Here is a 53,730-nt window from a genome sequence, read left to right on the forward strand (position 1 = left end):
CCCCACCCACAGGGTCGGCAGTCTGAAAATCACCCAGCCCCCGGAGCACCCCCCCCCGGAGCCGCCCCCGGCCCCCCACCCTCCCGAAAGCCCCCAACAACACCAACCACCCCCCTTTGCCCACCCCCACCCCGAGGCGCACGCTGGACCCAGGGAGGTGCCGCGCACAATGAGCACCCTTGAGGAACAGATCGACATCGCCGCCCCCGTCCTCGCCGCCTGGGAGCAACTGCACCGGGTGCACGAGTACCCCCGGTTCGTCGACGGCGTCAGCAGCGCCCAGCCGCACGGCCGGAACCTCGCGCACCTCGGGGTGGAGGTCGACGGCGAGCGGCACTCGGTCGATGCCGAGATCACCGACCGCGGCCGGGGCCGGGTGATGGCCTGGCGGACCCTGGGTCCGCTTCCGCTGCGCGGCGCCTTCGCGCTGCTGCCGCTCGATGCCCGGCACACCCGGTTGCAGATCCGGGTGGAGTACGACCCGGAGGCGGTGCGGCGCGAGTTCGGCGGGCCGCGCGGTTTCGCCCAGGCCGGGGCGATCGAGCGGGCGGTGCGCGAGGATCTGGACCATTTCCGGGAGCTGGTCGAGGCGCGGGTGAACGCCGTCGGGGCCGACCCGTAAGCATCGGATAAGCCCAGCTCAGCGCGGGCGGTGAGGCTCTTCACAGCGCACCGTCCGGCAGACCGTTTCGGTTTCAACCTGTGGCAGACTCGGGTGCCATGGACATCGGGCCGGTCACCAGGACGCTCCGCGCGGCGGTCTTCGCCGCGCTGGTCGTGCTGCTCGCCGGGCTCGGCCAGGTGCTGGTCACCGGCCGCACGCTCCCGGTCGGCCCGATGCTGCTGGCCTCGGCCGCCGTCTTCGCGGTGGCCTTCTCGCTGGCCGGCCGCGAGCGCGGCTTCCCGGCGATCGCGGCGGTGTTCCTGCCCCTGGAGCTGGGCGCCGGCGCGCTGTTCGACCTCGCGCAGAGCACGTGTCCCTCGCTGCCGCCCGGCGCCGGGCACGGCCTCCAGCCGCTGCTGTGCGGTGGCGGTTCGCTCGGCGGTTTCCTGCTCGGTCACGGCGTCTCCGCGCGGACCGGTGTGCTGCTGCTCCTGTTGCTGCACACGGTGATCGCGCTGGCCGGCGCCTACTGGCTGCGCCGTGCGGACGCCGCGCTGTGCTGCCTGGCCGGCGCCGTCCGGATGGTGGGCGAGTTCCTGCACCGCCATCTGCCGGCCGCCGCCCGCTGGCTGCGGCTGCTGGCCGCCCCGCTGCCGGCCCGTCCGCCGGCGCGGGTGCCGTTCCCCCGGGCCAGCCGCGCGCTGGTCCCCGCCGAGGACGTCGTCGTCCGCCCGGCCGTCCGGCGCGGTCCGCCGGTGTTCGCCCTGGCCGTCTGAGCCGCGGGCCTCCCCGCCCGCTCAGTCGGCTGTTCTCTCCCCCCGCGCAGGCCCCGACCGGCCGCGCCGCCCCGTACGCCCGAGAGCACAGGACGACACCCCATGAGCAACACCCGCAAGACCGCCAAGAAGGCCTCCGCCACGGACCGCATGCGCGTCGCCCGCGCCCAGGCCGAGCGCTCCGAGCGCATCCGCCGCCGGGTGGTGGTCGGCGGCGCCTCGGCCGCCGTCCTCGCCCTCGCGGCGGGTGTGGCCTTCGCCGTCGGCGGCTCCTCCGGCTCCGGTTCGAGCGCCGCGAACGGCCCGCTGGTCGTGCCGGCCAACGCGAGCGGCACCGACGGCACCGTGATCACCTACGGCAAGGCCGACGCCCCGCACACCCTGGACGTCTACGAGGACTTCCGCTGCCCGTTCTGCGAGCAGCTGGAGACCACCACCGGCACGGCGATCCAGCAGCTCGCGGACGACGGCACGTACAAGGTCCAGTACCACCTGGCGACGTTCCTGGACAACAACCTCGGCGGCAAGGGCTCGCGCACCGCGCTGGCCGCGGCCGGCGCCGCGCTGAACGAGGGCGTGGACAAGTTCAAGGCCTTCCACGACGTGCTGTACGCCAACCAGCCGGACGAGCGCAGCGACGCCTTCGGCGACGTCAACCACGTCCTGGACCTGGCCGGCCAGGTGCCCGGCCTGAAGACGGACGCCTTCGTGAAGGCCGTCCAGGACGGCACCTACGCGCCGTGGGCGGCCAAGGTCAACGAGGAGTTCAACAAGAGCGACGTCACCGGCACCCCGACCGTCAAGCTGGACGGCAGGAAGCTGGACGTCCTCTCCAACGGCAAGGCCGTCTCCCCCGAGCAGTTCACCGCGATGGTCAAGCAGGTGACCGGATGACGGCCGGCGCGCCCGCCGTGCGGCCCACGTACGGCGCGAGCCGCCCGTTCGCCTGGCTGCTGCTGATCGGCGGCGCCGTCGGCCTGTTCGCCTCGGCGGTCCTCACGCTGGACAAGATCCGGCTGCTGGAGGACCCGTCCTACGTCCCCAACTGCAACATCAACCCGATCATCAGTTGTGGTTCGATCATGCGCAGCGCGCAGGCGGAGGCCTTCGGCTTCCCCAACTCGCTGATCGGGCTGGTCGCCTTCGGGGTGGTCGTCGCGGTCGGTGCCGGGCTGCTCGCGGGGGCGGCGTTCCGGCGCTGGTTCTGGCTCGGCCTGCAGGCCGGGACGGTGTTCGGGGTCGGCTTCGTGACCTGGCTGATGTACCAGGCGCTGTACCGGATCGGTGCGCTCTGCCCGTACTGCATGGTGGTGTGGGCCGCGGTGATCCCGCTGTTCTGGTACACCACGCTGCACAACCTGCGCTCGGGCGTGATCCCGGTGGGCCCGCGGCTGCGGACGGCCGTCCGGGAGGCGGCCCGCTACCACTGGGTCGTCCCGGCCCTCTGGTACGCGGTGATCGCGCTGCTGATCCTCAACCGGTTCTGGTACTACTGGAGCACCCTGATCTGATCCCGTCCGCCGCCCCTTCCCCCGCGGCAGGGGCGGCGGACCGTCTCCCGGTGAGGCCGCCGATGCGCCGCAGGATCGTCCTCTTCGTCTCCCTGTCCGTGGACGGCTACTTCGAGGGCCCGGACCACGACCTCGGCTGGAACCTCGTCGACGACGAGGTGCACACCCACTTCAATCGCGAGCTCGCCCGAATGGGTGGTTTCGTCTCCGGCCGGGTGACGCACGAGCTGATGGCCTCCGTCTGGCCCACCGCCGACCAGGACCCGGCCGCCGACGGTCCGACGGCCGAGTTCGCGGGCATCTGGCGCGCGATGCCGAAGACCGTCTTCTCCCGCACCCTCGACCACGCCGACTGGAACACCACCGTCGTCCACGAGGTCACCCCGGAGTCGGTCGCCGCCCTCACCGCCGGCCCCGGCGGCGACCTCTGCCTCAGCGGCGCGAACCTGGCCGAGTCCTTCCTCGCCCTCGACCTGATCGACGAGTTCCGGCTCTACGTCCACCCCGTCGTGCTCGGCCGCGGCACGCTCTTCTTCCGCCCGACCGACCACCCCACCCCGCTCGCCCTGACCGAGACCCACCGCTTCACCAACGGCGTGACGCTGCTGCGCTACGAGCGCGTCGGCCCGTCTCCCCTGGACGGGTGACGGGCCGGCGCGACGGACGGGCGGGTCAGAAGACGTACGCCTCGACCTCGGCGAGCAGTTCGGCCCGGCGCCGCTCGCTGATGAAGGAGGCGCGGAAGGAGTTGGCGGCCAGCCGGCGCAGGGCCTCCTGGTCGAGGGCGAGGGCCTCGCGCACGGCGCGGAAGTTGTCCTCCACGTAGCCGCCGAAGTACGCCGGGTCGTCGGAGTTGACGGTGACCAGCAGCCCGGCCTCCAGCATCTCGTCCAGCGGGTGGTCGGCGAGGGTGTCGATGCAGCGCAGCCGGACGTTGGAGAGCGGGCAGAGGGTCAGCGGGATCTGCTCGCGCACCAGGCGGGCGACCAGCTCGCCGTCCTCCAGGCAGCGCAGCCCGTGGTCGATCCGCTCGACGCCGAGGACGTCCAGCGCCTCGGTGATGTACGCGGCCGGGCCCTCCTCGCCCGCGTGGGCGACCCTCCGCAGCCCGGCCTCGGCGGCCCGGCGGTACACCTCGCGGAACTTCACCGGCGGGTGGCCGACCTCGGCGGAGTCCAGGCCGATGCCGGTGATCCGGTCGAAGTACGGGCGGGCGGCCTCGAAGGTCTCCAGCGCGGACTCGGCGGACTCGTCCCGCAGGAAGCACATGATCAGCTGGGCGCTGATGCCGTACCGCTCCTCGCCGCGCTCCAGAGCCCGGGTCAGTCCGTCCACCACCGCGCCCAGCGGGACCCCGCGCGCGGTGTGCGCCTGCGGGTCGAAGAAGATCTCCGCGTGGCGGACGCCCTGCTCGGCGGCCCGGGCCAGGTAGGCGTCGGCCAGGTCGGCGAAGTCGTCCTCGGTGCGCAGCACGGCCATCAGCGCGTAGTAGAGGTCCAGGAAGGACTGGAGGTCGCTGAAGGAGTACGCCTCGCGCAGCGCCTCGGTGTCGGCGTACGGCAGCTCTACGCCGTTGCGGGCGGCGAGTTCGAAGGCGAGTTCGGGCTCCAGGGTGCCTTCGATGTGCAGGTGGAGTTCGGCCTTGGGAAGCGGCATGTGCGATCTGTCCGAGCGTCGGCGGGATGGTTTCTGAGGAACGCGGAAGGATTCATCCTACGATCCGTGCCCACCGGCCGGGTGCAGCCGCGACGGTCCCCGGGCACCCTGGAGGAGGGGACTTCCGCCGAGGAGGCACCGAGATGCGGCACGCCGACGACCCGCACATCCGGCCCGCGGGCATCTCCCCGCACGCCCTGGGCAACGACACGCTCCTGCACGAGCTGGAACAGCTCCACCGCACGCGCCACGAGACCTTCCTGTACGGCTCGGAGGAGGCGCTGAAGCGGCACACGCTGCGCACCGGGGAGTTGGAGGCCGAGTTCCTGCACCGCTTCCCCGGCCGGCAGGTCACCGCGGCCCGGACCAGGGCCGGGGCCAGGGCCCGGGAGGCGGCGGCCCGGGTGGAGTCGCTGCCGGAGTGAGCGGAGCGGATCGCCCGCCCGCCGGGACACGCCGGGCGCGCCGAGGCGTGCCCGGAGCCGGGCGGTCAGGGAGGGTGTGAGGGCAGACGCACCGGACCCCGACCCACCTGGGAGCCCCGCATGCCCATCGCCAGCGTCAACCCCGCGACCGGCGAGACCCTCCAGACCTTCGAACCGCTCGACGCGGCCGGCGTCGAGCGGCGGCTGGCCCGCGCCGAGGCCGCCTTCCACGGCTACCGCGGCACCACCTTCGCCGCCCGCGCCGAACTGATGCACCGCGCCGCCGACCTGCTGGACCGGGAGCAGGAGGCGGTCGCCCGCACCATGACCGAGGAGATGGGCAAGCCGCTCGCCGCCTCCCGCGCCGAGGCCGCCAAGTGCGCCAAGGCGATGCGCTGGTACGCGGACAACGCCGAGGCGCTGCTCGCCGACGAGCACCCGGCCCCGGCCGACGTCGCAGACTCCGGCGCCAGCCGCGCCTACGTCCGCTACCGCCCCCTCGGCCCGGTGCTGGCCGTGATGCCGTGGAACTTCCCGCTCTGGCAGGTCGTCCGGTTCGCCGCGCCGGCCCTGATGGCGGGCAACGTCGGCCTGCTCAAGCACGCGTCCAACGTGCCGCGCACCGCGCTGGCGATCGAGGAGCTGTTCCGGCGGGCCGGTTTCCCGGAGGGCTGCTTCCAGACGCTGCTGATCGGCTCGGGCGCGGTCGAGGGCGTGATCCGGGACCGCAGGGTCACCGCCGTCACCCTCACCGGCAGCGAGCCGGCCGGGCGGGCGGTCGCGGCTACCGCGGCGGACGAGGTCAAGAAGGCCGTCCTGGAACTGGGCGGCAGCGACCCGTTCGTGGTGCTGCCGAGCGCCGACCTGGACGCCGCGGTGCGCACCGCCGTCCGGGCCCGGGTGCAGAACAACGGCCAGTCCTGCATCGCCGCCAAGCGCTTCATCGTGCACACCGACGTGTACGAGCGCTTCACCGCCGCCTTCACCGAGGCGATGCGGGCGCTGAAGGTCGGCGACCCGATGGACGAGGACACCGACGTCGGCCCGCTGGCCAGCCGCCAGGGCCGGGACGACTTGGAGGAACTGGTCGAGGACGCCCGCACCCGCGGCGCCCGGGTGGAGTGCGGCGGCGGACGCCCGGAGGGCTGGGACACCGGCTGGTTCTTCGAGCCCACCGTGCTGACCGGCATCACCCCGGCGATGCGGATCCACCAGGAGGAGACCTTCGGCCCGGTCGCCACCGTCCACCGGGTGGCCGACCTGGACGAGGCGGTGGCGGCCGCCAACGACTCGCCGTTCGGGCTCAGCTCCAACGTCTGGACCACCGACGAGGCCGAGCGGGAGCGCTTCGTCCGGGACATCCAGGCCGGCGGGGTGTTCTTCAACGGCATGACGGCCTCCCACCCGGCGCTGCCGTTCGGCGGCGTCAAGCGCTCCGGGTTCGGGCGGGAGCTGTCCGGGCACGGGATCCGGGAGTTCTGCAACGTCACCACGGTGTGGATCGGCTGAGCCGGACCTCCCGGCCCCGTGCCCGTCCCGGCCGGGTCAGGACGCCATGCGGTGCCGGCCCGGCCCGGGGGTCATCCAGCGGGCGATCACGCCGCCCATCGCGATGAGCGTCAGGCCCCAGAAGATCGCCATCGGCACCAGCACCGGCAGCAGGCTCACCTGGACGGCCACCATGCAGAGGCCGATCGAGAGCGCGATCATGAACGTCACCACGGTGGGGCTGAGGCTGAGCAGCCAGTGCCAGACGCGGTGCCCGAAACCCCGGGCCCTGCGGGCTTCGGGACCCTCGGCGGCGTCGGCCTGGGCTTCGACTTCCTGGTAGGTCAGCAGGTCCATCGGGATCGCCTCCAAGGCTGGACGGCTGGATGGGAGGAACGCCTGACCCGGGAGGGTCAGGAGGCCTTGCGGGGGGCCGAGGACTTCCGGGTGGCGGTCCTCTTCGCCGCCGGGCTCCTCGTGGCGCCCGTCCCGGAGGTCTTCTCGGAGGCTTTCTCGGAGGTCTTCTCGACGGACTTCTCGGCGGACTTCGGGCCCGCCTTCGGGGCGGTCTTCCTCGCCGGGGCGCGCTTGCGCGGCGCGGGCTCCTCCCCGGCGCCGGCCTCCCCGGCTCCGGCGCCCTCGGCTCCGGCGCCCCGCCCGCCCTTGGCCTGCTTGAGGCTGCTGCGCAGCGCCTCCATCAGGTCGATCACGTTGTCCGGAGCCTCGCCCGGCTCCTCCTCGTGCGGGACCTCCACGCCCTCCAGCCGCGCGGTGATCACCTGCTGCAGCGCCTGCTGGTAGTCGTCGTGGAGCTGGGCCAGGTCGAAGTCCTCGGAGAGGGTGTCCATCAGCGACCGCGCCATCTTGAGCTCCTGCGGCCGGACGGTGACGTCCCCCTCGGGCGCGATGCCGGCCACCGGGCGGACCTCGTCGGGCCAGATGCAGGTCTGGAGCACCAGGGTGTTGTCGTGCACCCGCAGCACCGCGGGCGACTCCCGGGTGCGCAGCGCGATCTTGGTGACGGCGATCTGCCCGGACTCGGTGAGCGCGTCGCGCAGCAGCGCGTACGGCTTGGCGGCGGCCTTGTCGGCGACGCCCACGTAGTAGGCCTTGGAGAACATCAGCGGATCGATCTCGCCCTCGTCCACGAAGGCCAGCACGTCGATGATCTTCTTGCTGGGCAGCGGCAGGTCGGCGAGGTCCTCGTCGGAGAGCGTGACGGTCCGCCCGTCGGGGGACTCGTAGCCCTTGGCGATCTCCGCGTACGGGACCTCCTTCTCCTCCTGCTCGCAGTACCGCTTCATCCGCACCCGGCCGCCGTCCTTGGCGTGCACCTGGTGCAGCGGGACGTCGTGCTCCTGGGTCGCGGAGTACAGGTGGACGGGGATGCTGACCAGCCCGAAGCTGATCGTCCCCTTCCAGGTGGTCTGCATGGGGTCGCTCCTGACCGGCGCCGGGAACCGGCCGGCGCCGAGCACGCTCGGGATGCTCCTACGGCATGTCCCGAGAGTCCCACTCTGCCCGGATTCGCGCGGATCGTCCACACCGCGCCGACAATGGGCCGAGGAGGTCGATGCGGATGACCGTCCGGAGCCGGCGGGACCGGCAGGACCGGGACCAGGCGCCGCCGCCGGAGCGGTACGGCTACCTGGTGACGTACGCGGTGCGGGGCGAGCCCGGCACACGGCGCGCGGAGGTGACCGTCCTGCCCGGATACTCGCAGGAGGAGGACATCCCCCGGATCCTGGCCGCCCGGCTGACCGGGCGACCGGCGGACGGGGCCGCGATCACCGTCCTCGACGCGCGGCCGATCTGACCGCGCAGGTGCGGGCGATTTGAGCCCCAACAGAGCTTGGCAACCTTTTCGAATACTGACGATGCGTCAGATCTGAGGTTTCCATGCCACCTTTCCACCCACCCTGACCAGGCTTTTTACGTCCGGTAAGCGAACAGTTATCAAAGCATTGTTCCGATACTCGGGCGTAGAAGTTAGGTTGCGACGCAATGCGCGGGCAAGTCCCCCACCCTCCGGCGCGACGAGCCGAGGGTCACACCGCGCTGGAAAGGCACAGGGCACCTTGATGAGTGCGGACACCACCAAGCCCACGACGGCCACCAGGCTCCCCCACCAGCCGAGTCCGACCGGAGAGGGCGGCGACGGCCACCTGAAGGCCGGACTCAAGAACCGCCACCTGTCGATGATCGCCATCGGCGGCGTGATCGGCGCCGGCCTCTTCGTCGGCTCCGGCGCGGGCATCGCGACCACCGGCCCGGGCATCCTGCTCTCGTACGCGCTGGCCGGCGCTCTGGTCGTGCTCGTGATGCGGATGCTCGGCGAGATGGCCGCGGCCGACCCGCAGAGCGGCTCCTTCTCGGCGTACGCGGACCGCGCGCTCGGCCGCTGGGCCGGCTTCTCCATCGGCTGGCTGTACTGGTTCTTCTGGGTCGTGGTGCTCGCGGTCGAGGCGACCGCCGGCGCGAAGATCCTCAACAACTGGGTGCCCGGCGTGCCGCAGTGGGGCTGGGCGCTGATAGTGATGGCGGTGCTGACCGCCACCAACCTCTTCTCGGTCGCCTCCTACGGCGAGTTCGAGTTCTGGTTCGCCGGGATCAAGGTGGTCGCGATCGCCGCGTTCCTGGTGATCGGCACCCTCGCCGCCTTCGGTCTGCTGCCGGGCACCCACGCGGTCGGCGCCAGCAACCTCACCGGCCACGGCGGCTTCCTGCCGCACGGGGTGGGCGCGGTGTTCACCGGCATGCTCACCGTGGTCTTCGCCTTCATGGGCAGCGAGATCGTCACCCTGGCCGCCGGCGAGTCGGAGGACCCGGAGAAGGCGGTCAGCAAGGCCACCAACAGCGTCATCTGGCGCATCGGGATCTTCTACCTGGGCTCGATCCTGCTCGTGGTTACCCTGCTCCCCTGGGACTCCGCCGACGTCAAGTCCAGCCCGTACGTGGCGGTGCTGGACCACATCGGCATCCCGGGCGCCGGCCAGGTGATGGACGTGATCGTGCTGACGGCGGTGCTGTCCTGCCTCAACTCCGGGATGTACACCGCCTCCCGGATGGCCTTCTCGCTCGGCCAGCGCGGGGACGCGCCCAAGGCCTTCGCCACCGTGACCTCGCGCGGCGTGCCGCGGGTGGCCATCCTCTCCTCGGTGGTCTTCGGCTTCGTCGCGGTCTTCTTCAACTACACCTCGCCGGACACCGTGTTCGCCTTCCTGCTCAACTCCTCCGGCGCCGTGGCGCTCTTCGTCTGGCTGGTGATCTGCGCCACCCAGCTGCGGATGCGGAAGATCATCGAGCGCGAGATGCCCGAGCGGCACACCGTCCGGATGTGGCTGTACCCGTACCTGACCTGGACGGCCATGGGCATGATCGGGTTCGTCATGGCGTACATGTTCACCGACGCCGACGGGCGCAAGCAGATGTACCTGTCGCTGGTCGCCGCAGCCATCGTGCTGGCGGCCTCGGCCGTGGTGGGCCGACGGCGGCGGGCCGCGGTGGCGGCGGGCTCCTGACCCGTCCGCCCCGCGCGGGAACGCCGGGCCCGGGAGCCGTTGAGAAGGCTCCCGGGCCCGGCGCCGTTCCCGGCCCGCCACCCGCCCCTCTCGTTTGACCAAGGCACGTCAACGGGGATACCAGGGCATGACGCTCCCCCACGAGCGCTCCCCCGCCCCCTCCGGGAGACCCCGTGCCGCCCTTGCCCACTCCCGCACCGCCCCCACCGCCCCCGGCCCCGCCACCCCCGCCGCCGCCCCGTACGGAACCCGAGTCCGCCCGCCTGCGCTTCGGCCGCCGGCTGCGCCACTGGCGCGAGGCCCGCGGCCTCAGCCAGGCCGAGTTCGGCCGGCTGCTCGGCTACCACGACTCGCTGATCAGCCGGGTGGAGAACGCCCGCCGCTGGCCGCCGCCGGGGATGCCCGCCCGGGCCGACGAACTCCTGCTCGCCGACGGCGAGCTGGCCGAACTCTGGCAGACCGTACGGCAGGAGCGCGAACGCCTCGGCGAACGCGCCGCCGCCCGGACACCGCCCGCCGCCCGCGCCGCACCACCGGACGCCGCCACCGTCGAGGTGCTCGCCCACCTGCTCGCCGCCTACCGCGCCGCCGCGGGCCGGATCGGCGGCGAGGAGCTGGCCGCCGTCCTGGAGCACCACGCCCACACCCTGCTCGGCGGGCGGCACCCCGGCCCCCGCGAGGCCCCCGGCGCCGACCGCTCGCTCGCCGCCCAGTACGCCGAGCTCGCCGGCTGGGCCCACTTCGAGGGCGACCGCCCCGCCCGCGCGCTCGGCTGGTACGCCACCGGGCTGGAGTGGGCCCGCGCGACCGGCGACCGGGCCACCGCGGCCTCCCTGCTCGTCCGCCAGAGCGCCCTGTACTGGTGGCTCGGCGACCCGGCCACCGCACTCGCCCTGGCCGAGGCCGCCCGGACCACAGCCCCTCCCCTGCCGGGGCTGTGGGCCTGGGCCGCCCTCGTCCAGGCCCACGCCCACGCACTGGCCGGCCGGGCGGCGCAGGCCGACCGAACGCTGGCCGACGCCCGGCGGCTGACCGACGCCGCACTGCTCACCGGCGTGCCGACGCCCTGGACGGCGCGCGCCGAGCTGGTCCTGGCCGTCGCCCACGGCACCTGCCACCGGGACCTCGCCCTCCGCACCGGCCGCACCGCCCACGCCCGCACCGCGGCGGCCCGGCTGGAGGCGGCCCTGCGGCTCCTCGACCGGGCCGCCCACCCGCGCGACCACGCCCTGGTCACCGCCCGCCTCGCCGGCGCCCACGCCCTCGCCGGTCACGCCGATGCCGCCCTCGCCCTGCTCGCCCGGCTGCCTCCGACCACCACCGGACGCATCGCCCGCGAGCAGCGGCGGGCCGGGGAATGGCTGCGCCGGTGAACGCCCGCGCCGAGCCCCCCGGCCCGGACGCGGCGGCCGCTGCCGGGGCACGGCGGCGACCGCCCGGGCACGGCGGCGCCCGGTCCGCCACGGAACAGCAGGACCGGCCACCACCTGCGGGAGTGGTGGCCGGCCCTGCCGCACCGGTCGGACCGGGCCCGGCGGGTGGGCTCAGAGGCCGGCCGCCGCCGCGGCGATGTCGGCCGCGTACGTGCTCACCTGGCTGTAGACGCCCGGGTAGCCCGCGCGGGCGCAGCCGTTGCCCCAGCTGACGATGCCGACCTGGACCCAGCGGCCCGCCGCGTCCTTGCGGACCATCGGGCCGCCGGAGTCACCCTGGCAGGTGTCGACGCCGCCCTGGGCGACGTAGCCCGCGCAGAGCGAGCCGGCGGTGTTCAGGCCCGGATAGGCGCGGGCGCAGGTGGCGTCGTCGACGAACGGCACGGTGGCCTTGAGCAGGTACCGCTGCTGGCCGCCGCCCTCGCGCGCGGCACCCCACCCCATGATGGTGAAGGTGCCCGTGTCGTAGGCGGTGGAGGTGGCGATCGGCAGGGTGCTGACCAGGCTGCTGTTCACCGGCGAGGCCAGCTTGATCAGCGCCCAGTCGTCGCCGTTCTCGGCGCCGGTGAAGGAGGGCGACTGGTACACGTACGAGGAGCGGACCTTGATCGCACTGCCGCTGTTCAGGTCGACCGCTCCGGCGGTGACGGTGATGCTGCTGTCGGCACCGGTGCCGTCGACGCAGTGGGCGGCGGTGAGCACGATCTGCGAGGTGTACAGCGCGCCGCCGCAGCCCATCGAGAGCCGCACCATGAACGGGAACTCGCCCTGCGTCGCCCGCGTGCCGCCGACCACGCTCGGCGACGGCGCGGGCGAGGCGGCGGCGGGCAGCACGAGCATGCCGGCGCCGAGCACCAGGCCGGCCAGCAGGCCGACCACTCTGCCGAATTGACGCTTCATCAGATCCTCCTTGCAGGTGGGGGAAGACCGAGAGTGGCCCGGCGGGCGGCGCGGCAGGAGGGGGCGGTCCTTGCCGGTCAGAACTGGCAGGAACACGGCAATGCGTGGTTCCGGGTGCGGAAGCCCTAAGGTGATCGCCCATGCGAGATCTTGCGGCGGGGATGAAGTACCTGGTCGAGGGCCAGAAGTGGGTGGGCCGGCACGGCCGCTGGTGGGGCTTCGGCATGCTGCCGGCCCTGCTCGCGCTGGTCGGCTACGTCGTCGCGCTCGCCTTCCTCGGCGCCTGGTCCCGGGACCTCGCGGACTGGGCCACCCCGTTCGCCGACCACTGGGGCGCTCCCTGGCGGGGCCTGCTGCGCGACGCGCTCGCGGCGGTCGTCTTCGGCGGCGGCCTGCTGTTCTCCCTGCTCACCTTCACCGCCGTCACCCTGCTGGTCGGACAGCCCTTCTACGAGGCGCTCTGCGCCGCGGTCGACGAGACCGAGGGCGGCGCGCCCACCCCGCCGGACACCGCGCTCTGGCGGGAGCTGCTGATCGCGGTGCGCGACAGCGTGTACGTGCTGGTGCGGGTGGCCGCGTTCGGCGTGGCGCTGTTCGCCTGCGGATTCATCCCGCTGGTCGGGCAGACGGTGGTCCCCGCGCTCGGCTTCCTGGTGTCCGGCTTCTTCCTGACCGTCGAGCTGACGGCCGTCGCCCTGCAGCGGCGCCGGGTGCCGCAGCCGGAGCGGATCCGACTGCTGCGCGCCCGGCTCGGGCTGGCACTGGGCTTCGGCACGCCGCTGGTGCTGGCCTTCCTGGTGCCGCTGGTCACCGTGCTCGCCATGCCGGGGGCCGTCGCCGGGGCCACCCTGCTGGCCCGCGACCTCGTCCCGACCGCACCGGAGGAGGAGAAGGAGGAGGAGCAGCAGCCGGGCCCGGCCCCCGACTTCCCCACCGCCACCGCGCGGCCCGTGCCGGGCAACCCGTACGCGACCCCCTGAGGCCGTCACCGGCCGGTCACGCTGCGCCGACCTCGCCCCCGCCCGCGTGTGAGCCCGCCCACAGGGGGATCGCCATCCACGATCCCCGATAGTGGACGAGCCCCCTCGAACGCCCCGCCCGGCGCCGCCGAGGCACCCGGGCCGGACCACCCACGGCCCCGCCCCGCCTGAAGAACACAGGCCACCGCGGCTGCCGCCCCTGCGATCCGTCGCCGCCGACCCGGCCTCCACCTCAGGGTGCGCAATTCGGACAAATACCACCAAAGCCATCGCCGAAGCCCGCCGCGGCCACCCCGCAACCACGATGCCGCGTAGTAGCGAACGCCTTTGCCACCCGTCCTCGGCCCTGCCAAGAATGGCCCGTCGCCAGGCAGCGCAGCCGACCACCTCCGCCGCCGCACGGCCCGCCCGCCCCCGCCGCTACCGCCGGGGCGCCACGGCCGCCCAGGGCGGCCGCACGAGCCCCGCCCGCCCGGAGCCCGTGCGACGCCCCGCCCCCGGTGCCACCGGCACGGCCCCCGACGGAGAAGGACCGCCCGCCCCATGCAGCTCAGCCATGCCCGCCGCAACTCCCTGATCACCGGTGTCGCCACCCTCGTGGTCGCGAGCGCCGCCACCGCCGCCCTCGCCATCCCGCAGGCCGGGAACGCGACCGGGGCCGCCCCCGTGGCCGCCGTCTCGGTGGACAGCGAGCCGGTCGCCGACCAGGGCCGGGCCGACGCCGCCGCCACTGCCGCCGCCGCCGAACAGGCCGCCCAGGAGGCCCAGGCCAAGGCCGCGGCGGACGCCGCCGCCCAGGCCGAGGCGCAGGCCCAGGCGGACGCCAAGGCCAAGGCCGACGCCGACGCCGCCGCCTCCCGCTCCCAGGAGCGCCAGAACCTCACCAGCGCCCCGGCCGCCTACTCCGGCACCCCGCAGCAGATCGCCGCGCAGATCGTCCCCGCCGGCCAGCTCCAGTGCTTCAGCAACATCGTGTTCCGCGAGAGCAGCTGGAACCCGCTCGCGGTCAACGCCTCCTCCGGCGCCTACGGCCTGGTCCAGGCCCTGCCCGGCTCCAAGATGGCCTCCGCGGGCGCCGACTGGCGCACCAACCCGGCCACCCAGATCAAGTGGGGCCTGAACTACATGAACACCCGCTACGGCAGCCCCTGCGCCGCCTGGTCGTTCTGGCAGGCCCACCACTGGTACTAGGCCGAACCAGCGGTTCGGCTCCCCGGGGCCCGTGACGCACCCGCGTCGCGGGCCCCGGCGCACGTTCCCGCAGGCCGGGAGCCCGGTACGGGCGTGGACACGTCCGGAAGGCGGCGTGAAGATATGGCGCGCACTCGTACGATTTGCCACTGATTGATCGGAATTACGGACCGTCAGACCTTTGCCACGGTCCGCAGGCCCTCTTACGCTCCGGCGTCATGCCCTCACCCCTGATCAGCGTCGTGCTCCCCGCCTACGACCAGCACGAACAGCTCGCCGACTGCCTGGACTCGCTGCTCGCACAGTCCCTGGCCGACGTCGAGGTGATCGTCGTCGCCGACCGGTCCCCCGGGACGGCCGGCGGGCTCGCCGACGCGTACGCGGCCCGGCACCCGCGGGTGTCGGCTCTGCACCTGACCGCGGCGGTCGGGGTCGGGGCCGCCCGGAACGCGGGCGCGGCACGGGCGAGCGGCGAGTACCTGCTGTTCCTGGACGCCGACCACCTGCTGCCCCGGGACGCGCTCCGGACGCTCGCCGACCGGCTCCGGCAGACCGGCCCGGTGGACGTGCTGCTGTTCGGCCACTCCCGCCGGCACCAGGACCGGGACTGGCCCGGCGGGGCCGAGGCCCTGCTCGCCGAGGCCGGCCCCGAACCGTTCGCCCCCTTCGACCGGCCCGCCCTGTTCGGCGCGCCGCCGCTGATCTGGGACCGGCTGATCCGCCGCGGCCACTGGGCCGAACTGGGCCTGGCCTTCCCGCCCGGCCGCTACGAGGAGGTCCCGGTCGCGCACGCCGCGCTGCTCGGCGCCCGGAAGGCCGCCGTGCTGGCACGCGAGTGCGTGCAGCTGCGCCGCCGGGAGACCGTCCACCCGGCGGGCGGCCCGGGCAGCAGCGTCTTCGACCTGTTCGAGCAGTACGAGCGCAGCTTCGCCCTGCTGGAGGAGCAGCCGCACCTGTACGCGGTGCGCGACGCGCTGTTCGTCCGGATGATCCGGCACTACCTGTTCGTCTTCGACCTGGCCGGCTGCGTCACCCGTGCCGAGCGGCCGCAGTTCTTCCACCGCGCCGCCGAGCACCACCGCCGCTTCCAGCCGCCCGGCCACCGCCGGCCGGGCGGCCGCGAGGGGATCAAGTTCTCGCTGCTGGCGGGCGGCGCCTACCCGGCCTTCGAGGTGGCCAAGCTCTCCCACATCGCGCGGGGCACGCTCACCGGGCGGAAATGACCCCGCTCAGACCTGCGCCACGCCGCCCTCGGCGGCCATCGCGGCGGCGATCCGGCGGGCCCGCTCGGCCCGGACCCCGACGGACATCGGCGGCAGCACGTCCATCCACAGCGGCAGGGTCGAGCCGCGCAGCTGCGCCATCCCCTCGGGCCGGGCGAGCAGCCACAGGTGCAGGTGCGCGGAACCGTCGCCCCAGCGGTTCACATGGACCCGGCCGATGCCGCCGAGCGACCGTACGGCCCGCTCCACCCTCTGGAGCATCGGGCCCAGCCCCGCGGAGAGTTCGGCCGGCAGGTCCAGCAGGTCGTGGTGGGCGCGCGGCCACAGGAGCAGCGTGGCGGGCAGTCCGTCCGGCTCCTCGGTGGTGCCGAGCCGCCAGTGATCGTCCGTCCACAGGAAGTCGGCGTCCGGCCGGGCGCAGTCCGGGCAGCTCTCCGGGCCGTCCTCGCCGTTCCGGGGCGGTTCGGGCAGCTCCGGCGCCCGGAGTTCCCGGACGGTCAGCTCGCCCTCGTACGGGAAGATCTCCCAGGAGGGCGCGCCGTCCGCCGGGAAGGGCAGCGGCTCGCCGATCGGGAGGCGGGCGAGGTAGGCGTCGGGGCCGGCCGGGTCCGCGGCCGCGGATTCTTCGATCATGACCGCCGAGCGTGCCACAGGACACCCTGTCGGCGGTACCCCCGTCGTGCCCGGTACCGGTGCGGCGGTACGGCTGCGATCATCGGCGGAGCCGTACTCCTGGGAGGTCCCTGGTGAGCCGTCCGTCCGCCGACCCCGGGGCCGAGCTGGCCCGCGCGCTGTCCGCCGTGCTGCGCGGCGAGGTCCGCTTCGGCGCCGCCGAACGCACCGTCTACAGTCAGGACGCCTCCAACTACCGGCAGTTGCCGCTCGGCGTGGTCAAACCCGCCGACCTCGACGACGTGCGCACCGCGCTGGCGCTCTGCCGCGGGCACCGGGTGCCGGTGGTGGCGCGCGGGGCCGGGACCAGCATCGGCGGGCAGGCGATCGGCCCGGGGGCGGTGGTGCTGGACTTCCGCCGCCACCTCGGCGCGGTGCTGGAGCTCGACCCGCGGGCCCGCACCGCGCGCGTCCAGCCCGGCACCGTGCTGGACGACCTCCAGCGCGCCGCCCGGCCCCACGGGCTGCGCTTCGGCCCCGACCCGTCCACGCACAGCCGCTGCACCCTCGGCGGCATGATCGGCAACGACTCCTGCGGCTCGCACTCGCTGGCCTGGGGCCGCACCGCCGACAACGTCGAGCGGCTGGAGCTGCTGCTCGCGGACGGCACCGAGCTGACCGTCGGCGGGCGGCTCACCGCCGCGGAGCGCGCCGCGCTCGCCGCACGGCCCGGACGGGTCGGCGAACTCCACACCGAGCTGCAGGAGTTCACCGACCGCAACCTCGCCGTCATCCGGCAGGGCATGCCGCAACTGCCCCGCCGCACCTCCGGCTACCCGCTGGACGCGCTGCTGCCCGAGCACGGCCACGACCTGGCCCGGGCGCTCACCGGCACCGAGGGCACCTGCGCACTGCTGCTCGGCGCCACCGTCCGCCTGGTCGAGGACCCGCCCGCGCGGGCCCTGGTGGTGGCCGGCTACCCCGACGAGGGCGCCGCCGCCGACGCCGTCCCGGCACTGCTCCCGTACGGTCCGCTGACCGCCGAGGGCATGGCGGCCGACCTGATCGCCGCGCTGCTCGCCGCCGGCCCGCGTCCGCCCGCACTGGACCGGCTGCCCGCCGGCGAGTGCTGGCTGTTCCTGGAGACCGGCGGCGATACCCCGTTGGCCGCCTACCAGGCCGCCCGCAGGCTGGGCGACGCGGTGCGCCGCGAGCGCTCGGCCTCCGTCGCCCTGGTCACCGACCCGGTCGAGCAGCGCCAGTTGTGGGCCGTCCGGGAGGCCGGCGCGGGAATCGTCACCCGGCTGCCCGGGGGCGGCGAGGCCTGGCCCGGCTGGGAGGACTCCGCCGTCCCGCCCGAGCGGCTCGGCGACTACCTGCGGGACCTGCGCGCCCTGCTGCGGCGGCACAGCCTGCGCGGCGTCCCGTACGGGCACTTCGGCGACGGCTGCGTGCACCTGCGGATCGACTTCCCGCTGGACGAACCCCAAGGGGTGCTGGTCTTCCGGGAGTTCCTGGAGCAGGCGGCCGATCTGGCGGTCTCGTACGGCGGTTCGCTCTCCGGCGAGCACGGCGACGGCCAGGCCCGGGCCGAGCTGCTGCCACGCATGTACCCACCCGAAGTCATCGGCCTCTTCGGCGAGTTCAAGCGGATCTGGGACCCGGAGAACCTGCTCAACCCGGGCGCCCTGGTCGATCCCCGCCCGCTCGACACCGACCTGCGCTTCGTCACCGCCCCGCGCCGCACGCTGCCGCTGGCCCTCCCGTACGAACAGGACGGCGGCAGCCTGGTCAGGGCGGTGCACCGCTGCGTGGGCGTCGCCAAGTGCGTGGCCCCGGGCAGCGGGGTGATGTGCCCGAGCTACCTGGCCACCGGCGAGGAGCGGCACTCCACCCGGGGGCGGGCCCGGCTGCTCGCCGAGATGCTGCGCGGGGACGCCGTCCCGGACGGCTGGCGTTCGGAGGAGGTCCGGGAGGCACTGGACCTCTGCCTGAGCTGCAAGGGCTGCGCGAGCGACTGCCCGGTCCACGTCGACATGGCGACCTACAAGTCCGAGTTCCTGTACCAGCACTACCGGCACCGGCCGCGGCCGCTCGCGCACTACTCGATGGGCTGGCTGCCGCTCTGGCTGCGGGCCGTCGCGCTCGCCCCCGGGGCGGCCAACACGATCGCCCGCTCCCGGGCCGGCGGGCTGATCAAGCGGCTCGGCGGGATCGACCCGCGCCGGGTGCTGCCCGTCCTCCCGCCGGAGACCTTCACCGCCTGGTACCGGCGGCGCCGCGCCGCCCACCCGGCCCCGGCGGGCGCCCGGCCGGTGCTGCTGTGGCCGGACACCTTCTCCGACCACCTCCAGCCGAACGTGCCGCGCTCGGCCGTCGAGGTGCTGGAGCACCTGGGCTTCGACGTCCGGCTGCCCGCTGGACCGGTCTGCTGCGGCCTCACCTGGTACTCCACCGGCCAACTCGGAACCGCCCGCCGGGTGTTGCGGCGCAGCCTGCGGGCGCTGACGGGATCCGGGATCCAGGCCGACACCCCCGTGGTCGGCCTGGACCCCAGCTGCACCGCGACGCTGCGCGAGGACCTGCCCCGGCTGCTCGGCGCACAGGGCCGCCCGCTCGCCGACCGCACCCGCACCTTCGCCGAGTTCCTCGACGAGTACGCCCCTGACGCCCCGCTCCCCCGGATCCCGCTGGACGCCCTCACCCAGACGCACTGCCACCAGCACGCGGTGCTCGGCAGCGCCGCCGACCGCCGGGTGGAGGCCCGGCTCAGCCTGAACAACCGGGTGCTGGACTCCGGCTGCTGCGGCCTGGCGGGCGACTTCGGCTTCGCGCGGGGCCACTTCGAGGTGTCCGAGGCCATCGCGGAGCGGGTGCTGCTGCCCGAGGTGCGGGCCGCCGGGCCGCGGACGGTGGTCCTCGCGGACGGCTTCAGCTGCCGCACCCAGATCGCCCAACTCGCCGACGGGCGGCAGGCCCTGCACCTGGCGGAGCTGATCGCCCGGGAGCTGCGGTCCGCGAGGTGACGAGGGCGTGTCCGACACGCCCTACCGGGTGCCCTGCGGCTCCTTGCCGGATGCGTGCGCCGCGAGGAAGGCCCCGGCGTGCGCCGCGGCCTCCTCCCGGGTCCGGTGGCCGACGGCGGCCCCGCCGGTCGTGCCGTCGGCGCCGGTGCCCGTCCAGCGCCAGCCCCCGGCGGCCGCGTCCTCGATCAAATCGACCGTTCCGCCGAACAGTCGAAGCGATCCCGGGCGCGCCACCGGACGGCTGACGGCCTCCGGCCACTTCTTCCGGGCACCCTGCCGGGTGATGCCCCAGGCGGCGCCGAGCTGTTCGTACCCGGCGCCGTAGGAGCCCGCGGTGGCGGCCGCGCCCGCGGTGAGCCGCTTGACCTCGGCGTCCACCAGCTTCCAGGCGGACAGCACCGAGAGGGCGGCCTCGACCGGCTCGGCGTCCCACATCCGCTCCGCGGGCAGGCCGGTCGCGCGGGCGCGCACGGCGGCGGCAAGGGGGCCGAGGGCGTCGAGAAGGGCCTTGGCCAGCTCGGCCTGTTCCTCATGGGTGATCTCCGCGATCGTCATGCCGACAACCTTAGTTACCAAATCCAGCTCTGACAACCAAAGTTACCGGCGGAGCCGGTCGAGGGAGCTCGAACCCCGCCGCTCGGGCGCGAACGGAGTGCCCGAGGAGACCCCGCGCCAGCCCACCACCAGGGCCTCCCCCAGGAAGCCCACGCCGATCGACAGCTGGACCGGCCTGGCATCAGGGGCCAGGCCGAAGTGCCCGGCGAGCGCGGCGAAACAGGCCATCACCGCGAGCGAGAGCGCCGCGACCAGGAAGGTCCGCCCGGTGTAGCGCTGCCACAGCACGCCCTCCCGCTCGTAGACCTGGATGGTGGCGCCGCGCACCGCCCCCAGCGCGAGGCCGAGCGCGGCACCCGCCGCGATCCAGCCGTAGTCGGCCGCACCGAGGCCGTGCCGCTGGGCGAGCGCCCAAGCGCCGAGGCCGGTGAGGATCACCGGCGCCGCGAAGAGGTCCCGGGCGTTGAGCGGCTCGCCGCGCAGCCGCCTGATCACCACCACCACGACCACGGCGGCGACCAGCCCCACGTACACCCAGTTGTCCATTCCCACTCCCCCGAAGTTTTGTAGCTCGACCGTGCTAAATCAGCAATTTAGCTCGCCCGTGCTATAACGGCAACATGCCGAAGATCGTCGACCCCGCCGAGCGCCGCCAGGCCGTCGCCGACGCCGTCCTGCGCGTCGCGGCCCGGGAAGGGCTGGAGCACGCCTCCCTGCGCAACGTCGCCGAGGAGGCCGGACTGGCCATCGGCTCGGTACGGCACTACTTCGCCGGCGGCTCGGAGCTGATGATCTTCGCGATGGGCGAGCTGGCCCACCGGATCGAGGCCCGCGTCCGGACCCACGCCGCCGTCCTGCTCGACCCGGCCACCGCCGGCACCGACCGGCGCGAACGGACCGTCCGGCTGCTCGCCGAGACCCTCCCGCTGGACGCCGGACGCCGGGAGGAGTCCGCGCTCTGGCTCTCCTTCGTCACCGCCGCCCGGACCCGGCCCGACCTGCGGCCCCGCGCCGCCGAGATGCAGGCCGGACTCGACGACCTGGTCCGCCGCGTCCTCACCGAGTCCGAGCGCTCCGGCGGCCTGGCCCCCGGCCTCGACCTCGGCGTCGAGACCCGCCGGCTCTCCGCCCTGCTGGACGGCCTCACCCTCCAGGCCGTCCAGCACCCCGCCCTGGTCGGCCCGGACGAGCTGCGCGCGGTGCTGCGCCGCCACCTCGACACCCTGGCCGCTCCGGCCTCCTGACACCGCGCCAACACCCCCGGCACAATGGCGCGATGACCCTCACCACCGCCGAGGCGGACAGGATTCTGGCCGACCACTTCGCGCCCTGGGTGCGGGACCTGGGCCTGTCGACCGTCGAGGCCGGCGAGCAGCACGCCGTCCTGCGGCTGCCCTGGTCCGACCGGCTCGCCCGCGAGGGCGGCGCGCTGTCCGGCCAGGTACTGATGGCCGCCGCCGACACGGCCTGCGTGATCGCGCTGTGCGCGGCCCGCGGCGGATTCGGCCCGATGACCACCGTCCAGCAGTCCACCACCTTCCAGCGCGCGGTCCTCGCCCGGGACGTGCTGGTGCACGCCCGGATCACCAGGCTCGGCCGCCGGCTCGCCTTCCTCGACATCACCCTCCTCCCCGAGGGCACCGAAGGCACCAGGGGCACCGAACGCACCGAGGACACCGAGGGAACCAGGGGCACCGAGGACCCCGCCGCCCACGCCACCGCCGTCTACGCCCTGGGCTGACCGACCGGCACCCGGCTTCCGCGCCCGGATGTCACACCGGCCCGCCCCACGGTGTCCTGATGTCACCAGGTCCTCGGACAGAGTGGAGCGGAAATCATGAGCAAGGTCTGGTTCGTCACCGGTTCGTCCCGCGGCCTCGGCCGCGCCTTCGTCGAGGCGGCCCTGTCCCGCGGCGACCGGGTGGCCGCGACCGCCCGGGACACCGGCCGGCTCGCCGAACTGGCCGCCGCCCACGGGGACGCGGTGCTCCCGCTCCCGCTGGACGTCACCGACCGCGCGGCCGTGCACCGCGCCGTCCTCCGGGCCCACCAGCACTTCGGCCGGCTCGACGTCGTCGTCAACAACGCCGGCTACGGCCTGTCCGGAGCCGTCGAGGAACTCTCCGAGCGGCAGCTGCGCGACCAGCTGGACACCAATCTGTTCGGCCCGCTGCGGGTCGTCCAAGCCGTGCTGCCGCTGCTGCGCGCCCAGGGCTCCGGGCACATCGTCCAGATCTCCTCGGTCGCCGGCGTCGCCGCGTTCCCGCTCGGCGGCGGGTACTGCGCCTCCAAGTGGGCCCTGGAGGGCCTGAGCGAGGCGCTCGCCCAGGAGGTCGCCGGGTTCGGCGTCAAGGTGACCGTCGTCGAGCCCGGCAGCTACGCCACCGACGCGGTCGCCTCCGCCGTGCACGCCGAGGCCGACCCCCGGTACGACGGGCTGCGCGCAGCCTCCGCCGGTCGGGCCGCGGCGCTCGACGTCGGCGACCCGGCCGCGGCCGGCCGGGCCCTGCTGCGGCTCGTCGACGCCGATCAGCCGCCGCTGCGGGTGTTCTTCGGCACCGGGGGCCACCCCATGGTGCGGCAGGCCTACGCCGACCGGCTCACCACCTGGGACGCATGGGCCCGGCTCTCGGCGGAGGCGCACGGCCCCACCGCCCCGGCCGTCTGACCGGCACGACGGCGGCTCCGCCCCTCACCGGCGTTCACGGGGGCGGGCCCCGCCGCCCGCGGGCGCTCGGCGGCGTCAGCCCTGGGCGGCCCCCGCGGGCTCCTGCTCCGCGCAGACCGCCGAGACGAACTCGGCGACCCGCGCCCGCGGCAGACCGCGCGCGATGTCCGCCTCGCTGATCATGCCGACCAGCTTGTGCTCGGGGTGGTTGATCACCGGCAGCCGGCGCACCTGGTACTGCTCCATCACCCGCAGCACCTGTTCGCAGTCCTCGTCCGCCTCCACCGTCATCGGGCGCCCCTGCGCCAGCTCGCCCGCCGTCACGGACGCCGGGTCACGGCCCTCGGCGACGCAGCGCAGCACGATGTCGCGGTCGGTCACGATCCCCAGCAGCTTGTCGCCCGGCCCGCAGATGGGCAGGGCGCCCACATGGCGTTCCCGCATGATCCGGGCGGCGGCCGCGAGCGTCTCGTGCTCGCGGATGCACTCGGCGCCCGGGTGCATGATGTCGCTGGCTATGGTCATGGTCCGCCTCCTGGCCTGGCTTCCCTTCCCCCGTCCATCGTGGTCCGGGCCGGTGGCCGACGCCACCGGGGCCGGCGCGCTCAGCCGCCCCCGGCCGGGCCCGTACGACCGCCCTGCTCGACCCCGTCGCCCTGCCCGACCCGGCCGTCCGGCGACTCCGGACCGACCAGCGGCGACTTCTCCAACACCTCCTCCAGGGGCGGGGGTTCGTGCCTGGGCTGTTCCGGTTCGAGCTCCTCCTCCGACACCTCGCCGCTCTCCACCGCCTCCTCCACGGCCTTCGCCCCGGCCGCGACCGCGGCAGCCGTCAGCAGGTTCCGCTGCTGGACCTCCGTCGCGCTGTCCAGGAAGCGCAGCAGCTCCACCGGGAAGGGCAGCACCAGCGTCGAGTTCTTCTCCGCGGCCACCTCCACCACGGTCTGCAACAGCCGCAGTTGGAGCGCGGCCGGAGTCTTGCTCATCACCGCCGCGGCGTCCGACAGCCGCTCCGAGGCCTGGTACTCGCCGTCCGCCGTGATGATCCGGGCCCGCCGCTCCCGCTCGGCCTCCGCCTGCCGGGCGATCGAGCGCTTCATCGACTCCGGCAGCGCGACGTCCTTGATCTCCACCCGGTCGATCTCGATGCCCCAGCCCAGGGCCGGACTGTCGATCATCAACTCCAGCCCCTGGTTGATCGGTTCCCGGTTGGCCAGCAGGTCGTCCAGCTCGCTCTTGCCGATGATCGAGCGCAGCGAGGTCTGCGCGACCTGGGAGATCGCGAAGTTGTAGTCCTGCACGTTGACGGTGGCCTTCACCGGGTCCTCCACCCGGAAGTAGACCACCGCGTCCACCCGCACGGTCACATTGTCCCGGGTGATGCCCTCCTGCGCCGGGATCGGCATCGTCACGATCTGCACGTTCACCCTGCGCAGCCGGTCCGCGATCGGCATCAGCGCCACCAGCCCGGGATCGCGCACCTCGTCGCGCACCTTCCCGAAGCGGAACACCACGCCCTTCTGGAACTGCTGGACGACCCTGATGCTCAGGCCCGCCCAGATCACACCCAGTCCGGCGAGCCCTCCGAGGACACCCAGCACCGCATCGACGATCATCGCGGCCTCCTCGCGGCCTGCGCGCGCACCGGCGCGCCCGGCCGCCGCCGGCCATGACCGGCCGGGGACCGCCGGGAGCAACTGATTCCACGCTACGCCTGCCCGGTCCGCGCCGGAACGAACGTCCCGGAGCCTCTAGGATCCTGGCCATGCCGACCGTGGCCGCGTCCTCCTCACCCGCCGACGACCCCGCCGACGATCCCGACGACCCCCGCCATCCCGCCGAGGCGGCCGTCCGGGCCGGCGGACTCGCCGAGCTGGACCGCGTCGTCACCGGCTGCCGGGCCTGCCCGCGGCTGGTCCGGTGGCGCGAGGAGACCGCCCGGACCAAGCGCCGCGCCTACCGGGACTGGGACTACTGGGCCCGCCCCGTCCCGGGCTTCGGGCCGCCGGACGCCCCGCTCGTCCTGGTCGGCCTCGCTCCCGCCGCCCACGGCGCCAACCGCACCGGCCGGATCTTCACCGGCGACCCCTCCGGCGACCTGCTCTACGCCGCCCTCTACGAACTCGGGCTCGCCAACCGCCCCGAGTCCGTCCGCCACGGCGACGGCCTGGAACTGTCCGGCGTCCGGATCACCGACCCGGTCCGCTGCGCCCCGCCGGACAACAAGCCCAGCACGGCCGAACGCGACACCTGCCGGCCCTGGATCACCCGGGAGCTGGAGCTGATGCGCCCCACCGTGCGCACCGTGGTCGCCCTCGGCGGCTTCGCCTGGCAGGCGATGCTGCCGGTGATCGCGGACGCCGGCTGGCGGGTCCCCCGCCCCCGCCCGGCGTTCGGCCACGCCGCCCTGGCCGTCTTCCCGGCCCGCGACGGCGGCCCGGACCTGCGGATGTACGGCTGCTACCACGTGAGCCCGCGCAACACGAACACCGGCCGGCTGACCACCGCGATGCTCCGGGACCTGCTGCGCGAGGCGGCCCGCTCGGCGGGGCTCGACCCCCGGTAGCCCGCCCCCGCCGGCGGCCTCGCTCGCGCGACCCCGCTCGCTCGCCCACGCCGGCACGGCCCGCGGGCAACCGCTCCCGGCGCGGGCCGGTCAGTCGAACCGCCGGGTGGCCGTGATCCCGCCGTCCACCGGCAGCGTCACGCCCGCGACGTACGAGGCCCGGTCGCTCAGCAGCCAGGCGGCCGCCTGCGCCACCTCCTCGTCCGTACCCGGCCGGCCCAGCGGCGTGGAACGCTCCACCAGCGCGGCGAACTCCGGCCCGGACCCGAAGAACGGCTCGGTGCCCGGCGTGCGCACCACCCCGGGCGCGACGGCGTTGACCCTGATGCCGTGCCGGGCGTGATCGGCGGTGGCCGCCTTCACCAGACCGCTCAGGCCGTGCTTGGCGGCCTGCTGGGCGCCGTCGCCGAAGCCCCCGACCAGCGCCCCCACACCGGTGTTGAGCACCACCGCGCCGCCGCGCCCGGCCGCCGTCATCGCCCGCAGCTGGGCCCGCAGACAGAGCCAGGTGCCGCGCAGGTTGAGCGCGTGGGTGTCGTCCCACTCCGACTCCGAACGCTCGGTGAGCGGGGCCGGCGGCAGGCCGTTGCCCGCGTTGTCGAAGGCCGCGTCCAGCCGGCCGAAGGCCTCCAGCGCGGTGTCCACCGTCCGCTGCGCACCGGCGGCCGTGGTCAGATCGGCGGCGACCGCCACCACCCCGGCCCCGGTGGCGCGCAGCTCGGTGGCCAGTTCCTCCACCTCGGCGCCGGAGCGGGCGGCGAGCACCAGCAGCGCGCCCTCCCGGGCGAACAGCCGGGCGGCGGCCGCGCCGATGCCCCGCCCGGCGCCGGTGACGATCGTGACCTTGTCGTCGAGAAGTCCCATGCGGCGAGCCTGCCGCCGTGCCCGCCGGCCCACCAGCGGCCGGACGCTCCCCGGGAACCGGCTTCCTGGGACAGCCAGGTCCTGGCTGTCCCGGGCGAGCTGTGGCAGCCTGACGCGCATGCCCGAGACCCCGCTGGGCGCCTTCCTCCGCGCCCGCCGCGCCCGACTCGCGCCCGCCGACGCCGGCCTGCCCGCCTCCGGACGCCGCCGTACGCCCGGACTGCGCCGCGAGGAGGTCGCCGCCCGCGCCGGGATCTCGGCCGACTACTACGCCCGCCTGGAACAGGGCCGCCAACGGGTGCCGACCGGCCCGGTCCTCGACGGTCTCGCCGAGGCCCTGCAACTGACCGCCGCCGAGCGCGGCTACCTGCACCGGCTGGCCGCCCGCCCGCACCGCCCGGCCCCGCCGCCCGCCGAAGCCCCGGCGCTCCCTCCGACCACCCTCGCCCTGCTGGACACCCTGGACGCCGCGCCCGCCTTCGTCACCGGCCCCACCTTCGACCTGCTGGCCTGGAACCGGCCCGCCGCCCTGCTGCTGGCCGGGCCGGAACGACGGCCGGCCCCTGAGCGGAACCTGCTCTGGCAGGTGTTCTGCTGCCCGTACCGGGACCGCTCGCAGGGCAACACGGCCGCCGAGGGCTCGATCGGCGCCGACCTGGTCGCCTCACTGCGCGCCCAGCACGCCGACCGTCCCCGCGACCGCGCCCTGCTCGCCCTGGTCCACCGGCTGTCGGCCGACAGCCCCGTCTTCGCCGAGCTCTGGGACCGCCACCGCGCCGCCCCGCCCCGTCCCGGCCGCCTCCACGTCCGCCACCCGGCCCTCGCCGCCACCGTCCTCGACTACACCGTCCTGCCCCTCCCCGAGGACGGCCGCCACCTCTTCGCCTTCCTCGCCCCGCCCGACAGCCCCACCCGGCACGCCTTCGCGGCGGCCGGCGGGGACCTGCTCCGGACCGCCACCGCCCCGGGGTAGCCGCCGCGCGCACCGCACGCGACCGCGGCCCGGTCGGTGGCGCGCGGGCGGCGGCCCCGGGGCGTGTCCTGCGGGTCTTCGCGCACCCGGCGGAGATCCGCCGGACACGCCCTACCCGAACCGGGCCAGCTTCCGCTTCCCCGCCCGCCGCCAGACGTCCGGCAGGCGCCGCCGGGCGGCCTCGGCCGACGCCAGCTGACGCCCGTACAGGGCGCCGTACCCGAACGGCTCGCCACCGGTGACCGCGTGGGTCGCGAGGGCGGTCGCGGCCACCACGGCGTCCTGGTGCTCGCCCAGCACCTCCTGGACGGCCTTCATCCGCTGCGCGTAGCGCTCGGCCCGGGCGCCGGCCGCCGGGGCGGCGGCCTCACCGGCGTAGCGGGCTCGCTTGGCCGCCTTGCGGGCCTCGTGGAGCGCGCGGGTCCGCTCGTCGGGGGCGGCGGCGAGGGCCGCCCCGACCCGCCCGGCCGTACGCCGCTGCTCGCGGGCGGCGATGCGGGAGAGCTCCGGGACGGCGCTGCGGGCGGCACGCCGGCGCAGCGGCGGATCCGCGAGGAAGGCGGCGAGAGCCTCGCCGAGCGCCCGGCGGCGGGAGCTGTCCAGGGCGGCGACCACCTCGGGCCAGATGGCGCGGTACTCGGCCTCGCCCCACCGGTCCAGTGCTGCGGCGACCCGCTGCGGGCCGCACCCGGCGGGCAGCTCGCGGGCCTCGGCGACCAGCCGTTCGGCCAGCACCTCGCGGTCCCGCGCCCGGCCCAGGACGCCGCCGAGCCAGCGCAGCTCCGCGACCAGCTCGTCGGCCGCTCCGGGGGCGACCAGCCGCCGGAAGGTCTGCAGGGCGCTGCGCAGCCGCCGGCAGGCGACCCGCATCCGGTGCACGGCGTCCGGCTCGTCCGCCCGGACGGCGTCGTCCAGGCCGGCCAGCACGGCCGCCTGCGTCTCCAGGCGGGCCAGCAGCACCTGCCCCACCGTGGTGTCGGGTCTCGCCATGGACGCTCGCCCCCTCGTCGGGTCAGCGGGAACGCCTTCCAGGCTAATCCGCGTCGGGCCGCTGTCGACCGCGCGGCAGCCGGGCGGGCGACCCCGCGGGCGGCCGGGCCCGCTGTCGGGCCCGCTGTCGAACCCTGCAGGCTACTGATCGCACGTCAGCCGGAACAGGGACCTACGGGCCCTCGTGCCGGATGCGAGCGCCATGACATACTCCGGAGCGTGACGACCTCCTCCCGTGCGACCAGGGCCCTGCGGGCCGCGGTGTTCACCGCGCTCGCCGTGCCGATGGCCGCGTTGGGCCAGGTCGTCATCACGGGCCGCCCGCTGCCGCTGTCGCTGGTGGCCTCGGCCGGTGCCGTCGTCTTCCTGGTCGCGGCCGTCCTGGCCGGCGGGGAACGGCGGATGCTGCACATCTCCGGCGTGATGGTGCCGGTCGAGCTGCTGCTCAACACCACGTTCAACCTGGGCCAGGCCGGCTGTTCGCCGGTGCTGGCCGGTCAGGTGCCCGCCCGCGGGGTGAACCTGCTGGTCTGCGGCGGCGGTTCGGTGGACGGCTCGCTGCTGAGCGGCCCGCTGGGCCACGCCGGGCAGTTGGCCCCCGCCGCGACCCAGCTGCTGCTCCTGCTGGTGCACGTGGTGATCGCCCTCGCCGCCTCGGCCTGGCTGCGGATGGGCGACGCCGCCCTGTCCGGCCTGGCCCGGGCGCTGTGCGCGCTGCGGCAGTCGCTGGCCGGCCCGCTGCGCGCCCTGGTCGTCCTGCTGCTCCCCGCGCCGGTGCGTCCGGTGCTGCGGGTGCCGCTGCCGGTGTCGGACCGTGCCCGGCCGCGCCGCGAGGACGTGGTGCTGAGCCCGGCGCCCCGGCGCGGCCCGCCCGCCTTCGCGCCTGCCTGCTGATCACCGTCCCGACCTGATCACCCCCGTACCCGGCCGGACGGACCCGGTACGCCCGCAGGCAGTGCGCACGACTCCCGCGTTCACCGACCCCGCCGCAGCAGCTGCGGCTCCCCGCGCGCACCCGCGCGCCGCGTACAGGAGTTGACTTCCCCATGGCTCAGGCCCCCAGCAAGCAGCAGGCCAAGCGCATCAGTGCCCGTGAGCGGATCCAGGAGGCGCAGCGCCGCGAGCAGCAGGCCGCCAAGCGCCGTCAGCGGATCGTCGTGACGGTCTCCGCGGTCGTCGTGCTGGCCCTCGCGGGCGGTGTCGCCGTCGCGATCAACTCGGCCTCGGACAAGAACGACAAGTCCTCCGCCGCCGCGTCGGCGCCGCTGGTCGTGCCCGCCAACGCCTCCGGCCCGGACGGCACGGTGATCACCTACGGCAAGGCGGACGCCCCGCACACCATGGAGATCTACGAGGACTTCCGCTGCCCGGTCTGCAAGCACTTCGAGGCGGCCAACGGCGAGACCGTCAAGAAGCTCACCGAGGACGGCCGGATCAAGGTGGAGTTCCACCTGGCGGCGTTCCTGGACAAGAACCTCGGCGGCAAGGGCTCGCGCACCGCGCTGGCCGCGGCCGGCGCCGCGCTGAACGAGGGCGTGGACCAGTTCAAGGCGTTCCACGACGTGCTGTACGCCAACCAGCCGGACGAGCGCGAGGACGGCTTCGGCGACGTCGACCACATCCTGAACCTGGCCGGCCAGGTGCCCGGGCTGAAGACGGACGCCTTCGTGAAGGCGGTGACCGACAAGACCTACGCCCCGTGGGCGGCCAAGGTCTCCGACGCCTTCAACGGCAGCGGGGTGACCGGCACTCCGACCGTCAAGGTGGACGGCAAGCAGATCACCCTGTTCGCCGGCAACGCCGTGGTCCCGGCCGAGCAGTTCGCCGCGCAGGTGAAGCAGGCCGCCGGCCTCCAGTAGGCCGCACCCTCCCCGCACCGTACGGCACCACCCGGCCCGGCCGAACTCCCGGCCGGGCCGGCTCCTCCCAGCCAGCCACCGGAGTGTGCTGTCATGACCGCCGCTACCACCGTGCACCCGTCCCGCTCCGCTCCCGACGCCGCCGCCCGGGCCCCGATCGGCGCGAGCCGGGCCTACGCCCTCCTGCTGTTCCTGGGCGGGCTGGTCGGGCTGGCCGCCTCGGCCGTCCTGACCTTCGACAAGCTCCGCATCCTGGAGAACCCCTCCTACGTCCCCAGCTGCAACATCAACCCGATCATCAGCTGCGGTTCGGTGATGCGCACCGAGCAGGCGGAGGTCTTCGGCTTCCCGAACCCGCTGCTCGGGCTGGCCGCCTTCGGCGCGCTGACGGCGATCGGCGCGGGGCTGCTCGCCGGTGCCGGGTACCGGCGCTGGTTCTGGCTGGGCCTGAACGCGGGCACCGCGCTGGGCGTGGTGTTCGCGCACTGGCTGATCCACCAGGCGCTGTACGACATCGGCGCGCTGTGCCCGTACTGCATGGTGGTGTGGGCCACGGTGGTGGTGCTGTTCTGGTACACGACGCTGCACAACCTGCGCACGGGCGTGATTCCGGCGGGCCCGCGGTCGGCGGTGGTCGTCCGGGAGGCGGCGCGCTACCACTGGGCGCTGCCGGTGCTGTGGGCGGCGGTGATCGCGCTGCTGGTCCTCAACCGGTTCTGGTCCTACTGGAGCACGCTGCTCTGACCGTCCGTCACCCCACGTACCCGTCCGAGTGCAGCAGTGCGGCGGCGCCGGTCCGCCGGGCCTCCAGGGCCGCGGTGAGCCGGCGCGCCGCACCGGGCTGCAGCAGGACGGCCGCCCGGGCCGGGGTGACCCAGCCGTGGTCGGCGACCTCCTCGGCCTGCGCCCGGACCGCCGTGCCGTCCGCGACCGTCCCGCCGTCGAACATGAACTGCACGGCGGGGTGGGCGTGTTCGCCCTGGTCGGGGATCGAGTCGCGCCACTCCACGACGAGCAGCCGCAGCGGCCCGGCCAACAGCCCGGTCTCCTCGTACAGTTCGCGGGCCGCGCACTCGGCGGGCCCCTCCCCCCGGTCCATCCCGCCGCCGGGGAACTGCCACTGGTCGCGGTAGCTGGCCTTCAGCAGCAGGACCCGGCCCGCTTCGTCGGTGAGCAGGACGCTGCAGCCGACGTAGGCGCGCACCATCCCGGCGAGCCACTCCTCCTCCGAGAGTGCCCAGGTGTCCGTCATCGCGCCTCCTCCGCCGGGTCCCCGTCCTCGCGGCCACTCTGCCGCGATCACGGCCCCGGGAGAGCCGATCGGCCCCTAATCCACCCGAATGAGTGCCGGTGGCCCCGCCTGCCCGAACACGGCCCGCCGGAAGGCGTTGCGCAGGTCGGTGAGCTGCTGGATCCCCCGGTCGTAGTGCACCTTGTTGGTGAGCAGCAGGGCCCAGCGGCCGAGCCTGCGGGAGACCCAGAAGCCGGTGCCGGTGAAGCCGTAGTGGACGAAGGTGCCCTCGGCCGGGTCGGTGCCGGGAGCGTGCAGCCAGGACAGGCCGCGGGCGGGGGCGAGGCCGCCGGTGTGCTCGCGCAGCGATTCGTCGATCCACGGCTCGCCCCAGGGCGCCCCGGGCGGCGGGGCGAGCAGCGCGGTGAGGAAGCGGGCCAGGTCGCGGGCGGTGGAGAAGGCCCCGGCGTTGCCGGAGACCCCGCCGAGCAGCCGGGCGGAGGGGTCGTGGACGACGCCGCACAGGTGGGTGCCGGCACCCTCCTCGTACTCGGTGGGCGCGGTGCGGGCGGCGAGCGCGCCGTCGAGCGGGCCGTACCGGGTGTCGGTCATGCCGAGCGGCCCCCAGGCCCAGCGTGCGGCGAGCTCGTCCAGCGGCGCGCCGCCGAGGTCCTCGACCAGGTGGGCGAGCAGGACGGCGGCGCGGTCGGTGTACTCGACGGCCGTGCCCGGCGGGCGGCGCAGCGGGGCGGCGAGCACCCCGGCCCGGATCGCCGCGGGGTCGCGTCCGTAGAGCTGCTCGAAGCGGGTGTACGGGAGCATCCCCGCGGTGTGGGCGAGGAGTTGACGGACCGTCACCTCGCCGGCGGGGTGCCCGGCGGCCGGTGGCCACCAGCGGCCGAGCGGCTCGTCCAGCGGAAGCCGCCCGGATTGCCGCAGCACCCCCGCGCAGGGCCAGAGCGCGACGACCTTGGTGAGGCTGGCGAGGTCGTACAGCGTGTCGGGCCCGGGCCGCAGCCGCGCGTACGGCCCCTGCCCGAGCACGCCGTGGCTGCCGCCGCCGAGTGTGCCGCCGGCGTCGCCGACGGCCCAGACGGCGCCCGCCCCGACGGTGCGCGCGCCCTCCCCGACCAGCCGGTCCAGCTCCCCGCCGGGCGCGGCCGGGTCGGGGAGCCGGTCGGCTCCGGGTGCTCGGTGACTCATCCGTCTCCCCCTTCGGGCCGACGGGAGCCTTCCCCGCGCAGCGGTCGCTCAGACCGCCGCGGCCAGCTCCTTGCCGAGGCAGATGCTCTGCGCGTGCTCCTTGTAGATCCCGAACTTCCGGATCGCGTCGTAGCCCTCGGACCGGTACAGCGCGACGGCCTCGGGCTGCTCGGTGCCGGTCTCCAGGATGAAGCGGGTCCGCCCGGCCTCGATCGCGGTCCGCTCCAGGCGGCCCAGCACCGCGCGGGCCAGGCCGCGGCCGCGGGCCGCGGGGATCACGAACATCCGCTTCAGCTCCGCGTCGCCGTCGCGCAGGCCGTCCGGACCGGCCTGCTTGGCCCGCCAGCCGCCGCAGGCGACCGGACGGCCGTCCAGGTAGGCGATCATGAACAGGCCGGCCGGCGCCTCGAAGTCCTCGGGGCGCATGACGGTCTCGTCCGGGTCGCCGTAGCGGCGCACGTACTCCTGCTGCACCTCGGCCGACAGGGTCTGGGCGTCGGGGTGGGCGTAGCCGGTGATGCGGAACTCGACGGCGCCGGTGTCCCGGGCGGTGCTGGTGCTCATGCCGAAAAGCCTACGATCCCCGCTCAGCGGGCCTCGAACCGGGCGACCAGGTCGTCCTTGCCGAACATCCGGGCGGTGTCCACGGCGCTCGGGGCGCCGGCCTGCGGGTCGGCGCCGCCGGCCAGCAGGACGTCCAGCACGTCCGTGGCGCCCTTGAAGACGGCCCCGGCCAGCGGGGTCTGCCCGTGGTCGTTGGCGAGGTTCGGGTCGGCGCCGTACCGGAGCAGCTCCGCCACCGTCGCGGCGTGGCCGTGGTAGGCGGCGAGCATCACCAGGGTGTCGCCGCGGCCGTTGGTGAGGTCGGCCGGGGCCCCGGCGTCCAGGTAGGCGGACAGGGTCTCGGTCTCCCCGGTCCGGGCGGCGTCGAAGAGCTTCCCGGCGAGCGCGATCACCTCGGCGTCGGGGGCGTCGGCGGGCTGCTGGCTGGCGGCGTCGGTCATGGCGGGCGGCCTTTCCGGTCGGGTCGTCGGGCGGTCTCGGGGCTGCGCCCAGGGCACGGTAGCGGCCGGCGCCGGAACGGGCCAGCGGGCGTCCGGAATCCGGATGACGGCCCGCGCCCGCCACGACACACGGCCGCGCGCGTTGCGCAGCCATTCGAGCGAACTTCCCGGACCCCCCGGAAACTTCCCGCCCTCCGCCCGGGAATGCCTCGGCGCATCGAATCCCCTCGGCACCCGGCCCCACCCCGGCCGGGTCGCATACCGCCACCCGGCCACCGGAACGGTATTGGACGGCAGAACCACCCATTTGCACCGTTCCATCATCTATTACTTTTTGTCACGATTGGTGCACTTTCCGTAACACCCCCGCTTGTCCCCCTTCCTGAGGAGCGGAACGTGATCCTCTCGATTTCCGGCATCGTCCTGTTCGGCACCATCGCCTTTCTCTTCTTCCGCCGGGACGGACTAAAGGTCTCCCACGCCATCGTCTGCGCCCTCTTCGGCTTCTACATCGCTGGCTCCTCGATCGCACCGAGCATCACCGCGGGCGGCGCGAGCCTCGCCAGCCTGCTCAGCGGCATCAAGTTCTGACCGCGTCCAGATCTCCTCCGTACCGGCCCGGGCGCGGATCCCACCGCCCCGGGCCCCGTCGTTGCCCACCCGCGCCACCCCACCCGTCCCACCGTTTGGGGAGTCAAGGAATGCCGCTCCACCGCCACCTCACCAAGGGCCGCGCGATCGCCCGGACCGCCGGGGACCACGCCTCGGACATGTTCGCCCCGCTCTCCGTGATCGGCCGCGGCCTGCGCCACCACGCGGACTGGGCGAAGTCCCGCTGGCAGGCCACCCCCAAGGACCGCCGCGGGCCGACGCTGTTCCTGACCGCCGCCCTGCTGATCGGCGTCTACCTGCTGCCGCACGGCCTGCTGTTCGCCCTGATCACCCTGATGGCCAGCGCCGCCTGGGCCGGCCGGGCCCCCCGGGCGACGCCCGCACCGCCCGCACCGGACGTCGCCGACCTCAAGCTCGCGGCCCTCTACGCGGCGCTCACCCCGTACCTGTGCGGACCCGAGGACGCCAACCCGCTGTACCACTTCGAGGGCAGCCACAAGAACGCCTTCAGCGCGTGGGACTTCGACGGCGAGGGCCGGCTCTCCCGGCTGGAGATGACCTACCCCGCCTACTTCACCGACACCGAGCCCGCCGCCCGGGCCCGGATCGAGCAGGTCGTCCAGGGCAAGGCCGGCCGGGCCCGCGAGTACCGCTTCGACTGGGACGAGGAGTCCAACCGGCTGCGGATCACCGCCCTCGCCCCGCTGGCCGCCGACATCGCCGCCCAGCGCTTCGTGGCGGCCCCCGGCGAGATCGTGCTGGGCTTCACCGACGAGGGCGGCACCGCCCGGACCATCCCGGTCGTCCGGGGCGGCACCACCGTCCAGCAGCCGCCGGTGGTCTGGCGCACCGGCCCGCGCTCCGCCGAGCCGCACCTGCTGGTGCTCGGCGTCACCGGCTACGGCACCTCCAGCCTGCTGCGCTCGGTGGCGCTCCAGGCCCTCCCGTACGCCGACCTGGTGGTGGTCGACGGTGCGGGCACCGGCGAGCACGCCTGCCTGGTGAACCGGCCCGGCGTGCACACCGTGGAGACCAGCCTGCACGGCGCGCTGGCCGCCCTGGACTGGGCCGTCGGCGAGACCGAGCGCAGGCTCGCCGCGCTCAACGCCGCCCGGCACGCCGGAACCGCCCCGCCCGAGGACGTCACCCGGCCGCTGTGGCTGCTGCTGGACCACCCGACCGAGCTGAGCGAGCTCGCCCGGGCCGAGGGCCGCCCCGACCCGCAGGACCTCCTGGAGCTCCCGCTGCGCCACGGCCGGGCCGCCCGGGTCACCGTGGTGGTCGCCGACGACCTGGAGGCCCGGGACCGGATCACCGCCACCGTCCGCGCCACCACCCGGGCCCGCGTGGTGCTCGGCCCGGCCGGCCCGGACGAGGGGCGCGAAGCGCTCGGCGCGCCGCTGGACATCGTGCCCGCCGCCCAGGCCCCGATCGGGCGCGGCTACGCCCGGATCGGCAACGGCGCCCCGCTCCGGCTCCAGGTGCCGGCCACCGTCGATCCGCTGGACGACGAGGCCCCGGCCGCGCTGCGGGACGCGGTGATCGCCCTGCTGCCGCACCGGGACACCCGCACCGAGGCGGCCGCCGCCGAGCCACCCCGCCCGGACCGCCCGCCGGTGGTACCCGCGGCCGATCCGGCCCGTCCGGTCGACCTGGCCAAGGGCGAGCCGATGATCCGTTCACGGCCGATCTCCTGACGGCAGGGCCGGGCCGCCTCCCCGGGCCGCCTCCCCCGGCCGGTTCTCGGCTCCCGGCAGGGGTCGGCGCCCGGCGCCGAATCCCGTCCCGGTACGCTCGTCACAGAAAGTCCGCACGATCACCAGATGTGAAATAGGTGACACCTGGGGTGATATCACCGGCCAGATGTGACAAATCGGGCGCGGGTGGGTACAAACAGGGGCGGCACTACAAGACGACGCATGTCCCGGGACGGGAATCTTCGTCGGAAGCCGAGCGTTGACCGAACGACGAAGAACAGCGACCACTAGTCCTGTGGGCCATAAGCCCGGGAGGCACGATTCATGAGCGAGCGAGCTCTCCGCGGCACGCGACTCGGGGCCACTAGCTACGAGACCGACCGTGGTATCGATCTGGCTCCCCGCCAGACCGTCGAGTACGCATGTCAGAACGGACACCGTTTCGAGGTTCCTTTCTCGGTCGAGGCGGAGATCCCCGCGACCTGGGAATGCCGCTTCTGCGGCCAGGAGGCGGCACTTCTCGACGGCGACGAGCCGGAGGAGAAGAAGATCAAGCCGACGCGCACCCATTGGGACATGCTGATGGAGCGCCGGACGCGCGAGGAGTTGGAGGAGGTGCTGGCCGAACGGCTGGCCGTGCTCCGCTCCGGTGGGATGAACCTCGCGGTGCACCCGCGAGACACCCGCAAGAGCGCCTGACACCTCGCTCCCGCCCCGAGCGGGAGGACGCGAAAAGGGACCCTGGTCACCAGGGTCCCTTTCGCGTTGTCCGGCGCCGTCCGCCTTCCCGGCGCCGTCCGCCGGACCGTGCCGTGCACGCGAGGAGCCCCCGGGGGCGGGTTCTCCGCGCCCCCGGGGGCTCCCGTCGGAACGGGCGGGTCAGCCGGCGATCGGCGGACGGTAGGTGGTGTCCGGGCCCTGCGGGCCACGCGGGCCGGCCTCCGGGTCCACGACCTCGCCCTGGATCACCTTGCCGTCCGGGCGGTGGATGCGCAGCTGCTCCTGCAGCCGCATCGCGTCCGCGAACGGGTCGGCGCCGGCCACGGAGGCACTGCGCAGAGCCTTGTCCGCGACCCGGCGGCCGAGCACCCGCCACAGGGCCCGGGTGGGCGGGAGGATCAGGGTCAGCGCCAGCAGGTCGGACAGGAAGCCGGGGACGATCAGCAGCAGGCCGGCCAGCACGGTCATGCTGGTACCGGTCTGCGGCTGCTGGGACTGCGGGTTCTTGCTCTGCTCGATCGCCGCCGACAGCGCCTTCAGCCCGGCCCGCTTGATCAGCGAGCCGCCGATCAGGGCGCCCGCGACGAGCAGCAGCACGACGGTGAAGCCGCCCAGCCAGGAGCCGACCTGGACCAGCAGCCAGATCTCCAGCACCAGCCAGGCGGTGATCAGCAGCGGCAGCACCCGGCGGAGCCTGCTGCGCGGGGCCGGACGGGTGGGGGTAGCTTGCTGGGTCACGGTACGAATCCACTCCAAGCGGTGCTCTGCGCGCCGCACGGGAGGTCCGGGCCGGCTACGGCACCACCTGCTCCAACGATTCCCGCGCCGCCGGTGTTCCGGCGGCCGGGCTCGGCTGCCGCGCCCTACGCCTTCCGGCGCCGTCCGACCAGCAGGGCCGCGCCGCAGGCCAGCAGGCCGCCGACGGCCAGCGTCCACTCCGGGGCGGCGCCGACCCGGTCGGCGACGGTGGTGCCGTCGCGCAGCGGGACCGTCGCCGACAGCTCGGCCGCGGTCAGCTCCTCGGTGCGCTGCTGGACGCTGCCGTCCGGGGCGATCACCGCGCTGATGCCGCTGGTGGCGGCGATCAGCACCGCCCGGCCGTGCTCGACGGCCCGCAGCCGGCTCATCGCCAGCTGCTGCTCGGGCTGCCCGGTCTTCGCGTAGGTCGCGTTGTTGGTCTGGACGACCAGGACCCGGGCGCCGCTGTCCACGGTGTCGCGGACGATCTCGTCGTACGCGACCTCGAAGCAGATCACGTCGCCGATCCTGGCCGGGCCGAGCTGCATCACGCCGTTGTGGTCGCCGGGGTAGAAGTCCCGGGCGACCCGCTGGAGGCGGGTGATCACCGTCATCAGCTGGGCGCGGAAGGGCACGTACTCGCCGAACGGGACGGGGTGCTGCTTGGTGTAGGAGGCGCCGGGGCCGGTGACCGGGTCCCAGACGATGCCCTCGTTCTGGACGTGCTGCGCGTCCGGGCCGTCCACCAGGGTGCCGACCAGGGTCGGCACCCCGACCGCCTTGACCGCCTGGTCGATCCGCTGGCGGGCCAGCGGATCGCTGAACGGGTCGAGGTCGGAGGAGTTCTCCGGCCAGATCACGATGTCGGGGCGCTCGACCTTGCCGGCCCTGATGTCGGCGGCGAGCCGCTCGGTGGCCGAGGCGTGGTTGTTGAGGACCATCATCGGGCGACCCAGGAAGTCCATGCCCGGGTTGGGCACGTTGCCCTGGACGATGGCGACCTTGACGGTGTCGTCCGCGGCCGTGGGCACCGGGACGAGGTAGCCGGCCAGCAGTGCGGCCACCGCGCCGAGCGCCGCCAGCGCGGCCGCCCTCGGAGCCCTGCCGGGCCCGCGCACCCGCAGCGCGGCCCAGCCCAGCAGGGCGCCGCAGAGGGCGACCGCGAAGGTCACCAGCGGTGCGCCGCCGAGCGCGGCCAGCGGGGTGAACGGGCTGGCGGTGTTGGCGAAGGCGAGCCGGCCCCAGGGGAAGCCGCCGAGCGGCAGCCGGTCGCGGGCCCACTCCTGGGTGACCCACAGGCAGGCCGCCCAGAGCGCCCACCCCGGCAGCCGGGAGGTGACGGCCAGGGCGCCGCCCAGCAGGGCCAGGAACAGCGCCTCCACGACGGACAGGCCGACCGTGGCGTCCCAGCCGACCACCCGCAGCCAGCTGAGCAGCATCAGGAAGAACGGCAGGCCGAACGCGAAGCCGGTCCAGAGGCCCTGACGGAAGGTGCGGCCCCGGGTCAGCAGCGAGAGCGCGGCGACGCCGAGCAGCGACAGCGGCCACAGGTCGTACGGCGGGAAGGCGAGGGCCAGCAGCAGGCCGGCCAGGACGGCGAGGCCGGTGCGGGGGAGCCCGGCGCGGATCCTGGCGAGCGCGCGGGCTCCGCGGCTCGGTCGGGGCGTCGGCTCCTGCGGCTCGGGTACGGCCTCGGGCCGTTCCTGGGTGACGGGAGTGGCCACCGGCGCACCATCTTCCTGGGGCTTGCTGTTCGGACGCTGTGCGAAGAAGGTACCCCGGAACGTCGGTGGCCCGTGAGGTGAGGGGTGACGGCGGGGTCAGCGCGGGGCGTAGCGGAAATCCCGCAGCGGCCAGTGCGCGGTGAGCCAGTCGGAGACGGCGCGGTGCAGCGGCTCGTCCAGGTGGGCGCGGTCGGCCCGGACCCAGGAGCTGACCGAGACCACCGAGGGGTCCTCGCGGTCCGGGTAGATGTAGACGCAGCCGATCACCTCGTCGCGGTCCGGCTCCAGGACGGTGTAGGTGAAGCCGGTGCGGGCCTCGAAGTCGGCGGCGTGGCGGCGCAGGTCGTCGAGGTTGCGCTCCGGGGGCATCCCGTCGGCGGGCGGCCAGCCGCGGCCGGCCCAGCCGGGGGTGGCGCGGATGTGGTCGATGCTGCTCGTCCAGGCGGCGTGGTCGGAGGCGTTGTGCCGCTCGCCCAGGGGCTCCAGTCGGAACTCCGGGGCGAGCAGCTCGCGCGGGACGGTGAAGTCGGCGGGCACCAGTTCGATCATGCCGATCAACCTAGGGCGTGCCCGCCCGACGTTCCACGGGGTTTACCGCTGGTGCACCGTGCGGCCGCGGACCACGGTGCGCAGGCAGGTCGGCAGCGGGTGGCCCGGGGTGAGGTCGGGCAGCCCGGGGGTGCCGGAGCGCGGGTCGGTGGACCAGCCCGCCACCCGGGAGTCGGGGGCCTGGACGACCAGCTCGCCGGCCGCCCAGATCGCGTAGCTGGCGACGGCGCCGGGGACGAGCACGCCGTCCTGGTCGCGGCCGATCGCGCGCCAGCCGCCGCGGGTGTGGGCGGTGAAGGCCGCGCGGACCGAGATCCGGTGTTCCGGGGTCCGGTGGAAGGCGGCCGCGCGGACGGTGCCCCAGGGGTCGAGCGGGGTGACCGGGGCGTCCGAGCCGAAGGCCAGCGGGACGCCGGCCCGCAGCAGCGCGGCGAAGGGGTTGAGGGCGGCCGCCCGCTCGGCGCCCAGGCGCTGGACGTACATGCCCTCCGGGCCGCCCCAGGCGGCGTCGAAGGCGGGCTGGACGGAGGCGGTCAGGCCGAGTTCGGCGAAGGCGGCGACGGCCTTGTCGTCCAGGGCCTCGGCGTGCTCGACGCGGTGGCGCAGGGCCTTGACCCGGGCGGCGCCGACCCGGGCGCCGGCCTCCCGGACGCCGTCGAGGACCGCCGTGACCGCCGCGTCGCCGATGGCGTGGAACCCGGCCTGGATCCCGGCCTCGGTGCAGGCGGCGACGTGGTCGGCGACCTGCTCGGCGGTCAGGTAGGCGGTGCCGGTGTGCTCCGCGTCGTCGTACGGGGCGTGCAGGCAGGCGGTGTGCGAGCCGAGCGCGCCGTCCACGAAGAGGTCGCCTCCGGCGCCCACCGCACCGAGCCTGCGGGCGGTCTCGACACCGCCCAACTCGCCCCAGTAGCCGAATACTTCGGGCCCGTCCCCCTCGGCGGCCAGGGCCAGCAGGGCGGCCAGGTCGGCCTCCGAGGAGATCTCCGGGCCGGCGCACTCGTGCAGGGCGCCGATGCCGAGTTCGGCGGCGCGGGCCAGGGTGGCGCGCTGGGCCCGGCGGCGCTGCTCGGGGGTGAGGCGGGCCAGCGCGGTCTGCCGCACGGCGTGGTGGGCGTCCTTGGTGAGCGGGCCCTCGGGGTCGAAGCCGGGCGCCTCGGCCAGGCCCTCGGTGAGGGTGCGCAGCGCGGTGGTGGCGAGCGCGGAGTGCACGTCGGTACGGGAGAGGTAGAGCGCGGCGCCACGGGCGGCGGCGTCGAGTTCGGCGAGCGTGGGCGGGCGGCCCTCGGGCCAGCCGGTCTCGTCCCAGCCGTGACCGATCAGCACCCCGCCGGGCTCGGGCCGGGCGTCGACGAAGGCGGTGACGGCGGCCAGGGCGGCGGCGAGCGAGGGGCTGCCGGTGAGGTCGAGGCCGGTGAGCGCCAGGCCGGTGGCGGTGGCGTGCACGTGGGCGTCCACGAAGGCGGGGGTGACCAGGGCGCCGTCCAGCTCGACGATCTCGTCGACGGTCGCGGCGTACGCCTCGGCGGCGCCGTCGCTGCCGACCCACGCGACGTGCCCGCCTTCCACGAGCATCGCGGTGGCGAAGGGGTCGGCGGGGCTGTAGACGGCGCCGCCGCGCAGCAGGACGGTCCAGGAGGTGCGTTCGGTCATGCCGCCAAGTCTGCACCCCACCGGTTCGCGGTCAGAGCTTCGGGGGGCGTGCCTCGTACGGGGTGGACAGGACGACGGTGGTGCGGGTGGAGACGCCGGCGGCGCTGCGGATGCGCGCGAGCAGGTCCTCCAGGTCGCCGGGGGCGCCGACGCGGACCTTGAGGATGTAGTTCTCGTCGCCGGCGACGCTGTGGCAGGCCTCGATCTCGGGCAGGCCGGCCAGCCGCTCGGGGGTGTCGTCCGGGGCGCTCGGGTCGAAGGGTTTGACCGAGATGAACGCGGTCAGCGCCAGGTCGACGGAGTCGGGGTCGATGATCGCGGTGTAGCCGCGGATCACCCCGCGCTGTTCGAGGCGGCGCACCCGCTGGTGCACCGCCGAGGTGGACAGGCCGGTGGCCTTGCCCAGGTCCGTGTAGCTCATCCGGCCGTCTTCGAGGAGCAGCTGGACGATGCGTTGGTCGAGATCCTCCACAGTGCGCAAACCTACCCGGTCGGGAGCACGGGGGGCGCACGCGGTGGCACAGGACGGGTTCGCAGGTGCCGGGCGGGCACATGCCGGGCGAATGTGGCATCCGGTGTGGCCAAGGACACACCCGGTGCATCACGGTGCACGGGACCGCAGGATTATGAGTCCGGATCACAGGGAAGTGCTGGTTGTGGCCCTGGACGACCACGCCGGGCCCGATCCTAGGGGGATCCTCATGCCTGCTACCGACCAGCGTGTGCTGGGCTCCGACGAGACCGACGATATGGCCGACCGCGAGGACCTCGCGGTCGGCCACCTGCCGGGCACCGACCCCGGCGAGGCGGAGACCTGGGACATCTTCCGGGTCGACTGCCCCGAGTGCCGCCGCCCGATCGCCCTGGTGGCGGACGAGGAGCGGCTGCCGCAACACGCGCTGCTGCCGACCGCCTGGAACCCCTTCTCCCCCGCGATCTGCCCGGGTTCGGGCACGCCGACGGACGACCTGGCCGAGGTCGAGGCCCAGGAGGACGCCGAACCGGCCGGCTTCGACGCGCTGTTCAAGCTTCCGAGCGGGCTGGACTGGCGCACCCAGCCGTTCTCGCACGCCGTCGCGCACTGCCCGGTACGGCTCGCCGCGGTCCCCGGGGCCGCCCCGGTGGCGCCCGCCGTCCCGGCCGTCGCGGCGCTGCGGGCCGCCATCCCGGAGCAGCGCCGCCGTCGTCCGGCGCTGACCGGCCGCACCGCCAAGGCGAGCTGACGCTCCGCCGGGAACGCCTCCGGCCGTCACTCCGCACCCTGGAGTGACGGCCGGAGGCCGTACGGGGGGACCGGGGCGGTCCGGCGGCTCCCCCGCCGGACGGCCCCCGGGCGTCAGCCCTTGGTGAGGTGGCGGCCGATCACCAGGCGCTGGATCTGGTTGGTGCCCTCGACGATCTGCAGCACCTTGGCCTCGCGCATGTAGCGCTCGGCCGGGAAGTCCTGGGTGTAGCCGTAGCCGCCGAGCACCTGGACGGCGTCGGTGGTCACCCGCATCGCCGCGTCGGTGCAGAACAGCTTCGCCATCGCCGCCTCCTTGGAGAACGGCCGGCCGGCGTCCCGCAGCCGGGCGGCGGACAGGTAGAGCGAGCGCCCGGCCTCGATCTGGGTGGCCATGTCGGCGAGCATGAAGGACAGGCCCTGGAACTCGGCGATCGGGCGGCCGAACTGGCGCCGGGTGCGGGCGTAGTCGACCGCGAGGTCGAGCGCGGCCTGGGCCACGCCTATCGCGCAGGCGGCGATGCCGAGGCGGCCGGAGTCCAGCGCGGCGAGCGCGATCTGGAAGCCCTGCCCCTCCTCGCCGATCAGCCGCTCGCGCGGGACGCGCGCACCGTCGAAGTGCAGCTGCGCGGTCGGCGAGGAGCGCATGCCCATCTTGTGCTCCGGCGGGGCCGCGGACAGGCCCTGCTGGGTGCCGGGGACCAGCAGGCAGCTGATGCCCTTGGGGCCGTCGACGCCGGTGCGCACCAGGGCGCTGTAGAAGTCGGCCTGGCCGCCGTGGGTGATCCAGGCCTTGGTGCCGTTCACCACGTACGCCTCGCCGTCGAGGTCGGCGCGGGTGCGCAGCGCGGCCGCGTCCGAGCCGGACTGCGGCTCGGAGAGGCAGTAGGCGCCGAGCTGCTCGCCGGAGAGCATGGCGGGCAGCCACGCGTCGCGCTGCTCGTCGGTGCCGAAGGTGGCCAGCGCGTGGCAGGAGAGGGTGTGCACGCTGACGCCGAGGCCGATGGCCAGCCAGCCGGCCGCGAGCTCCTCCAGCACCTGCAGGTACACCTCGTAGGGCTGTTCGCCGCCGCCGTACTTCTCGTCGTACGGGAGGGAGAGCAGGCCGGCCTCGCCGAGGGTGCGGAAGACGTCGCGCGGGAAGCGGTCGGCGGCCTCGTCCTCCGCCGCACGCGGCTGGAGCTCGCGCTGGACCAGGTCACGGGTGAGGCTCAGCAGCTCGCGGGCCTCCTCGCTCGGCAGCTGGCGCTCCACGGCTTTCACAGGGGAGGGGGTCATGGCGGTGGTCGCCTCCTCGATCGGGCGCCGGACCGAGGTGTCGGCTGACCCGGCGGGGGTGCGGCTTGTCGGACCGACCGGCACCGGGTTGCGGTGAACGGCCGTTCACAGTCGTGGCGAAGGCGAGTATGCCCGAAACCCGCGCTGCCGTCACGACCTGCACAGATGAACTGTCCGCAGTGGCGGGCTACGGCACCGTAGGGTTGACGTTGTGGCTGCATCCGAACCGTTCCCGCCCCCGCTCCGGCCCGCTCCGGACGACCTTCCGGCCGCGCTCGCGGCGGAGCTGCGCGCGCTGCCGCCCTCCTGCGGGCCGGTGCGGCTGGTCGCGGTGGACGGGCACGCGGGGTCCGGCAAGACCACCTTCGCCGGACGGCTGGCGGCGGCGCTCGGCGGGGCCCCGGTGGTCCACCTCGACGACCTGGCCACCCACCGCGAGCCGTTCGGGTGGACCGGACGGCTGCGCGGGCAGGTGCTGGAGCCGCTGGCGGCCGGGCGGGACGCCGAGTACCGGGTGTACGACTGGACGCTGCGCCGCTTCGCGGGCACGGCCGCGGTGCCGGCCGCCCCGGTGGTGCTGGTCGAGGGGGTCGGCGCGGGCCGGCGGGCGGTGCGGCCGTGGCTGGCCCGGGTGATCTGGATGGAGCTGGACGCCGCTTCGGCCCGGCGGCGCGGGGAGGAGCGGGACGGTCCGGAACTGGCCGAGTTCTGGGCGGGCTGGGCCCGGGCCGAATCGGCGCATTTCGCCGCCGATCCGAGCCGTCCGTACGCCGCGACGCGGGTCGACGGGGTGACCGGCCGGATCGCCCCGGGCACCGTCGGTGAAACTTCAACCATCGCCTTGACCTGCGACATCGCCAGGATCTAGGTTCTCCTCAGCCGCCGGAACGAAAGCTTCCGGTTGCCTCGGACCCGGCGCCCCCGGCTTGTTCCCCCGTGAGCCGGGGACGCCGTCCGGTCCCCTTCCGAAACTCGCTCCCCGGCAGCCCGTTTCGTCGCCCGGCCGCTCAACGGCCGCTCGCGCGATCGTATTTGACCCTGTTCGGCACCCTTCCGGATCAGCGCCGCGCCGGTACGATTCCTGGCAGGCGCAGATGCGCCGCAAGGGGGTCGACGACCACCGGCCAGGCTAGGCGCAGGCAACCCGCCGGCCGAGCCCCGGGCCGCACCGCGGGGGGCGTGAGTGACGACGGTGGACAGTTCCGACAGCACGGCGGGCGGGCCCGACCGGCTCGCCGACCGCGCCTGGCTGCGCGCCATGGACGCCTACACGGCCGGTGCGTACACCCGGGCCGAGGAGGAGTTCCGGGCCGCCGTCCGGCTGGACCCGGGCATGGCCGACGCCTGGCTCGGACTGCACGCGCTGCGCAGCGACACCTCGGCCGCGCTGCTGGCCATGTACCGCCACCAGAAGCGGTTCGGCGAACAGCGGCGGCTGCACCGACGGCCGCTCAGTTCCTGGTACTGGCTGGGCTGGTGGGTGCAGCCGGTGCTGGAGGACGCCCGCGACCTCGCGCTGGCGCACGCCTCGCACTGGCTGGACGGCCGCCACCTGGCCGAGCTGGACCGGGCGCTGGAACAGTGCCCGGCACCCGGCGAGGACCCCTGCGCCCGCTTCCTGTACGCCTGCCGGTCCTACCTGCTCAAGGACTGGGAGCAGCTGATCAGGGACACCGACCGCCTGCTGGACGACCCGCTGCTCGGCATCGAGGCCGGGCTGTTCGCCGGCATGGCGCGGGTGCGCCTCGACATGTGCGCCCAGGCGCAGGCGCCGCTGGCCGTCTCGCTGGCCCGCTGCCGCTCCGAACAGCCCCAGCGCAAGGAGCTGCGGTACTGGCTGGCCCGGGCGTACGAGGGCGCCGGACGCAGCGCCGCGGCGCTGCCGCTCTACCGGGCGGTGCACCGGGCGGACCCGGCGTTCATGGACACCGCGACCCGGCTGACGGCCATCGCCGCCGAGGACGCGCTCGCGGACGGGCTCACGGACGGACTCGCGGACGGACTGCCGGCCGGCGGGCGCCCGGGAGCGGCCGACGCCGCCCTGCCGGACGCCCCCGGCTTCGACACCGAGTACCCGGACGAGGCCGGGTTCGCCGGGTTGCCCGGGTACGGCGAGCTGACCGGGTACGGCGAGGAGTTCGGGGACGCGGGCGGGCCGAGCGGGCCGACCGTCTCCGGCGACGGGGTGTCGACCGGCGCCCTGCCCGGCGGCTTCCCGTCGGGCGGCGGGCCCTCGGTGGACGCCGGGCTGGTGGACGCCGGACTGGTGGACGTGCCCCCGGCGGACGGCGCCCTCACCGCCGGCGGCGCCCTGCTGGACGGCGGTGCGGCCGACGGCGCCGCGCAGGCCGCCGGGGAACGCTCCGGCTCCGGCGCGCCGCCGGCCTCCGCCGCACCCCCGCCGCTGCCCGCCCTCGGCCGGGCGCAGCCCCGGACCGCCGCCGTGCCCGAGCCCCGGTCCGCCGGCGACGAACGGGAGCTGGACGCGGCCCTGGCCGAACTCTCGCTGATGGTCGGCCTGGAGCCGGTCAAGCGCCAGGTGCGGGCGCTGTCCGCGCAGTTGAGGATGTCTCGGCTGCGGGCCGAGCAGGGCCTGCCCGTCCAGCCGCCGAAGCGCCACTTCGTCTTCTCCGGCCCCTCGGGCACCGGGAAGACCACCGTGGCCCGCATCCTCGGCCGGGTCTTCCACGCCCTCGGGCTGCTCTCCGGCGACCACCTGGTGGAGGCCCAACGCGCCGACCTGGTGGGCGAGTTCCTCGGCCAGACCGCCGTGAAGGCGAACGAGCTGATCGACTCCGCGCTGGACGGCGTGCTCTTCATCGACGAGGCGTACAGCCTCTCCAACTCCGGCTACACCAAGGGCGACGCGTACGGCGACGAGGCGCTCCAGGTCCTGCTCAAGCGTGCCGAGGACAACCGCGACCGGCTGGTGGTGATCCTGGCCGGCTACCCCGAGGGCATGAACCGGCTGCTCGCCACCAACCCCGGCCTCAACTCCCGCTTCACCACCCGGGTCGACTTCCCCAGCTACCGCCCGAGCGAACTGACCGCGATCGGCGCCTCGCTGGCCGGCCGGGACGGCGACGGCTGGGACGAGGACGCCGCCGAGGAGCTGGCCAGCATCTGCACCCACGTGGTCCGCGAGGGCTGGATCGACGAGCTGGGCAACGGCCGGTTCATCCGCACCCTGTACGAGAAGTCCTGCGCCTACCGGGACCTGCGGCTGTCGCTGCTGCGCGAGCCGCCGGGCCGGGAGGACCTGGCCACCCTGCGGCTGCCGGACCTGGTCCAGGCGTACGGGGAGCTGATCGACGGCCGGAGCTGACCGGCGGGCGGAGCCGGGCGGAGCCGGAGCCGGTCTGCGGGCGGGCCGGCCCCCGCCCGCCCGGGGACCGGCCCGCCCGCCCGTTCAGCCGTTGAGGAGCGCCGCCTCCCGCTCCCGGTCCAGCCCCACCCTGACCCGGTCGGACCGCCGCGGCGCGCTGCCGCCGATCGACCGCAGCCAGGCCCAGGTGTCCGCCACGGTCTCGGCGACCGGGCGGCAGCGCAGCCCCGCGCCGAGCGCGCGCTCGACCGAGCCGGTGTGCAGGAAGTCGTACAGCTCGCCGGGCGCCAGCCAGATCGGCAGCTCGGTCCACGGCTCGACGCCCGCCGCGAGGATCCGCTCCGGGTCCGTCCAGCGCAGCTCGGCGTCCGAACCGGTGGCCCGTACGCAGGCCTCCAGCAGCTCGCCCATGGTGGCGTGGCCGGACGGGCCGACCAGGTTGTACGGGCCGGCGAGGCGGGCCGCCGCGGCGTCCAGGGTCCAGGCCGCGAGGTCGCGGACGTCGATGTACTGCAGGGCCAGCCCGCGCGGCCCCGGGGCGAGCACCGGGCCGCCCTCGGCGATCCGGTTGAGCCACCACGGCAGCCGGCCGATGTTCTCGTGCGGGCCGAGGATCAGCCCGGCCCTGGCCAGCAGCGCCCGCCCGCCGAACTCCGCCTCCAGCGCCAGTTCGGCGCCGCGCTTGGCCTCGGCGTAGGGCACCTCGCCGGTGAGGTCCGGGGAGGAGGCGACCACCGGCGAGGCCTCGCCGGCCCCGGCCCGCAGCGGATAGTCGTACACCGACCGGCTGGAGACGTACGCGTAGTGGCCGACCCGGCCGTTCAGCAGGCGGGCGCTGTCGCGCACCGCCGCGGGGGCCCAGGACCAGGTGTCCACCACGGCGTCCCACTCCCCGGTGCCGAGCGCCGCGAGGCCGCCCTCGGCGGTGCGGTCGCCCAGCAGTGTGCGGACGCCCTCGGGCGCGGGCCGCGTGCCGCGGTTGAGGGCCGTCACCTCCCATCCCCTGGCCAGCGCCTCTTCGGCGACGACCCGTCCGACGAACTCGGTTCCACCCAGCAGGAGAAGTCTCATGCCGACCACCCTGCTCCCAGGGTGGCCGGCATGGAACGGCTGCATGCTCTGGGCGAAATCGCCGGGAGCGAACACACCGTCAGCGGGGCCCGGACCTGCCGGGCGGGCGTCAGGCCGTGGCGCGGTGGTCCGGGTCGTGCACCTCGCCGACCAGCTCCTCCAGCACGTCCTCCAGCATGACCACGCCGAGCGTGCGCCCGTCCTGGTCCAGCACGGCGGCCAGGTGGCAGGTGGCCCGGCGCATCGCGCCGAGGGCGTCGTCCAGCGGGAGGCTGCCGCGCAGCACCGTGATCGGCCGCCACAGGCGGGCCGGGACGGGCGCAGAGGTGTCCTCCACGTCGAGGACGTCCTTGAGGTGGATGTAGCCGAGGTAGCCGTGGCCGGCCGGGTCGCCGTCGGTGACCGGGAAGCGCGAGAAGCCGGTGCGCAGCGCCAGCTCCTCGACCTCGGCGGCGGTCGCCTTGGTGTCCACGGTGACCAGCTGCTCGGGCTTGAGCAGCACCTCGGTGACCGGGCGGTGGCCCAGCTCCAGCGCGTCCTCCAGGCGCTCCTGGCGGCCCTCGTCGAGCAGCCCGGCGTCCCGGGAGTCCGCCAGCAGGTACATCAGCTGCTCGGTCGTGAAGACCGACTCGACCTCGTCCTTGGCGTCCACCCGGAACAGCTTGAGGATGCCGTTGGCGAGGGCGTTCAGCACCCGGATCACCGGGGCGAGCCAGCGGGCCAGCCGGTCCAGCGGCGGGCCGAGCCAGAGCGCGGCCCGCTCCGGGCCGGCCATGGCCATGTTCTTCGGCACCATCTCGCCCATCACCATGTGCAGGAAGACCACGACGGCGAGCGAGATCCCGTACGAGAGCGGGTGCATCAGCGTGGACGGGACGCCGATCGCGTGGAACGGGCCCTCCAGCAGGGAGGCGATGGTCGGCTCGGCGAGGGCGCCGAGGCCCAGCGAGCAGACGGTGATGCCGAGCTGGGCGGCGGCCAGCATCGCGGAGACGTTGGACAGCGCGTGCAGCACGGTGCGGGCGCGCTTGTGCCCGGCCTCGGCGAGCGGTTCGATCTGGCTGCGGCGCACCGACACCACGGCGAACTCGGCGCCGACGAAGAAGGCGTTGCCGAGCAGGAGCAGCAGCGCGACGGCCAGTTGCAGGGCGGTCATCGGCCCTCCTCCCGGTCCTCGTCGAACTGCGCGGGCGCGGTGGTGCGCTCCACCCGGACCTCGGTGGTGCGGTGGCGGTCGACACCGGTGACGGTGAACCGCCAGCCGGGCAGCTCGGCCTGCTCGCCCACCTCGGGGAGCTTGCCGAGCAGGTCGGAGACCAGACCGGCCAGGGTCTCGTACGGGCCGTCCGGGGCGTTCAGGCCGATCCGCTCCAGCTGGTCGGTCCGGGCGCGGCCGTCGGCCTCCCAGACCGGCAGGCCGTTGACCGGCGGCAGCGGGAGCAGCTCGGGGTGGTCGTCCGGGTCGTGCTCGTCCTGCACCTCGCCGACGATCTCCTCGACGATGTCCTCGACGGTGACGACGCCGGCGGTGCCGCCGTACTCGTCGACCACGATGGCCATCGGCTGGAGGCGGCGCAGCTGGTCGAGCAGCCGCTCGGCGGGCAGCGTCTCGGGCACCAGCAGCGGCGGCGAGGCCAGCTCGCCGACCCGCACCAGGCCGCGCCGGGCGGCCGGGACGGCCAGGGCGTCCTTGAGCGTGACGGTGCCGGTGACCTCGTCCAGGCTGTCGGTGTAGACCGGGAAGCGGGACAGACCGGTGGCCCGGGTCAGGTTGATGACGTCGGAGGCGGTGGCGTCGCGCTGGAGCGCGGCCACGTCGACGCGCGGGGTCATCACGGACTCCGCGGTCAGCTCGCGCAGGCCCAGGGTCCGGACGAAAAGGGTCGCCGACTCCTCGTCTATGGCGCCGGCCCTGGCCGAGTGGCGGGCCAGCGAGACCAGCTCGTCCGGGGTGCGGGCGTGCGCCAGCTCCTCCTGCGGCTCGATGCCGAAGGCCCGGACGGTCCGGTCGGCGGCGCCGTTCAGGAAGCTGATCAGCGGGCGGCAGGCGAAGGAGAAGGCCATGTGCGGGGCGGCGACCGCGCGGGCCACCTGGAGCGGGCGGGAGATCGCCCAGTTCTTCGGCACCAGCTCGCCGATCACCATCTGGACGACGGTGGCCAGCACCATGCCGACGATCACGGAGACGCCGCGGGCGGCCGAGTCGGGCACGCCGATGGCGGACATCACGGGTGCGAGCAGGGTGGACAGCGCCGGCTCGGCGAGCATGCCGACCACCAGCGAGGTGACGGTGATGCCGAGCTGGGCACCGGAGAGTTCGAAGGAGAGGTGCCGCAGGGCCCCGGCGACGCGGCGGGACTTGGCGTCGCCCGCCTCGGCGGACCGGTCGACCTCCCCGCGCTCCACGGTCACGAAGGCGAACTCGGCGGCGACGAAGAGGCCGTTGGCGAGGATCAGGAGAACGGCCGCGAGCAACAGCAGCCAAGCGGTGATCACAGTGCCGCCTGCCTTCCGGGATCGGGAAGCGAGGCGGCGCAGGTACTACCGGACGGATCGTCCATCGAGGGGGAGTGTCACTCCTCTGGTCGGGTTCGGGCACTCGATTTCGGGCAGGGCGAAGTTTGCCCTGCTTTTACCAGCGTAGACCATACCCGGATGGGGGTAAGGAGCCTGTTCGGCCCGCCGGGAACGGAGAACCCCCGGTGGGGGCGGGTCCGGCTTCAGACCCGGGCGTGCTGCTCGACCAGGTCGCGCAGCGCGCGGGCGTCCGCGATCGCCCGGTCCTTGCCGACGCCGGACTGGATGCCGACCGCGGCGAGCGAGGTGCCGTCGGCGAGGTCGAGGGTGGCCCACGGGTCGCCCTGGCGGAAGTTGACCCGGACGATCTCGGCCCAGGCGAGCCGGCGGCGGCGGACGAAGTTGACCACCGTCACGCCCTCCGCGTCGGCGCTCACTCGGGGGCGGGCCAGCATCAGGCCGACGCCGGCGAACAGGACGCCGCTGGCCATCATCATGATCCGGTCGTTGAGCTGCCAGTTCTCCGGGAGCAGCACGGCCATCGCGGAGAACAGCGCCACCAGCAGCACGCAGACCGGCAGCAGCACGGCGCGGGTGCGGCGCGGCGCCCAGGTGACGGGGAACTGGACGGGCGGCGTGGACACGTGGGGTCTCCGGGGTGGTTCTGGTTGCGGCAGCACGAGGGGCGGGGACGCGGTCGGCGTCCCCGCCCCATTGAACCGTTCTTTACCCGCGGGCCGGCGGGCAGGTCACCCGGACGCGCGGTTCGGGGGCGGCGGGCTCCCGGGTCAGAGGCGGCAGGCGTGGATGTTGGTGACCAGGATGGCCCGGGCGCCGATGCCCCACAGGTCGTCCATGATCTGCTGGGCCTCCTTGCGGAGCACCATCGAACGGACCGCGACCCAGCCCTCGGTGTGCAGCGGGGAGACGGTCGGCGACTCCAGGCCCGGGGTGAGCGCGACGGCGGAGCCGACGTTCTCGGCGCGGATGTCGTAGTCCATCAGCACGTAGCGGCGGGCCACCAGCACGCCCTGGAGGCGGCGCAGGAACTGCTCCACCCGCGTGTCCTCGCCCGCGCCCTTGGGCCGGATCACCACGGCGTCGGAGACCAGGATCGGCTCGCCGAACACCTCCAGGCCGGCGTTGCGCAGGCTGGTGCCGGTCTCCACCACGTCGGCGATCACGTCGGCGACGCCCAGCTGCACCGCGGTCTCGACCGCGCCGTCCAGCTTGGTGACCGTCGCCTTCACGCCGTGGTCGGCGAGGTGCTGCTCGACCAGGCCGGTGTAGGAGGTGGCGATCCGCAGGCCCTCCAGGCCCTTGACGTCCTCGACGTCCACGCCCTCGGGGCGGGCGAAGCGGAAGGTCGACCCGGAGAAGCCGAGGGCGAGCACCTCCTCCGCGTTGGAGTGCGAGTCCAGCAGCAGGTCACGCCCGGTGATGCCGACGTCGAGGCGGCCGGAGCCGACGTAGACGGCGATGTCCCGCGGGCGGAGGAAGAAGAACTCCACCTCGTTGTTCGGGTCGACGAGGACGAGCTCCTTGGGGTCCTTCCGCTGGCGGTAGCCGGCCTCATGGAGCATCTCCGCCGCGGGACCCGAGAGAGAACCCTTGTTGGGGACGGCGATGCGCAGCATGGGAGGTTGCTTCCTTACCTGTTGGGAGGATGGGTGTGCTCTGGGGAGCGGGGTGTCTAGAGGTACTTGTAGACGTCGTCGAGCGTCAGTCCGCGGGCGATCATCATCACCTGAACGTGGTAGAGGAGCTGCGAGACCTCCTCCGCCGTCTGCTCGTCCGACTGGAACTCGGCGGCCATCCAGACCTCGGCGGCCTCCTCGACGACCTTCTTGCCGATCGCATGGACGCCCTGCTGGACGAGCTGCGCGGTACGGGAGGACGAGGGGTCGCCGGTGGCGGCCTTCTGCTGGAGCTCGGCGAAGAGCTCCTCGAATGTCTTCGAAGCCATGATGGGGCCACCTTACGGCGTGCGGGCGGACGGACGGTAAACGGTCCCGGAGCGTGGACAGTCCAGTGGACGTCCGTGCTCCGGGACCGGGCGGTTCGTCGTCAGAGCGCCGCGCGCAGGACCGCGGCGGTGGCGACGGCGGCGGTGACGGCCTCGTGGCCCTTGTCCTCGGCGGAGCCGGGCAGGCCCGCGCGGTCGATCGCCTGCTCCTCGTTGTCGCAGGTCAGCACGCCGAAGCCGACCGGGACGCCGGTGTCGACGCTGACCTGGGTGAGACCGACGGTGGCCGCCTGGCAGACGTAGTCGAAGTGCGGGGTGCCACCGCGGATCACCACGCCGAGGGCCACCACGGCGTCGTAGCCGCGCTCGGCGAGGCGCTTGGCGGCGACCGGCAGCTCGAAGGTGCCGGGCACCCGCAGCACGGTCGGCTCGGTGACGCCCAGCTCCTTGAGCGCGCGGTGGGCGCCGTCCAGCAGGCCGTTCATCACCGTGTCGTGCCACTGGGCGGCGACGACGGCGACCTTGAGGTCGGCGGCGCCGTCGATGGTCAGCTCGGGGGCTCCGTGGCCGCTCATGTCTCTTCGTCCGTTCTGTCTGTCGTGCGGGTGCGGGTGGCTGTCGTGCGGGTGCGGGTGGTCAGGGCCCGGGGCCGGGGTCAGGAATCGAGGCCGGGCAGCTCGTGGCCCATCCGGTCGCGCTTGGTGCGCAGGTAGCGCAGGTTGTGCTCGCCGGGCGCGATCTCGACCGCTTCGCGCCCCTTGACCTTGAGCCCGTGCTCGGTGAGCGCGGTCAGCTTCTGCGGGTTGTTGGTGAGCAGGGTGAGCGAGCGGACGCCGAGGTCCACCAGCATCTGCGCCGCGATGCTGTAGTCCCGGGCGTCGGCGGGCAGGCCGAGGTCCAGGTTGGCGTCGACGGTGTCCCGCCCCCGCTCCTGCAGCTCGTACGCGCGCAGCTTGTGGGCCAGGCCGATCCCCCGCCCCTCGTGGCCGCGCAGGTACAGCACCACGCCGCGCCCGGCCGCGGCGACCCGCTGCAGCGAGGCCTGCAGCTGCGGTCCGCAGTCGCAGCGCAGCGAGCCGAAGACGTCACCGGTCAGGCACTCGGAGTGGACCCGCACCAGGACGTCCTCGTCGTCCGGCAGCCGGCCCTGCGCGTCCAGACCGCCGGCCACCAGCGCGAGGTGCTCGACGCCGTCGATGGTGCCCCGGTAGCCGACGGCGGTGAACTCCCCGTACGCGGTGGGCAGGGCGGTGACGGCGGCCCGGTCGACGTGCAGCTCGGTACGGCGGCGGTAGGCGATCAGGTCCTCGATGGAGATGATCGCCAGGCCGTGCTCGCGGGCGAAGGCGACCAGCTCGGGCAGCCGGGCCATGCTGCCGTCGTCGTTGACCACCTCGGCGAT

57 protein-coding genes (1 of these 57 only partly in view) are annotated in these 53,730 nt (G+C 74.5%); 28 read left to right on the forward strand and 29 right to left on the reverse strand.

From position 1 onward, the window contains the following. The first annotated feature begins 169 nt into the window (after positions 1-169). The 5 genes from ACGFSC_RS06680 (at position 170) to ACGFSC_RS06700 (ending at position 3,538) form a co-directional block, all read left to right on the forward strand. Positions 170-622 carry an SRPBCC family protein gene (locus ACGFSC_RS06680; RefSeq protein ID WP_359909136.1) on the forward strand — a complete coding sequence of 151 codons (453 nt, stop codon included), beginning with the start codon at positions 170-172 and terminating at the stop codon, positions 620-622. Between the two features lie 98 nt (positions 623-720). Beyond that, complete coding sequence (locus ACGFSC_RS06685) at positions 721-1,380, forward strand: hypothetical protein (RefSeq protein ID WP_359909133.1); 660 nt, start codon at positions 721-723, stop codon at positions 1,378-1,380. Between the two features lie 102 nt (positions 1,381-1,482). Then, positions 1,483-2,274, forward strand: coding sequence for a thioredoxin domain-containing protein (locus tag ACGFSC_RS06690; protein ID WP_359909130.1), 792 nt, complete (start codon positions 1,483-1,485; stop codon positions 2,272-2,274). Further along, positions 2,271-2,891, forward strand: a complete 621-nt coding sequence (locus tag ACGFSC_RS06695) for a vitamin K epoxide reductase family protein (protein WP_359909128.1) — start codon at positions 2,271-2,273, stop codon at positions 2,889-2,891. Before ACGFSC_RS06690 ends, ACGFSC_RS06695 begins: the two co-directional genes overlap by 4 nt. Before the next feature lie 62 nt (positions 2,892-2,953). Continuing rightward, a complete protein-coding gene (locus tag ACGFSC_RS06700; protein WP_359909125.1) occupies positions 2,954-3,538 on the forward strand; it encodes a dihydrofolate reductase family protein in 585 nt (194 codons plus the stop codon). Positions 3,539-3,563: 25 nt separating this feature from the next. Here ACGFSC_RS06700 and ACGFSC_RS06705 read toward each other — a convergent pair whose 3' ends face one another. Next, positions 3,564-4,547 carry an adenosine deaminase gene (locus ACGFSC_RS06705; RefSeq protein WP_359909122.1) on the reverse strand — a complete coding sequence of 328 codons (984 nt, stop codon included), beginning with the start codon at positions 4,545-4,547 and terminating at the stop codon, positions 3,564-3,566. 143 nt (positions 4,548-4,690) lie between these two features. On the opposite strand from ACGFSC_RS06705, the gene ACGFSC_RS06710 reads away from it, so the two are divergent. Together ACGFSC_RS06710 and ACGFSC_RS06715 are read left to right on the forward strand one after the other, a co-directional pair. Beyond that, the gene (locus tag ACGFSC_RS06710; RefSeq protein WP_359909119.1) at positions 4,691-4,972 is read left to right on the forward strand and encodes a DUF6158 family protein; all 282 of its coding nucleotides are present in this window, start codon (positions 4,691-4,693) and stop codon (positions 4,970-4,972) included. 120 nt (positions 4,973-5,092) lie between these two features. After that, positions 5,093-6,481 carry an NADP-dependent succinic semialdehyde dehydrogenase gene (locus ACGFSC_RS06715; RefSeq protein ID WP_359909116.1) on the forward strand — a complete coding sequence of 463 codons (1,389 nt, stop codon included), beginning with the start codon at positions 5,093-5,095 and terminating at the stop codon, positions 6,479-6,481. A gap of 36 nt (positions 6,482-6,517) precedes the next feature. Here the strand turns inward: ACGFSC_RS06715 and ACGFSC_RS06720 are convergent, their stop codons facing one another. Beyond that, positions 6,518-6,817 carry a hypothetical protein gene (locus ACGFSC_RS06720; protein ID WP_359909114.1) on the reverse strand — a complete coding sequence of 100 codons (300 nt, stop codon included), beginning with the start codon at positions 6,815-6,817 and terminating at the stop codon, positions 6,518-6,520. A 56-nt stretch (positions 6,818-6,873) separates the two neighbouring features. Then, positions 6,874-7,893: a Ku protein gene (locus tag ACGFSC_RS06725; RefSeq protein ID WP_359909111.1), complete on the reverse strand. Its 1,020-nt coding sequence runs from the start codon at positions 7,891-7,893 to the stop codon at positions 6,874-6,876. A 146-nt stretch (positions 7,894-8,039) separates the two neighbouring features. On the opposite strand from ACGFSC_RS06725, the gene ACGFSC_RS06730 reads away from it, so the two are divergent. The 3 genes from ACGFSC_RS06730 to ACGFSC_RS06740 all read left to right on the forward strand — a co-directional run bounded on the left by ACGFSC_RS06730 (position 8,040) and on the right by ACGFSC_RS06740 (position 11,354). Next, positions 8,040-8,276 carry a hypothetical protein gene (locus ACGFSC_RS06730; protein WP_359909108.1) on the forward strand — a complete coding sequence of 79 codons (237 nt, stop codon included), beginning with the start codon at positions 8,040-8,042 and terminating at the stop codon, positions 8,274-8,276. Positions 8,277-8,541: 265 nt separating this feature from the next. Beyond that, complete coding sequence (locus ACGFSC_RS06735) at positions 8,542-9,981, forward strand: amino acid permease (protein WP_359909105.1); 1,440 nt, start codon at positions 8,542-8,544, stop codon at positions 9,979-9,981. A 182-nt stretch (positions 9,982-10,163) separates the two neighbouring features. Continuing rightward, positions 10,164-11,354, forward strand: a complete 1,191-nt coding sequence (locus ACGFSC_RS06740) for a helix-turn-helix transcriptional regulator (protein WP_359909102.1) — start codon at positions 10,164-10,166, stop codon at positions 11,352-11,354. A gap of 171 nt (positions 11,355-11,525) precedes the next feature. On the opposite strand, the gene ACGFSC_RS06745 is transcribed toward ACGFSC_RS06740, so the two are convergent. Next, a complete protein-coding gene (locus ACGFSC_RS06745; protein WP_359909099.1) occupies positions 11,526-12,314 on the reverse strand; it encodes a serine protease in 789 nt (262 codons plus the stop codon). Between the two features lie 140 nt (positions 12,315-12,454). On the opposite strand from ACGFSC_RS06745, the gene ACGFSC_RS06750 reads away from it, so the two are divergent. From ACGFSC_RS06750 to ACGFSC_RS06760, 3 genes are all read left to right on the forward strand, one after another. Further along, complete coding sequence (locus ACGFSC_RS06750; protein ID WP_359909096.1) at positions 12,455-13,294, forward strand: EI24 domain-containing protein; 840 nt, start codon at positions 12,455-12,457, stop codon at positions 13,292-13,294. 543 nt (positions 13,295-13,837) lie between these two features. Next, entirely contained in the window at positions 13,838-14,485 is a 648-nt protein-coding gene (locus tag ACGFSC_RS06755) for a transglycosylase SLT domain-containing protein (protein WP_359909093.1), read from the forward strand. Positions 14,486-14,703: 218 nt separating this feature from the next. After that, the gene (locus ACGFSC_RS06760; RefSeq protein WP_359909090.1) at positions 14,704-15,708 is read left to right on the forward strand and encodes a glycosyltransferase family A protein; all 1,005 of its coding nucleotides are present in this window, start codon (positions 14,704-14,706) and stop codon (positions 15,706-15,708) included. Between the two features lie 6 nt (positions 15,709-15,714). On the opposite strand, the gene ACGFSC_RS06765 is transcribed toward ACGFSC_RS06760, so the two are convergent. Beyond that, the gene (locus tag ACGFSC_RS06765) at positions 15,715-16,341 is read right to left on the reverse strand and encodes a hypothetical protein (protein WP_359909087.1); all 627 of its coding nucleotides are present in this window, start codon (positions 16,339-16,341) and stop codon (positions 15,715-15,717) included. A 113-nt stretch (positions 16,342-16,454) separates the two neighbouring features. Between ACGFSC_RS06765 and ACGFSC_RS06770 the strand changes: the two genes are divergently transcribed. Beyond that, positions 16,455-19,346, forward strand: a complete 2,892-nt coding sequence (locus ACGFSC_RS06770) for an FAD-binding and (Fe-S)-binding domain-containing protein (protein WP_359909084.1) — start codon at positions 16,455-16,457, stop codon at positions 19,344-19,346. Between the two features lie 21 nt (positions 19,347-19,367). On the opposite strand, the gene ACGFSC_RS06775 is transcribed toward ACGFSC_RS06770, so the two are convergent. Next, positions 19,368-19,901, reverse strand: coding sequence for a hypothetical protein (locus ACGFSC_RS06775; protein WP_359909081.1), 534 nt, complete (start codon positions 19,899-19,901; stop codon positions 19,368-19,370). Between the two features lie 42 nt (positions 19,902-19,943). Beyond that, positions 19,944-20,447: a DUF1453 domain-containing protein gene (locus ACGFSC_RS06780; protein ID WP_359909078.1), complete on the reverse strand. Its 504-nt coding sequence runs from the start codon at positions 20,445-20,447 to the stop codon at positions 19,944-19,946. Between the two features lie 74 nt (positions 20,448-20,521). Between ACGFSC_RS06780 and ACGFSC_RS06785 the strand changes: the two genes are divergently transcribed. The 3 genes from ACGFSC_RS06785 (at position 20,522) to ACGFSC_RS06795 (ending at position 22,569) form a co-directional block, all read left to right on the forward strand. Continuing rightward, on the forward strand, positions 20,522-21,145 hold the full coding sequence (locus ACGFSC_RS06785; RefSeq protein WP_359909075.1) for a TetR family transcriptional regulator C-terminal domain-containing protein: 624 nt from the start codon (positions 20,522-20,524) through the stop codon (positions 21,143-21,145). A 32-nt stretch (positions 21,146-21,177) separates the two neighbouring features. After that, the gene (locus tag ACGFSC_RS06790; protein ID WP_359909072.1) at positions 21,178-21,642 is read left to right on the forward strand and encodes a PaaI family thioesterase; all 465 of its coding nucleotides are present in this window, start codon (positions 21,178-21,180) and stop codon (positions 21,640-21,642) included. A 96-nt stretch (positions 21,643-21,738) separates the two neighbouring features. Beyond that, positions 21,739-22,569 carry an SDR family NAD(P)-dependent oxidoreductase gene (locus ACGFSC_RS06795; protein WP_359909069.1) on the forward strand — a complete coding sequence of 277 codons (831 nt, stop codon included), beginning with the start codon at positions 21,739-21,741 and terminating at the stop codon, positions 22,567-22,569. 75 nt (positions 22,570-22,644) lie between these two features. Here ACGFSC_RS06795 and ACGFSC_RS06800 read toward each other — a convergent pair whose 3' ends face one another. Together ACGFSC_RS06800 and ACGFSC_RS06805 are read right to left on the reverse strand one after the other, a co-directional pair. Beyond that, positions 22,645-23,094, reverse strand: a complete 450-nt coding sequence (locus ACGFSC_RS06800; protein ID WP_359909066.1) for a CBS domain-containing protein — start codon at positions 23,092-23,094, stop codon at positions 22,645-22,647. An 80-nt stretch (positions 23,095-23,174) separates the two neighbouring features. Further along, entirely contained in the window at positions 23,175-24,182 is a 1,008-nt protein-coding gene (locus ACGFSC_RS06805) for a slipin family protein (protein ID WP_380349773.1), read from the reverse strand. A gap of 152 nt (positions 24,183-24,334) precedes the next feature. Between ACGFSC_RS06805 and ACGFSC_RS06810 the strand changes: the two genes are divergently transcribed. Continuing rightward, positions 24,335-25,135 carry a uracil-DNA glycosylase gene (locus ACGFSC_RS06810; protein WP_359909060.1) on the forward strand — a complete coding sequence of 267 codons (801 nt, stop codon included), beginning with the start codon at positions 24,335-24,337 and terminating at the stop codon, positions 25,133-25,135. A 90-nt stretch (positions 25,136-25,225) separates the two neighbouring features. Here ACGFSC_RS06810 and ACGFSC_RS06815 read toward each other — a convergent pair whose 3' ends face one another. Then, positions 25,226-25,999 (reverse strand): SDR family oxidoreductase, encoded by a 774-nt coding sequence (locus ACGFSC_RS06815; protein WP_359909057.1) that lies wholly within the window; start codon positions 25,997-25,999, stop codon positions 25,226-25,228. Positions 26,000-26,117: 118 nt separating this feature from the next. Between ACGFSC_RS06815 and ACGFSC_RS06820 the strand changes: the two genes are divergently transcribed. Continuing rightward, complete coding sequence (locus tag ACGFSC_RS06820) at positions 26,118-26,972, forward strand: helix-turn-helix transcriptional regulator (protein ID WP_359909054.1); 855 nt, start codon at positions 26,118-26,120, stop codon at positions 26,970-26,972. Between the two features lie 111 nt (positions 26,973-27,083). Here the strand turns inward: ACGFSC_RS06820 and ACGFSC_RS06825 are convergent, their stop codons facing one another. After that, positions 27,084-27,962, reverse strand: a complete 879-nt coding sequence (locus ACGFSC_RS06825; RefSeq protein WP_359909051.1) for a CHAD domain-containing protein — start codon at positions 27,960-27,962, stop codon at positions 27,084-27,086. A gap of 219 nt (positions 27,963-28,181) precedes the next feature. On the opposite strand from ACGFSC_RS06825, the gene ACGFSC_RS06830 reads away from it, so the two are divergent. The 3 genes from ACGFSC_RS06830 (at position 28,182) to ACGFSC_RS06840 (ending at position 30,565) form a co-directional block, all read left to right on the forward strand. Further along, the gene (locus ACGFSC_RS06830) at positions 28,182-28,856 is read left to right on the forward strand and encodes a hypothetical protein (RefSeq protein ID WP_359909048.1); all 675 of its coding nucleotides are present in this window, start codon (positions 28,182-28,184) and stop codon (positions 28,854-28,856) included. A gap of 152 nt (positions 28,857-29,008) precedes the next feature. Then, complete coding sequence (locus ACGFSC_RS06835) at positions 29,009-29,821, forward strand: thioredoxin domain-containing protein (RefSeq protein ID WP_359909045.1); 813 nt, start codon at positions 29,009-29,011, stop codon at positions 29,819-29,821. Positions 29,822-29,914: 93 nt separating this feature from the next. Further along, the gene (locus ACGFSC_RS06840; RefSeq protein ID WP_359909042.1) at positions 29,915-30,565 is read left to right on the forward strand and encodes a vitamin K epoxide reductase family protein; all 651 of its coding nucleotides are present in this window, start codon (positions 29,915-29,917) and stop codon (positions 30,563-30,565) included. A 7-nt stretch (positions 30,566-30,572) separates the two neighbouring features. On the opposite strand, the gene ACGFSC_RS06845 is transcribed toward ACGFSC_RS06840, so the two are convergent. The 4 genes from ACGFSC_RS06845 to ACGFSC_RS06860 form a co-directional block, all read right to left on the reverse strand. After that, a complete protein-coding gene (locus tag ACGFSC_RS06845; protein WP_359909039.1) occupies positions 30,573-31,073 on the reverse strand; it encodes an NUDIX hydrolase in 501 nt (166 codons plus the stop codon). A 75-nt stretch (positions 31,074-31,148) separates the two neighbouring features. After that, positions 31,149-32,255, reverse strand: coding sequence for a serine hydrolase domain-containing protein (locus ACGFSC_RS06850; RefSeq protein WP_359909036.1), 1,107 nt, complete (start codon positions 32,253-32,255; stop codon positions 31,149-31,151). Between the two features lie 48 nt (positions 32,256-32,303). Continuing rightward, a complete protein-coding gene (locus tag ACGFSC_RS06855; RefSeq protein WP_359909033.1) occupies positions 32,304-32,819 on the reverse strand; it encodes a GNAT family N-acetyltransferase in 516 nt (171 codons plus the stop codon). A 23-nt stretch (positions 32,820-32,842) separates the two neighbouring features. Further along, positions 32,843-33,259 carry an ankyrin repeat domain-containing protein gene (locus ACGFSC_RS06860; RefSeq protein WP_359909030.1) on the reverse strand — a complete coding sequence of 139 codons (417 nt, stop codon included), beginning with the start codon at positions 33,257-33,259 and terminating at the stop codon, positions 32,843-32,845. A gap of 396 nt (positions 33,260-33,655) precedes the next feature. Between ACGFSC_RS06860 and ACGFSC_RS06865 the strand changes: the two genes are divergently transcribed. The 3 genes from ACGFSC_RS06865 to ACGFSC_RS06875 all read left to right on the forward strand — a co-directional run bounded on the left by ACGFSC_RS06865 (position 33,656) and on the right by ACGFSC_RS06875 (position 36,267). After that, complete coding sequence (locus ACGFSC_RS06865; protein WP_359827363.1) at positions 33,656-33,850, forward strand: hypothetical protein; 195 nt, start codon at positions 33,656-33,658, stop codon at positions 33,848-33,850. Positions 33,851-33,960: 110 nt separating this feature from the next. Then, positions 33,961-35,568, forward strand: coding sequence for a hypothetical protein (locus tag ACGFSC_RS06870; RefSeq protein ID WP_359909027.1), 1,608 nt, complete (start codon positions 33,961-33,963; stop codon positions 35,566-35,568). A 324-nt stretch (positions 35,569-35,892) separates the two neighbouring features. Further along, positions 35,893-36,267 carry an RNA polymerase-binding protein RbpA gene (locus ACGFSC_RS06875; protein WP_049655293.1) on the forward strand — a complete coding sequence of 125 codons (375 nt, stop codon included), beginning with the start codon at positions 35,893-35,895 and terminating at the stop codon, positions 36,265-36,267. 180 nt (positions 36,268-36,447) lie between these two features. Here ACGFSC_RS06875 and fxsA read toward each other — a convergent pair whose 3' ends face one another. From fxsA to ACGFSC_RS06900, 5 genes are all read right to left on the reverse strand, one after another. Further along, entirely contained in the window at positions 36,448-37,026 is a 579-nt protein-coding gene (gene fxsA / locus ACGFSC_RS06880; RefSeq protein ID WP_359909024.1) for an FxsA family membrane protein, read from the reverse strand. A 125-nt stretch (positions 37,027-37,151) separates the two neighbouring features. Then, positions 37,152-38,750, reverse strand: a complete 1,599-nt coding sequence (lnt, locus tag ACGFSC_RS06885; protein WP_359909022.1) for an apolipoprotein N-acyltransferase — start codon at positions 38,748-38,750, stop codon at positions 37,152-37,154. 96 nt (positions 38,751-38,846) lie between these two features. Beyond that, complete coding sequence (locus ACGFSC_RS06890) at positions 38,847-39,299, reverse strand: N-acetyltransferase (protein WP_359909019.1); 453 nt, start codon at positions 39,297-39,299, stop codon at positions 38,847-38,849. A 42-nt stretch (positions 39,300-39,341) separates the two neighbouring features. Then, entirely contained in the window at positions 39,342-40,949 is a 1,608-nt protein-coding gene (locus tag ACGFSC_RS06895; RefSeq protein WP_359909016.1) for an amidohydrolase, read from the reverse strand. 31 nt (positions 40,950-40,980) lie between these two features. Then, positions 40,981-41,421: an Lrp/AsnC family transcriptional regulator gene (locus ACGFSC_RS06900; RefSeq protein WP_030243361.1), complete on the reverse strand. Its 441-nt coding sequence runs from the start codon at positions 41,419-41,421 to the stop codon at positions 40,981-40,983. 229 nt (positions 41,422-41,650) lie between these two features. Here ACGFSC_RS06900 and ACGFSC_RS06905 point away from each other — a divergent pair, with 229 nt between their 5' ends. Then, positions 41,651-42,172 (forward strand): hypothetical protein, encoded by a 522-nt coding sequence (locus tag ACGFSC_RS06905; RefSeq protein WP_359909013.1) that lies wholly within the window; start codon positions 41,651-41,653, stop codon positions 42,170-42,172. A gap of 113 nt (positions 42,173-42,285) precedes the next feature. Here the strand turns inward: ACGFSC_RS06905 and ACGFSC_RS06910 are convergent, their stop codons facing one another. Further along, positions 42,286-43,449, reverse strand: coding sequence for an acyl-CoA dehydrogenase family protein (locus ACGFSC_RS06910; RefSeq protein WP_359898668.1), 1,164 nt, complete (start codon positions 43,447-43,449; stop codon positions 42,286-42,288). Between the two features lie 211 nt (positions 43,450-43,660). Here ACGFSC_RS06910 and ACGFSC_RS06915 point away from each other — a divergent pair, with 211 nt between their 5' ends. Both ACGFSC_RS06915 and ACGFSC_RS06920 read left to right on the forward strand, forming a co-directional pair. Continuing rightward, the gene (locus tag ACGFSC_RS06915; protein ID WP_380630899.1) at positions 43,661-44,317 is read left to right on the forward strand and encodes a uridine kinase; all 657 of its coding nucleotides are present in this window, start codon (positions 43,661-43,663) and stop codon (positions 44,315-44,317) included. 390 nt (positions 44,318-44,707) lie between these two features. Beyond that, positions 44,708-46,774: an AAA family ATPase gene (locus ACGFSC_RS06920; RefSeq protein WP_359898854.1), complete on the forward strand. Its 2,067-nt coding sequence runs from the start codon at positions 44,708-44,710 to the stop codon at positions 46,772-46,774. Positions 46,775-46,858: 84 nt separating this feature from the next. On the opposite strand, the gene ACGFSC_RS06925 is transcribed toward ACGFSC_RS06920, so the two are convergent. The 8 genes from ACGFSC_RS06925 to ACGFSC_RS06960 all read right to left on the reverse strand — a co-directional run. After that, entirely contained in the window at positions 46,859-47,845 is a 987-nt protein-coding gene (locus ACGFSC_RS06925) for an NAD-dependent epimerase/dehydratase family protein (protein WP_359898670.1), read from the reverse strand. Between the two features lie 109 nt (positions 47,846-47,954). Beyond that, entirely contained in the window at positions 47,955-49,001 is a 1,047-nt protein-coding gene (locus ACGFSC_RS06930; protein WP_359898672.1) for a hemolysin family protein, read from the reverse strand. Further along, a complete protein-coding gene (locus ACGFSC_RS06935) occupies positions 48,998-50,341 on the reverse strand; it encodes a hemolysin family protein (protein ID WP_359898673.1) in 1,344 nt (447 codons plus the stop codon). The genes ACGFSC_RS06930 and ACGFSC_RS06935 overlap by 4 nt, the downstream gene beginning before the upstream one ends. Positions 50,342-50,565: 224 nt before the next feature. Next, positions 50,566-51,006 (reverse strand): PH domain-containing protein, encoded by a 441-nt coding sequence (locus ACGFSC_RS06940; RefSeq protein WP_359898675.1) that lies wholly within the window; start codon positions 51,004-51,006, stop codon positions 50,566-50,568. Between the two features lie 144 nt (positions 51,007-51,150). Further along, complete coding sequence (gene hisG, locus ACGFSC_RS06945; RefSeq protein WP_359898677.1) at positions 51,151-51,999, reverse strand: ATP phosphoribosyltransferase; 849 nt, start codon at positions 51,997-51,999, stop codon at positions 51,151-51,153. Between the two features lie 56 nt (positions 52,000-52,055). After that, positions 52,056-52,328: a phosphoribosyl-ATP diphosphatase gene (locus ACGFSC_RS06950; RefSeq protein WP_280685086.1), complete on the reverse strand. Its 273-nt coding sequence runs from the start codon at positions 52,326-52,328 to the stop codon at positions 52,056-52,058. Between the two features lie 101 nt (positions 52,329-52,429). Continuing rightward, positions 52,430-52,903 carry a 6,7-dimethyl-8-ribityllumazine synthase gene (ribH, locus tag ACGFSC_RS06955; protein WP_359898679.1) on the reverse strand — a complete coding sequence of 158 codons (474 nt, stop codon included), beginning with the start codon at positions 52,901-52,903 and terminating at the stop codon, positions 52,430-52,432. Between the two features lie 80 nt (positions 52,904-52,983). Further along, positions 52,984-53,730: the 3' portion of a bifunctional 3,4-dihydroxy-2-butanone-4-phosphate synthase/GTP cyclohydrolase II gene (locus ACGFSC_RS06960; RefSeq protein WP_359898856.1), read on the reverse strand. 531 nt of this gene lie beyond the right edge of the window; the window shows 747 of its 1,278 coding nt (coding positions 532-1,278); its start codon lies off the right edge, out of view; its stop codon occupies positions 52,984-52,986.

The sequence above is a fragment of the Kitasatospora sp. NPDC048715 genome, from assembly GCF_043198905.1.
Taxonomy (GTDB): Bacteria; Actinomycetota; Actinomycetes; order Streptomycetales; family Streptomycetaceae; genus Kitasatospora; species Kitasatospora lactacystinica.

Bases quoted from the DNA above. Each gene is read 5' to 3' on its own strand.
- ACGFSC_RS06680 (WP_359909136.1), top strand. From the start codon at position 170: ATGAGCACCCTTGAGGAACAGATCGACATCGCCGCCCCCGTCCTCGCC.
- ACGFSC_RS06685 (WP_359909133.1), top strand. From the start codon at position 721: ATGGACATCGGGCCGGTCACCAGGACGCTCCGCGCGGCGGTCTTCGCC.
- ACGFSC_RS06690 (WP_359909130.1), top strand. From the start codon at position 1,483: ATGAGCAACACCCGCAAGACCGCCAAGAAGGCCTCCGCCACGGACCGC.
- ACGFSC_RS06695 (WP_359909128.1), top strand. From the start codon at position 2,271: ATGACGGCCGGCGCGCCCGCCGTGCGGCCCACGTACGGCGCGAGCCGC.
- ACGFSC_RS06700 (WP_359909125.1), top strand. From the start codon at position 2,954: ATGCGCCGCAGGATCGTCCTCTTCGTCTCCCTGTCCGTGGACGGCTAC.
- ACGFSC_RS06705 (WP_359909122.1), bottom strand. From the start codon at position 4,547: ATGCCGCTTCCCAAGGCCGAACTCCACCTGCACATCGAAGGCACCCTG.
- ACGFSC_RS06710 (WP_359909119.1), top strand. From the start codon at position 4,691: ATGCGGCACGCCGACGACCCGCACATCCGGCCCGCGGGCATCTCCCCG.
- ACGFSC_RS06715 (WP_359909116.1), top strand. From the start codon at position 5,093: ATGCCCATCGCCAGCGTCAACCCCGCGACCGGCGAGACCCTCCAGACC.
- ACGFSC_RS06720 (WP_359909114.1), bottom strand. From the start codon at position 6,817: ATGGACCTGCTGACCTACCAGGAAGTCGAAGCCCAGGCCGACGCCGCC.
- ACGFSC_RS06725 (WP_359909111.1), bottom strand. From the start codon at position 7,893: ATGCAGACCACCTGGAAGGGGACGATCAGCTTCGGGCTGGTCAGCATC.
- ACGFSC_RS06730 (WP_359909108.1), top strand. From the start codon at position 8,040: ATGACCGTCCGGAGCCGGCGGGACCGGCAGGACCGGGACCAGGCGCCG.
- ACGFSC_RS06735 (WP_359909105.1), top strand. From the start codon at position 8,542: ATGAGTGCGGACACCACCAAGCCCACGACGGCCACCAGGCTCCCCCAC.
- ACGFSC_RS06745 (WP_359909099.1), bottom strand. From the start codon at position 12,314: ATGAAGCGTCAATTCGGCAGAGTGGTCGGCCTGCTGGCCGGCCTGGTG.
- ACGFSC_RS06750 (WP_359909096.1), top strand. From the start codon at position 12,455: ATGCGAGATCTTGCGGCGGGGATGAAGTACCTGGTCGAGGGCCAGAAG.
- ACGFSC_RS06755 (WP_359909093.1), top strand. From the start codon at position 13,838: ATGCAGCTCAGCCATGCCCGCCGCAACTCCCTGATCACCGGTGTCGCC.
- ACGFSC_RS06760 (WP_359909090.1), top strand. From the start codon at position 14,704: ATGCCCTCACCCCTGATCAGCGTCGTGCTCCCCGCCTACGACCAGCAC.
- ACGFSC_RS06765 (WP_359909087.1), bottom strand. From the start codon at position 16,341: ATGATCGAAGAATCCGCGGCCGCGGACCCGGCCGGCCCCGACGCCTAC.
- ACGFSC_RS06775 (WP_359909081.1), bottom strand. From the start codon at position 19,901: ATGACGATCGCGGAGATCACCCATGAGGAACAGGCCGAGCTGGCCAAG.
- ACGFSC_RS06780 (WP_359909078.1), bottom strand. From the start codon at position 20,447: ATGGACAACTGGGTGTACGTGGGGCTGGTCGCCGCCGTGGTCGTGGTG.
- ACGFSC_RS06785 (WP_359909075.1), top strand. From the start codon at position 20,522: ATGCCGAAGATCGTCGACCCCGCCGAGCGCCGCCAGGCCGTCGCCGAC.
- ACGFSC_RS06790 (WP_359909072.1), top strand. From the start codon at position 21,178: ATGACCCTCACCACCGCCGAGGCGGACAGGATTCTGGCCGACCACTTC.
- ACGFSC_RS06795 (WP_359909069.1), top strand. From the start codon at position 21,739: ATGAGCAAGGTCTGGTTCGTCACCGGTTCGTCCCGCGGCCTCGGCCGC.
- ACGFSC_RS06800 (WP_359909066.1), bottom strand. From the start codon at position 23,094: ATGACCATAGCCAGCGACATCATGCACCCGGGCGCCGAGTGCATCCGC.
- ACGFSC_RS06810 (WP_359909060.1), top strand. From the start codon at position 24,335: ATGCCGACCGTGGCCGCGTCCTCCTCACCCGCCGACGACCCCGCCGAC.
- ACGFSC_RS06815 (WP_359909057.1), bottom strand. From the start codon at position 25,999: ATGGGACTTCTCGACGACAAGGTCACGATCGTCACCGGCGCCGGGCGG.
- ACGFSC_RS06820 (WP_359909054.1), top strand. From the start codon at position 26,118: ATGCCCGAGACCCCGCTGGGCGCCTTCCTCCGCGCCCGCCGCGCCCGA.
- ACGFSC_RS06825 (WP_359909051.1), bottom strand. From the start codon at position 27,962: ATGGCGAGACCCGACACCACGGTGGGGCAGGTGCTGCTGGCCCGCCTG.
- ACGFSC_RS06835 (WP_359909045.1), top strand. From the start codon at position 29,009: ATGGCTCAGGCCCCCAGCAAGCAGCAGGCCAAGCGCATCAGTGCCCGT.
- ACGFSC_RS06840 (WP_359909042.1), top strand. From the start codon at position 29,915: ATGACCGCCGCTACCACCGTGCACCCGTCCCGCTCCGCTCCCGACGCC.
- ACGFSC_RS06845 (WP_359909039.1), bottom strand. From the start codon at position 31,073: ATGACGGACACCTGGGCACTCTCGGAGGAGGAGTGGCTCGCCGGGATG.
- ACGFSC_RS06850 (WP_359909036.1), bottom strand. From the start codon at position 32,255: ATGAGTCACCGAGCACCCGGAGCCGACCGGCTCCCCGACCCGGCCGCG.
- ACGFSC_RS06855 (WP_359909033.1), bottom strand. From the start codon at position 32,819: ATGAGCACCAGCACCGCCCGGGACACCGGCGCCGTCGAGTTCCGCATC.
- ACGFSC_RS06860 (WP_359909030.1), bottom strand. From the start codon at position 33,259: ATGACCGACGCCGCCAGCCAGCAGCCCGCCGACGCCCCCGACGCCGAG.
- ACGFSC_RS06870 (WP_359909027.1), top strand. From the start codon at position 33,961: ATGCCGCTCCACCGCCACCTCACCAAGGGCCGCGCGATCGCCCGGACC.
- ACGFSC_RS06875 (WP_049655293.1), top strand. From the start codon at position 35,893: ATGAGCGAGCGAGCTCTCCGCGGCACGCGACTCGGGGCCACTAGCTAC.
- ACGFSC_RS06890 (WP_359909019.1), bottom strand. From the start codon at position 39,299: ATGATCGAACTGGTGCCCGCCGACTTCACCGTCCCGCGCGAGCTGCTC.
- ACGFSC_RS06895 (WP_359909016.1), bottom strand. From the start codon at position 40,949: ATGACCGAACGCACCTCCTGGACCGTCCTGCTGCGCGGCGGCGCCGTC.
- ACGFSC_RS06905 (WP_359909013.1), top strand. From the start codon at position 41,651: ATGCCTGCTACCGACCAGCGTGTGCTGGGCTCCGACGAGACCGACGAT.
- ACGFSC_RS06910 (WP_359898668.1), bottom strand. From the start codon at position 43,449: ATGACCCCCTCCCCTGTGAAAGCCGTGGAGCGCCAGCTGCCGAGCGAG.
- ACGFSC_RS06920 (WP_359898854.1), top strand. From the start codon at position 44,708: ATGGACGCCTACACGGCCGGTGCGTACACCCGGGCCGAGGAGGAGTTC.
- ACGFSC_RS06925 (WP_359898670.1), bottom strand. From the start codon at position 47,845: ATGAGACTTCTCCTGCTGGGTGGAACCGAGTTCGTCGGACGGGTCGTC.
- ACGFSC_RS06930 (WP_359898672.1), bottom strand. From the start codon at position 49,001: ATGACCGCCCTGCAACTGGCCGTCGCGCTGCTGCTCCTGCTCGGCAAC.
- hisG (WP_359898677.1), bottom strand. From the start codon at position 51,999: ATGCTGCGCATCGCCGTCCCCAACAAGGGTTCTCTCTCGGGTCCCGCG.
- ACGFSC_RS06950 (WP_280685086.1), bottom strand. From the start codon at position 52,328: ATGGCTTCGAAGACATTCGAGGAGCTCTTCGCCGAGCTCCAGCAGAAG.
- ribH (WP_359898679.1), bottom strand. From the start codon at position 52,903: ATGAGCGGCCACGGAGCCCCCGAGCTGACCATCGACGGCGCCGCCGAC.